We start from the raw sequence: 47,772 nt of genomic DNA, 5'->3' as shown, positions 1-47,772 counted from the left end.
AAATTGCGGCATGGGAATGTGACCGTAACAACAGCACCAAAAAAATTGACTGGCAATTCACAACACAGGACGCCAGGGTTAAGCTAAAAAGACTTTATCCGAATTTATGATTGTTACATGGTACTAGATCAAAGCCATTATGAATTTTTTTGCCGTTGTTGTCGTTCAAGGTATCCGGGTTATACCAGAGATTATACATGCGGTAATGCCACCCCGGAGGCGGTGCCGTTGCCCCCAAAACACCCTCGACCCCGTAATTGTAATGCGATCCTGAGGTAGCGCTCCACCCCGTGTTTGCCAGCGACGCAGACAAGAGCAAACAACCGGCAGCAACTCCGGCACTCATCTTCCTGCTGATCATAGTCTTTCCCCCTTTTTTACGATTTTGGACGCCGCCCTCTACGGTGCCCACGTTCTCTTCACCTGTTTTTTAACCGGCCAGACGACCAAAACGCTCCCAGAAATCAGGGAAGGATTTAACCACGCAGTCTTCTCCGGTGATCTCTACGCCTGGAACACGGAGTCCGGCAACGGCGAAACACATGGCCATGCGATGATCATTGTAGGTCTCGATGCTGGCACCGTGCAGATTGCTGCCGCCCGCCTTGCCATGGATGATCATACGGTCGTGCTCTTCTTCCACCTCGGCCCCCATCTTGCGGAGTTCTGTGACCACAGCAGACACTCGATCGCACTCTTTAATACGAAGGTGGGCGATATTGTTGATCACGGTCGGTCCTTCGGCAAAGGCCGCAACCACGGCCAGCGTGGGCGCCACGTCGGGCATATCGCCCATATCGACCTCTATGCCTTCAAGCTCCTGGGAACCGATGACGGTGATGCCAGCCTCGGTCTGCTCGATCTTACAGCCCATGCGGGCCAGGAAAGGCAAGAGCTTGGCGTCCCCCTGAAGCGATGGCACCGGGACATTGGCCACGGTGACGCGACCGCCGGTGACGGCAGCGGCCCCAAAGAAATAGGAAGCGCCGGAGGCGTCACCTTCTATCTGGTAGGTCCCGCCCTGATAGCTGCCCTGGGGTATGCGGAAATAATTCAGGCTCGGTGCGGCCTCAACGCGAATACCAAAGTCTGCCATCACCGCCAGGGTCATCTCCACATACGGTTTCGAGAAAATGTCTCCCTGTACCATAAGCTCAGCCGGAGTGGCGGCATACGGTGCCACTAAAAGCAGTGAGGAGAGGTACTGACTTGATTTGCCCTCGGGCAGAACGGTTTTACCCCCCGCAATCCCTTTGGCCTGAATGGTCAGGGGAGGGCAGCCGTTGTCCGTATCACTGACAATATCCACATTCCAGCCCTGCAGGGCCTGCATCAATGGCAGGATGGGACGCTCGGCCATACGCTCGGAACCGGTGATATGAAAGCTCCCCTGGCCAAGTGAGGCAACTGAGGTCAAAAAGCGGGTGGCCGTCCCGTTATTGCCCAGGAAGATATCCTTTGCAGGCTCAGAGATCAGCCCTCCCTTTCCTTCCACTCTCCAACATTCCGGGTCGGAGTCATCACAGGCAACGCCCATGGCACGCAGAGCCTCCATGGTGTACTTGGTGTCCTCACTTGCCAGGGGACCAAGCAGTTTGGAGGTTCCCCGAGCAAGAGCCGCAGCAATCAAGGCGCGCTGGGTTAAACTTTTTGAACCGGGAACGGTGACAACAGTATCTATCGTTTCAACAGGTGTGATTGTAATCATAGAAATCTTGAAAATGGGGTGTCGTTTAGAGGGAGCGGGCCTGCAACTCGCCGAGCAGAGCCTCTCGCATGGTGGCATTGGGAGCAGGCACATCTGTCCAGAGTGTAAACTGAGCAGCTCCCTGGTACTGCAGCATCTTCAGGCCATCAACGGTACGACAGCCTCGAGCAGCCGCCTCACGAAGTAACCGGGTCTGCAGGGGGGCATAGACGATATCCATGACCACAGCAAATTTCTCCAGCAGGTTTTCCTGGATTGGGATGCCATGCTCATTGGGATGCATGCCCACCGAGGTGGTATTGACAAGCGCATCCGCCTCAAGTGTGGCCAGTTCTTCTACAGGCAGAAAAGCGCAGCCAAGTTGGTTGGCCAGATCCTCTCCCTTGGAAACCGTCCGGTTTGTGATAATCACCTCCGCTCCAGCTTCAATCAGCCCAAACCCCACAGCTCGGGCAGCGCCACCGGCACCCAGGACAAGCACTCGGCTTCCCTGCAGCGTCATTTCATCGGCCAAGGCCTGGTTCGATCCCATCCAATCGGTATTGTACCCGGTACAGATCACCTTTTCCGGATGGCTCCGATCAAAGTGGAGGGTGTTAACGGCACCTATCTTTTGCGCAACCGGGTCAATTCTATCCAGGTAGGCCATGATCTCTACCTTAAAGGGAACAGTCACCGAAACACCGATGAACCCCAGTGCTTGTAATCCGTAAAATCCCTGCTCCAGGTTACCCGGTTCCATGGGTACATACACCCCATTGATGCCAAGGTGGGCAAAGGCGCCATTGTGCATGGCAGGACTCATGGAATGGGTCACCGGTTTGCCGATGATACCAAAAAGTTTGGTCTGACCGTCAATCATTGTTCACATCAATTTGTTGTTATAAAAGAGAAAAGAACGCTACTTAGAAAAGACAGGAAGCATGGCATGCAACTCCTGGACACTCAGTTGACCGGGAGCGGTCGCCTGCTCGGGAGAAAGCGCAGCATAGCTCATGCAGCCCCCAAGATAAAGGGTCGCCAGACGACTGATGGTCCCAGCGCTGCCCATGGCAAAGGCGCTTAAGGGAAAATTCCTGGCCATGGCCTTTTCCTGAAGACTGAGGATACGCAAACACTGGGCAGCATCATGGGCGGTAACCACTATTTTCGCTATATCAGCACCGCTTTCCATCATTTGCTCAAGCCGGTCTTCAAGCACAGAAGACGCAGGGGTTGTGGCAAAGTCATGGGAAGAGATAACCACCTGGCCTCCGACTGCTTTGGCTTTGGCGAGGATCATCGCCCGAATTTCTTTGGCAGCAAGCAGCTCGATATCCACATAACGAGCGCCCCAGTCGAGAGCCTCCACAAGCAGTTCTGCACGTTCACTCTCACTGCCTTGCCACTGGCCGCCCTCCCAGGCAGGACGGTTGGTCACCAGAACGGGTTTGTCTGTGGCCGCAATAAAATCAGCCACTTGGGGCTCTTCCATGCAGTCCAGTCGCACCTCGATCAGATCCACCATCTCAAGAACAGGTGCCACAGCTTTTTGCAAGGAGGCCGCATTTTTCTCGGCCAGGGAGACACAAATCATGCCACGGGCCATGTTCAGTTCCCCACCTTGAGACTGCCGATGATATCCCGTACCGATGCTTGACCCTGCTCAACCAGGTAGTCACTGATGCCATCAATGATGGCCTCGGTGGCACCGGGATTATAAAAGTTGGCCGTCCCCACCTGAATGGCAGTGGCACCGGCAATCAGAAATTCAACGGCATCTTCTGCCGTACCAATGCCACCAATACCAATAACGGGGATAGAGACATTGCTTGCTACCTGCCAGACCATGCGCAGGGCAACAGGCTTAACCGCAGGCCCAGAGAGGCCGCCAATGATATTGGCCAGCTTAGGCGTGCGCGTCTTGGTATCGATGGCCATACCAATAAGGGTATTGATTAAGGAAAGTGCGTCAGCTCCCCCATCAGCCACAGCCTGAGCCATGGCGACAATATCACTGACATTGGGGGAGAGTTTGACAATAACCGGCAGGTCAGTGGCGCCCTTCACCGACTTGGTCACCGCCTGCGCCATCTCAGGGACCGTACCAAAGGCGACCCCACCTTTTTTTACATTGGGACAGGAGATATTGACTTCCAGTCCGTCTATACCTGCAACACCTGTGAGTTTCTCAGACAGGCGCGCGTACTCTTCAATGGAGTCCCCTAATATATTAACGATGACCCGGCATTTGCAGCCACGTAAAAAGGGCATCTTATCACTGATAAATCGAGCAACGCCCACGTTCTCCAGGCCAATGGCATTGAGCATACCGGCAGGAGTTTCGACAACACGTGGAGGCGGATTTCCAGCCCGTGGCTCTAAGGAAATACCTTTAACCGCAACCGCGCCCAATCGATCAAGCTGAACAAAATCATTGAATTCTTTAGCATAACCAAAGGTTCCGGAGGCCGTCATCACAGGATTGGCGAAGCTCAGATCACCAATGCTGACACGAAGATCAGGGGCAACTTTTAACGAATCCATGCGATCTCCTCCGCCGGCAACACCGGTCCATGTTTACAGACGTGACGATAGTTGCCGTCAGCCCCGTGGACCGTACAGCCAAGACAGGCACCGAGTCCGCAGGCCATGTGCGATTCCAAAGAAACCTGGCAGGGAACATTCGCCTGCTGGCAGAGTGTGGCAGTGGCTGCCATCATGGCCATAGGCCCGCAGACAAAAACCTGTTGCAAAGTACCAAGGGCCTCTTCAAAGGGTTGGGTGACCAATCCTTGCATTCCCAAAGAACCATCATCGGTGGCCAGGCTGACGCTTGCCCCTATCTGTTCAAATTCCTGACCGAGTTGACGGATATCATCTCCTGTCTGTCCACCAAGAAAGACATGCAGGGCTTGGTGTTGAGGATACCGAGCATTGGTTTGCTCCACCAAAAAAAGGAGTGGCGCAATGCCAACACCGCCTCCGACCAGACCACTGACTTTATCGGGGTCCAGGGTAAAGCCTTTCCCAAGTGGACCGAGCAGATCACAGCTTTCTCCTGGCTCGAGGTCGGCCAGCAATTTGGTTCCCTTGCCGACAATCTTGATCAGCAGATGAAGGGTCCCGTCACCGAGACAACGGTGGATGGAAAAAGGACGGCGCAGGAGCGGATCAAGGGTGGAGCCACAGGCTGCCATGACAAACTGTCCGGGCTGTGCCTGCGCTGCTATGCGCGGAGATTCAAGGACCAGTCGGAAATAGGATTCCGAGAGGCGCTCACTGGTGACAACAATGGATTTTTCCTGGAACTGAGGCATGGAAAACGCTACAAAGAATAAATGTGGTGTTTAAAATTGACTATATCAACAGAGATTTACAAGACATGAACCCAATCTTAACCGTTTTCGCCATTCTCCTGGGTGCCGTAGTGGGCTCCTTTCTCAATGTGGTCATTCTCCGGTTACCTAAAGACGACGCATCCATCGTCTTTCCCGGCTCACATTGCCCAGTGTGTCAGCACCCGCTCAGCTGGTGGGAGAATATCCCTATTGTAAGCTACCTTGTGCTGAAAGGACAGTGCCGAAGCTGCAAAACAACCATCTCCTGGCAGTACCCACTTGTCGAGGCTGCCATGGGGGTGTTTTCGTTGCTGCTTTTTCAGCGTTTTGGATTAAGCGTCGATTTTTGTGTTCAGTTTGTCTTTTTTGCTGCCCTGCTGGTTATCATATTTATCGACATCCATCACCAAATAATTCCCGACAGCATCAGCCTTCCGGGTATGGGAATAGGTTTTCTGTCCTCATTTTTTGTCAGTTTTGTGACCTGGCAACAATCTGGGCTGGGGTTATTGATCGGCGGTGGGATACTCTACCTGGTTGCCTTCAGTTATTATGCACTGACCAAACGAGACGGTATGGGAGGGGGTGACATTAAACTGCTGGCTATGATTGGCGCCTTCCTCGGCCAGCAGAGTCTGTTGTACGTAGTCTTTGCCAGCTCCCTCTTGGGCTCGATCATCGGGCTAGCCGCTATGGCCAAGCAGGGGAAAGGAGGCAAGACCCGTATCCCCTTTGGTCCCTTTATCGCTCTGGCTGCCATGAGCTGGGTTTTGTTTCAGGACCAAATTCTCATGGGTTGGCAGTGGTACCTGGGATTGACCTACTAGAAAATACCTATTTGACCTCAATGAAATATGAGGAGGGATAGAGACAATACATTAAAAGAATCGACTCATGCTGGGGTTCGTACCTCACCGCCAACCTACCACACACGGAAAGGCTGTAGGTTGGTGGTGACGAAGGAACCCCAACAATCAAGTCGCCTTTCAAAGCTTCAAGCAAACTTCAAAAAAAACCCCGAGCTGTTATTATAACAACTCGGGGGTCCCAAAGCAGGTGAAGGCGAAGAGGATTATGCTTCGACTTCGTGCTCCACACTGATGGCAATCTTGTAGAGGACGGTCAGGATAAAAAATCCTGTAGCCCAGATACCGATGGTGATGAAGAGCTCGTTTAAGGTCGGATAGTACTCAACGATCTCGTCAACCGGGGTGGGAACAAAACCACCCAGTACGAATCCAATACCTTTGTCCAGCCAGAAGGAGACAAAGATGGCCAGGCAGCCCATAGCCAGCCAGAAGTCGCTCTCTTTTCTGGTTTTGGGGTAGCAGATAAGCGCCATCCCCACGAAGAAGAGAAGGATAAAGGCCCACATGAAGGGGACAAGGTTATTGTACACGTGGCCGTGATGCTCAAGGCCGAAGAACAGGTACTGCAGGGTATGCATATGGCCGGGAATGTTGGAGTAAAAGCCAACAAAGAACTCAAGGCCAACAAAGAACATATTGGCAATGGCGGCATAGATGATGATGGTCACCATCTTCTGGATCGCCTCTTTGCCAGCATCAAAATTGGCAACACGCTTGAGGATCATCGCCATAACAACGATCAGTGCGGGACCGGCAGCAAAAGCAGATGCCAGGAAGCGCGGAGCGATGATTGCAGAGAGCCAGAAGTGACGTCCCGGCAGACCGCAGTACAACATAGCGGTTACGGTATGGATGGAGAATGCAAAGGGAATGGAAATATAGACAAAGAAATAAATCCATTTTGGCGGTGCAACCTGTTTGCGCTCCGCAGTGAGGATGACCCAACCACAGATGATGTTCAGCAGCAGGTAGCCCCAGAGTACACACATATCCCAGAAAAGCATGGAATGGGGTGTGGGGTGAAACAAAACATTCAGACCACGCAGCGGCTGACCAAGGTCGGCCATGATGAACATCAAGCACATCAACAGCGCGGAGATGGCAAGGAATTCACCCAGGATGGTGATCTTACCAAAGGCTTTGAAGTTATGAATATAGTAGGGCAGCACCAGCATCACACCTCCCGCCGCAACACCGACCAGGAAGGTAAACTGAGAAATATACAGACCCCAGGAGACGTCGCGGCTCATGCCGGTCAACCCAAGACCATAAAAGTACTGCCGCAGATAGCAGACACAGGCCACCGCGATAAAGAACCCGAGGAAGGCCAGCCACATCCAGTAGTATTTGTTTCCTTTTAATGCTTTTTCAAACATGCCGGCCTCACACGATGTAGAAGACAGAAGGTAAGGTACCGAGAGAAGGATTACGCTGAATGGTATGGTTCTCCTTCAGGACCTTCCGAATCTCGGAGTTGGGATCGTTCAGATTGCCAAAGACCATTGCCTTGCTCTCGCCACAGGCTTCAACACAGGCGGGCAACTGACCTTTCTCAACAAGCTCTGCACAGAACGTACATTTCTCGACAACACCGCGCATACGGGTGGGGAAGTCGCGATTAAGCTCTTTGACAAACGGACGAGGGTCACGCCAGTTAAAAGAGCGGCTGCCGTAGGGGCAGGCGGCCATGCAGAAACGACAACCAATACAGCGATGGTAATCCATCAAGACCAGACCGTCTTCGTTGCGGAAGGTAGCCTTGGTCGGACAGGCACGGACACAGGGTGGGTTGTCGCAGTGGTTACACATGATGGGTAACTGATTGGACTCGGTCTCCTCATCACGGTATTTGTTCGGGTTCTCGGGAAAGGCGTTCTCATAGTTGGTCATCCAAATCCACTTGATCTCGTCTTTCTTTTCGTCGAACTCGGGAATATTATGGGTTTTGATACAGGCCTGAACGCATTTTTCGCCAAGGCTTGGATCTTCATAGAATTTTTTTACATCAATGACCAATCCGTAACGGTTAGCGTTCGGATCGGCAGCAGCGGCGTGACCATGAGCAGCAGGTGCGGCCTCATGTCCGCCTTGTTCTGCTCCATGTCCACCCTCTGTGGAAGCATGTGCAACATTGACCCCTGCAACCAGGCGATCAACAACTGCAGTTCCTCCAAGGCCTGCCAGTGTGGAAATACCGGCTACCTTGAGGAAATTTCGTCTATTCTTGTCCATCTGTCTATCTCCTCCTTAGCCGTTCACTCAACAGGAGCCAGGTGGCAATCCCAGCAGTATGGTTTAACCGAGGCATAGTCGTGACACTTGTCGCAAAATTTCACTTTGCTGGTGTGACACTTCATGCAGGCGAGCATTAAGCTTTTTGGATATTGTTTTCCTTCAATCTCTAAGGTGCTCCGGTCTCCCGTACGAATGACCTCATCGCGCCACTGGTTGAGCAGCTGCATATGTTTTGCAGTGATCTCAGCCTTGGGCAGCACACAGGTCTTCACATCCTTAGGCAGCTCGGGTTCCGGTACGTTGCTCGCGGTGCCACGGTTGTACCAGACGGGTATTGTTACAAGCAGGACGAAAATGATCAGTCCTGTGATTATTTTACCGCTATCGTACATAGCTCTTCCTCCATTCCAGCCGGTCTATTAAACCATGGTCCTGAGCCCTTCGGTCAGGTCTTGTCGTTGTTCACCCTCAATCACCAAAGCGTTGCCGACAAGCTCACTCAGACCGGCGACCTCAACCTGGGGTACCCAGTAATTCATGAGGGTCGTCAGAGTAGCTCTGTCAATGGCGCAGACACAGGCCAGTGTGTTTACGTCATGTTTCTCCTGGACGTATTTCACTGCATTGGCCCGGGGCAGACCGGAACGCATACGGAGTTCCATAATCTCGTCGGTGTTCAGAGCCGTACCAGAACCGCAGCAGAAGGTTTTCTCGCGGATGGTGTTCTCCGGCATCTCAACCCAGTTGTCCACGACATGATCCAGGACATAACGCGGCTCTTCCAACAGCCCCATGGCACGAGCCGGGTTACAGGAGTCATGGAAGGTCGCCTTGACGTGGGCGTTGCGGCTCTTATCCAGATTGAGTTTACCATTTTTAATCAGGTCGGCGGTGAACTCGGATATATGGATCATTTTCGTGGAGGCGGCGTTGTCAAAGACGGTACCGGTAATCGGTGAACGCGGAACTTCAAGGAAGTTGGCCGGCCCGTTCATGGTATCCATGTACTGATGGAGTACACGCCACATGTGACCACACTCACCACCGAGAATCCAGCGGACGCCAAGACGCTCGGCCTCTGCGTACATCTTACCGTTGAGTTTCTTCATCATCTCGTTGGAGGTGAAGAGACCGAAGTTACCACCCTCGGAGGCGTAGGTCGACCAGGTGTAGTCAAGCCCGATTGCCTCGAACAGGAGGAGGTAGCCCATACAGGTAAAGATACCAGGCTCGGCGAAAACGTCGGCTGAAGGAGTGATGAACAGGACCTCTGCACCTTTGCGGTTAAAGGTCGGGTTGACCTTGACACCGGTCAGGTTCTCGATGTCTTCACAGAGGAACTCGACATTGCCTTTGAAGGCCTGCGGAGTGAGTCCCATGTGGTTACCGGTGCGGTTTGAGTTCGCGACCGGCTCCATACACCAGTTGATGCCGATGCCCACCAGATGCAGCAGCTCGCGCAGCATCATGGTGATCTCTGCGGTATCAATGCCGTAGGGACAGAAAACCGAACAGCGGCGACACTCTGTACACTGGTAGGCGTACATGAACCACTCTTTGAGCACGCCAACGGTCATCTCGCGGCCGCCGATCATCTTACCGAGGATTTTACCGGCGCGGGTGAAATTCTGACGATACACTGAACGCAGCAACTCCGCGCGCAGGACCGGCATATTCTTGGGATCACCGGTGCCCAGAAAAAAGTGGCACTTATCCGCGCATGCCCCGCAGCGAACACAGCAATCCATGAAAATTTTCAAGGAACGAAAACGATCCAAACGATCGGCAATTCCCTGGATAATAATTTCTTTCCAGTTCTCGGGAAGTTTCCAGTCGTCGTCTTCGGGGTTCCACTCGCGGGCATTGGGAAAGCTGACGCCTTTCTGACTGTCAAGATACTTTTGTATTTCAGGTTTTGTGGTGTAGGCGTAATTACCCGGCTTGAATACGGCAGGGACATCCATCCAATTTTTGGTTGGAATGGAGCCTGTCATCAGCGAAGGTCCCTCGGCAACGCTCTGTGCCAACACATCTACCTTTACTACTGCCATTGCTCTATCCTTATACTCTGAGGTTATCCAGCGTTATTCATTCGCCTTGCGCAGGCAACTCTTTCTCTACGGGTATGCCCTGCTCGACCATGTCCTCACGGAACTCGTCCTCATAACCGGCATAGGAATGCGGTTTGATCTCCGGGTTCCAGGGATTGATGTGGCGAACCATTCGAGAATTGTTTGCCAGGTTTCTGGTCGGGCTGAGGAAGACGCCACCCATATGCATAAGCTTGCTGAATGGAAAGTACGCAAGCAGCGTGCACACTAAGAAAAGATGAACGTAGAACAGTGAGCTGATATCAGCGACGATGGTCGGGGAAAAGGTGACCAAGCCGACGGCGAGTTGCTTGATGGCGTTGATATCGACATCGGTACGGATGAAAAAGCGCATCAGGATACCGGTGGTGCAGATGCCGAAAATCAGAAACAGGGGAAAGTAGTCGTTGACCAGAGAGATGTACCGAACCTGGGGGTTGAATACCCGGCGGGCAAAAAGAAAGAGGATCGCCAGGATGATGGTTACATCGGTGGTGTACATTACCGGAGCACCAATCTGGAGCAGCGAGTCGCCAGTTTCAATAAAAGAGACAATTCCAGGAATCGGGTCAAGGAAGAGGCGCATGTGGCGAATGATGATCACCAGGAAACTGTAGTGGAAAAGGATACCAAACAGCCACAACCACTTGCTTGACTCATAGGTCAGTTTCGGTCCCGAATAAACAGTGGCTTTGGTATTGCGCCACAGCGAACGGAACAGAAAGATCTCGAGAAACATACGGGCAACAACCTGTCCGGTGTTGACCGGTGCCTCGAGTTTGTCGTACTTGATCCAGGGCATAGTATAGCCCTGACCGCACGTGGTTGGGATTCTAAATGGTACCGGCGATTTGGCCCAATGGATGACCCTATAACAAAAACCGCCTAAGAACAGCGCCATAGCGAGATACGGAACTACAACACCAAAGAGGTATTGCATTCCCGGTATCTGCACCGCGATCAGCGCAATCAACACCAGGGCAATAACTGCCGCCAAAGGGAAGGCGTACTTCATCGATCACTCCTTCGCATTCGAGTTAAACAATAACTTTCCAAAAGTTACGATAAAAAGCCGGAATCACTTCAGGGACGTCCTGGAAGCTATCCGACGGTCACACACGCTCAATTCCCGGTACTCTACTGGGCCTTTTCCTGCTCCTCTCTGGCAAGAGCAGACGGACAAGCCGAATCCGTTAATATCGAACGACCACTTTTCAGCTCATCAACCCGGTTGCGGTACAACTGCTCCCGGCATTGGTTGTACACATCAAAAGCGGCCAGGGCAATACGGTCAATCTCACAGTCGAGCTGATCGAGTGCTCCAAGCAGAGGTTGGGTCTTCTTATCTGCAGAGAATACCTGCTTAATAACCCATTTGAGTTCCAGAAACGGTGCCACAGCCTGTCCGGGCGTAAAATCCTGCACCGCTCTGATTCGAACAACCTGATCAAGTGATTTTGTATAAGCCTCCCCGCCCTCACCACTGGCAAGAGCCTCGTAGAGTGAGGTCAATCCCATGGAGATATTACTGCCAACAGGATTGGCAAAGGGGTCGGTGGCCTTCTTGAAGAAACCCGGTGAAGTGTAGCTATCCAGCGTCCGCTCTATCCAAAGATCAAGAATTTCCTTCTTCTTTGTGGTCAGCGCTTCTTTGAGTTCCATAGTTTCTATTTTTTAGCCGCCCCTGTATTTTTGCTGAAGATTGTGCAGGGCGAAAAGCATAATTCTTTCAGTATATCAAACATCTCCCACGCATTAAAAATGAATGAGGATTCATGCATCGAATGCTCTATCATGATTACTGATTTGTTTCAAGATAAAAATTTATTGATTCGGAGCACCTGCGAAGGCCATTGGCCCCCCACCATTAAGGAGATACAAGGCGAGCTGAACATAGGGATCGGTCTTGTTGAGATGCTCAAGCTTCTCTTCGGGATTTATGGGTTCACCATCTTTTTCTGTCGGCGTAACCAGCCCTGCTGCCTTGGCTTCCTCCCGGGCTTTTTCTATTTCCTGGCGCTGATTCCACATGCTCTCCCAGCTTAAAACGAGCATGGTTTTTTTGGCGCGCACCCGCGCCTTTTCCGTTTCCTCTTTAATTTTTGTAAAGGCTTCACTTGATTCTACCCAGTCGGCCCCTTGACGAATGGCAGCATTTGTATTGACCTGGGTTCCATGCCAGGGGGCGTAATCAACAGATCCAACCTGATCCCAGGGCAGGGAGTAATCCATGTATTTTTCTCCGGTTTCCAGATAATCAAACATGGAAGGAACAACAAGGTCCGGTTCAACGCCTTTATACTGAGTCGATCCGCCATTGATGCGGTAAAATTTCTGGATGGTCAACTTCAAGGCTCCCAGGTCCTCGTACCGCTGCAATTGAAAGAGCGGCAGGTTGCGATTGAGATCCATCATAGCCTGGACCGTCCCTTTACCATGGGTATGGGCACCACCGATGATAAAGGCCCGGTCATAATCCTGCAGGGCTGCGGCCAAAATCTCCGAAGCGGAGGCACTGAACTGGTTCACCAGGACAATAAGCGGCCCCTTGTACTGGACAGCGGGATCTTCATCCTCCAGCACACGGATGGAACCGTGGGAGTTTTTCACCTGAACGACAGGGCCGCCGGGTAAGAAGAGCCCGGAAATCTGGACCGCGTCAGTCAATGCCCCCCCACCGTTGTTTCGCAAATCGACAATCAGGCCACGGATGCCCTCTTTTTCCAGCTTACGTAATTCCGTCTGGGTATCCTCGGTGACATTGCGTGCTTTTTTACCATTGGACTGGGCGGCAAAATCCCGATAAAAACTGGGAATGCGCACATATCCGTACTTCTTGCCTTCTTGCCTGAAGGTCGTAGACTTTACATAGGTTTCCTCGATACGAACCACATCACGAATGATGGGAATAACAAGCCGCGAGCCGTCAGGTTTCTGTACAGACAGACGCACTTCTGTCCCCTTGGGCCCGCGAATATAACCAACCGCTTCACGAATACGCATCTCGGAGATATCAACCGGCTCTCCATCTTTTTCCGCCACGGCGAGAATGGTATCCTCGGCCTGTAACTGCCCCTGTTTCTTCGCTGCACTGCCAGGAATAACACGCACAACCTTGATGAGCCCCTCGTCTTCACGCAGCAGGGCTCCGATCCCTTCTAACGAACCGCTCATCTGAATATCAAAATCTTCCTTGGAGGTGGGGGCCAAATAATCCGTGTGTGGGTCATAGGCGCGGGTCACCGCATCAAAATAACGATCATAGTGATCCTGCCGCGATTGCTTCAGCAATCGACTCAGGGAGCGGTGCATGCTCTCGCGAACTTTTTTTACAGCCTCTTTGATTACACCTTTGTGCTTTGCGGGATCAACAACCTGTACCTTGTTGCTCTTGCCGTCTTTCTCCTCTTTTTGCAGAATAGAAAAATACGACTCCATGACCTGCAACTTAAGGCTCAGACGCCAGCGTTCTTTCAATGCCGCCTTATCTTTTGGGTAATCGAGCTTTTTGGGCTCAATCTCCAGAGACTCTTTTTTCTCATAATCAAAGCCACGATCGAGTAATGGATCGATAAAGCTCTGCACCAGGCGTACACGGTCATTGAGGACCTCGCGTCCAGCCTCGGGCAGGACGACATTGCCACGGCTGAGTTCATCATCAACATGGGACGAGAAAGCCCCTAACTGCTTAACATCACTTGAAAGAAGAAATCTTTTGCGCGGATCGAGCTGCCGCAGATAGAGATCAAAGACCTTTTGCGAGAGACTGTCATCAAGGGGTTCATGACTGAAGTGTTGGGCTGGCAGCTGCTGACTTAAGATAAGGGCAATAAGTTCGTTTCGGTCAGCATCAAAGACTTCCGGCGGGGCCTTTTTAGCAAGGCACCCGCCGGTTAAGCCGAGCAGCAAAAAAACACTGACGCATAAGAAAGGAAGAAAGCGACGTACACAGTGCTGATTCGAAACATTCATAGGTGCAGAAGTCCTAATTGAAGAGATAGGGAAAAGACAAAAGAATAGAGTAGGTATGAAAGTGAGTCTGAATTCTCACCTTGATCAAATAGTCTGGCAAAAGGACACTGGAAGTTGCTCTAGCGCAACTTCCAGCTTTTGTCTTTCTTTTTTAAAACACAATGAGAATTCTCCAGGCCGACTATTGAGTGCCCATCCTGAAACGGTCTTTTCAGAGTCTGCGCTGACCTGAACTTGAACCAAAATCCTCATTTCTGGCCTAACACTATTTAGAGCGGGCTGACGATCTTATCCGCCTCGGCCATGGCACTCATAATTTCATGCATGTTGGAAATTTGCCCAACCTGAAGCGCTGATTTAAGCTCAAAAAAGTCAAGGCAGGTACCGCAGGCGAGAATCTCGACCCCCTTCCCCTGCAGTTCTCGCAGAGCATCAAGGGCACCAGACTCGGTTGTCACCAGTTTGACTCCACCATTATAGAGCACAACCTTGCTTGGCAAAGGCTCCACATCTTTAATGGTCTGAACATAGGTCTGCAACAGTGCCCAGCCCAGCTGATCAGAACCGCGCCCCATGGAATCTGAGGAAATCACGTAGATCATTTTCGTGCGCTCAGGCAAGCTGCATTGGTAGTCAGCAGGATCAAAGGCGCCCTTGCTGGGTTCACCACTGGCGACAATGGTGACAGCAAAAAGACTGTCTCCTTCTCTATTCAAACGTGCTTCATGTCCCTGACTGCGGGCAAATCGGGCAACGTTATTTTGGGAGGCCTCATTATCGACCAGGACCTTGATCAGCGAAGATCCAGCGGCCAGGGCGTCTTTGGCCCGAAGGACAGGTTTGGGACAGGGCAGGCCTGTACAGTCAAGAGTTTCCGGATTCATCTGCATTTCTCCACCGGAGGTTAAATGGGGGGATTTTATTCAGGATTTACTTGCTCGGTCCCGAGAATAATTTCCTGGCCCTCACGAACAAAGAACAGCTGCATGGGGTCACCCGACTCGGTGCTGCAATACTTTTCCCCCATGGCATCAAGCTGATCATCACTGCGTTCCGGGTCATGATGAAAAAGAGCCAACCGCTTCACCCCTGCCCTGCGGGCAGAAGCAATAGCGTCTTCAATGGGGGTATGCCCCCAGCCAACTTTATTTTTTTCATACTCTTCACGGGTATACTGGGCATCGTGCACCAGAAGATCGGCACCTTGATAAAAATTTTCCAGGACCTGATTCTGTTCCTGGGCGGCCAGCTCCCCTTCTGCGGCCATGAACTCGTCATATGAGGGATCTTCAGGGTCGGTTATAAAGAGATTACGAAAAGGTTCCGTGTCATAGGCCGTGCAAAAAACCGCATCCCGAAAGGTAAAGCGGTAGCCAAGGGCAGTGATGGGATGATTGATAATCGTGGTGGACAAGGTAATACCATCACCAAGATCCAGAAACGGCTCTTCTTTGAGCCGTTTATACTCAATCGACCCGGCCAGCTCTCCCATATTCACGGGAAAGTACCGGTATTTCATCTGACCACCGACTATATCCTCAAGAGGCTCATCTTCATAGGTGACCGGCCCGAACACCTTGATTTGCGAACCAGGGATATAGGCGGGAACAAAAAATGGAAATCCCATGATATGGTCCCAATGGGTATGGGAGAGATAGATCTCTGTGGAGATGGGGCCGTTGGGCAGGTCATGGGCCAACATATAGCTTGCCAGCTCACGGATACCGGAACCGGCATCAATAATAATGTGCCGATTAACTTCCGGAAAACGCAATTCGATACAGGCGGTGTTTCCTCCGTATTTCATCGTCTTGGGGCCAGGACAGGGGATGGACCCACGAACACCCCAAAATTTGACCTTGATCATCGGCGTCTCTCCTTGGTCGTAAACCAGTCAGTACTGCCTCAAACCTGAAGAAATATTTCAGCTTTTGAGATTTCGGCATCAACGGCATCGCTCAGCCCCGCCACCGTCTCCCAGTCGAGACCACACAACTTCAAAAGCAATTCCAGTTGGGTTTCATCCGGGTACCGGTTTCCCGCATACCCTATATCAAAGAGGCAGACGTAAAAATCCGCCAAAGCTACTGTTGCCACCAGATCACGGTTTTCTATTTGCGCCTCTTCTGGCTCGTGATGATGGCAGATGGCATCTGTGATGGCTGAGTTGAGCTTCCATTTGGAGGCGATCATCTGACCGACTTCTTCGTGGTCGATGTTCATCATCTCTTGCTCGACTTGTTTAAGCGGGGTGGCCTCTTTTTTCGCAGTCTTTAAAACTTCTGCGTACTCATCACCAAAAGGAACTTTCCCCAGATCGTGAAGCAGGCCAGCCACAAAATACTCTTCCCGTTCGGCCAGCGGAACCCCCTGTTCGGCGGCCAGCAGCTTGGCCATAACCCCCACACTGATTGAATGGGCCCAAAAATCTTTAATGGGGAGGGATTTGGATTTTTTTGCCTGGCCGACGCAGCGGATGATGGCAGTTGACAAGGCAAGGTTCTTCACTGTGTTGAGCCCGAGCATGATGATAGCTCGGGTCAGCGAGGTAACCTTATTCATGAGGGAGTAGTACGCTGAATTAATCAGCTTCAGAACCTGCCCGGTGAGGACCGGGTCTAAAGAGATGACCTTATTCAAGTCATTGGGAGCAGTGTCGGGCCGACTACAGATTTCCAGAACCTTCCCGACTGTTGTCGAAAGACTGGGCATCTTTTCGACAAAACTGCGCAATTTTTTGATTTGTTTTTCTCGATCGTTCATTCAGGCAGATAGATGGGAAAGACTTGGTCAACCGTTCACCCTGTCACGGGCATATCCTCCTCCTACAAAAGCAGCAGGTGCTGAAAGCTTGCTGGAGGAGGCCATGCCCGTGACAAATATCCGGGTCGAGCTTCAGTGGCAATCATATTTCAAAAAATCCATGCGGGTAAAAAAGGACAGATTATAGCTCAATCCATGGCGGATTCAGGGTATAGAGCCTTCTCCCCCGCTGTCACAGATTCAGCTATAATAAAGGAAGGATTGGGGGAGGTCAAGCAAAGGGCATGGATTTTCAATAGATTAACAACCGTGTTTAATAAGAAAATCCTTCACCACTTCTTCCATGAGTTCCAGTTGGCTCTGTCCTGTTTCCTGAATTCGTATCCAGAGGCAGCGTTGAAAAGCCCGATACAGATCGTCGGGTATCAACAACTTCACCTCTGCTAAATTTTGCTCCAGCTTCTTCTCTTCAGGCCCCATGAAAGCTAACCACATCCTCGTAACGGAGCCCACTGCCACCAAAAATATCGAGCGCAGAGCCGACAGTCACATCAATACGTCCGCGTCCACTTGTTTTTATCTGCTCAAGATCGCCCATACTGGCGACACCACCTGCATAGGTAGTTGGAATGGGAACACTTTCTGCAAGTATTTCCAACAAGCGCGTATCAATGCCCATACATTTGCCCTCGACATCCACGGCATGCACCAGGAATTCATCGCAAGAGCGTGCCAGCTCTTCCAGGACCTGAGCGTTGATTTTGAGCTCCGTAAACTTTTGCCACCTATCCGTCACCACATAGTAGCCGTCATCCCGCCAACGGCAGCTTAAATCCAGGACCAGCCGATTCTTGCCTACGGTTTCAACCAGTCGCTCTAACCGGTTCTGGTCCAGCTTGCCGCCATGAAACACATGGGAGGTCACGATGACATGAGAGGCTCCCCGAAATAACCAATCCCGTGCGTTTTCCTCCGTAATCCCGCCGCCAACCTGCATTCCACCTGGCCAGGCGGCCAATGCTTCTGTCGCTGCAGCTGCATTGCCCGGTCCCAACATGATTATATGACCGCCCCGAAGGTTGTCACGCCGATAGAGGTCGGCATAGTACGCAGGAGGCAGCTCCGAGGCAAAATTTGTCTGCAAACGTGTTTGATCCTCACCGAGGCTGGAGCCGACTATTTGCTTCACTCGACCATCATGCAGGTCTATACATGGACGAAATTGCATTCTCTTCTCTACTAAAGTTAACAGGTACAGATGTGGACGATACGAACCTGGGAAAAGTACCCCATTCCTTACGATCCATCAATGCCGGAACGTGATACAAAAAAAGGGCTGCCAGCGTCATGCGCCAGCAGCCCTTTGTAAACGAAGTCAGCGAGTCTTACCCTTCTTGCACCATCATGGTGGTGGGATCCAGGTTCATGCTCTTGCCGCCCTCAACCTGCTCACCCGAGTTACGGATGATATCAAGCTGAATGGTTGCATTCGACTGTGGTTTCAGAAGAACGACCATGTCAAAGAGGTCATCGATCTCATGACAGGGGGCAGGTACACCGGTGGGAGAAACACGTTCATCCTCACGATGCGAAATAGCAGAGAACCAGGCCTGCATATTCATGCTCTCAAGCAGGTTCTTGATGTCTTCCAGGTCGCTACGATCTGCCTTATCAAAGTCAAAACCATCAACGATCAGACAGTTGGGACGAAAGATGTCCTGTAGAACCAGGTCATTCAGACGCTCTTCCAGACGCGAACGGTTAAAGGCGGCCTCTTTGAACGTCATGATCATACGGTGCTGCGCAACCATATCGATCAGCTCATGGGGACGGGTTACAGTGTGCTCCTGCAGGATCACCTGTAAGATGTCATCATACCAGCTTTTGGTTTTCTCAATGGATTCGCCAATGCTGACATGGATAACCCGTTTGCCACGAAGGATGGCATCCAGGGCGATCTGGACCAACAATGCGGTTTTGCCCAGACCGGCGCGGGCCATAACCAGGCCCATCTGATTATTCTCTCGACTCATATTCAGAACCCGCAGCGGGTTCTGTTGTACCAGTGGTTCGTATCCCATAATTCGACCTCTTATCGGTTTTCTCTCACGTATAACTATATAAGCGCAAGATCCGGTTATGCATCCTTTTTCTGATCTTCATAAGCTTTCACCAGCTCGTCAGCAACGGAGCGGGGAACCTGCTTGTAGGTTGCAAATTCCATGGTGAATTCCGCTTTACCCTGGGTCAGGGAACGAAGGGTTGTTGAGTAACCAAACATTTCTGCCAGCGGCATCTCAGCTTCAACAACGGTGTAGTTGCCTTCTTCAAAGGTGCCGATGATAACGCCGCGGCGCTGATTGAGGCTCCCCATGATGGCCCCCTGGAACTCGGAAGGTCCTTCAACGGCAACCTTCATTACAGGCTCCATGATAACTGGATTGGCCTTGGCGTAGCCCTGGCGGAAAGCGCCGATAGAGGCGGTCTGGAAGGCAACATCCGAGGAGTCAACCGCATGGTAGCTACCATCGTTGATGGTTGCACGAACACCGGTAATGGGTGCACCGATAAGGGTACCCTTGGCGAGTGATCGCTGAAAACCTTTATCACAGGAGCTGATGAACTCGCGGGGGATAACACCACCGACGATCTTATCAACAAACTCGTACTCGCCCTCTTCCAGCGGCTCGAGGAAACCGGCAACACGACCATACTGACCGGAACCACCGGTCTGTTTTTTATGGGTGTAATCAAAGTCAGCCTGCTGGGTGATAGTCTCACGATAGGCAACCTGGGGAGCACCAACCTCAACATCGGCTTTGTACTCACGCTTCATACGCTCGATGTAGACTTCGAGGTGCAGCTCGCCCATACCAGAGATGATAGTCTCGTTGGTCTCGTGATCAACAAAGGTTTTGAAGGTCGGGTCTTCTTTGGTGAACCGGTTCAGCGCCTTGGACATATTGATCTGCGCTTTATTATCGACTGGATTGATTGCCAAGGAGATAACCGGAGCAGGTACGTGCATGGAACTCATGGAGAGATTCACGCCCGGGTGACAGAAGCTGTCGCCGGAAGCGCAGTCAATACCAAAGAGCGCTACGATATCACCGGCGCCAGCACCATCGATCTCTTCCATATCATCGGCATGCATACGGACCAGACGACCGACTTTTGCTTTCTTGCCGGTACGGGTGTTGATGATGGTATCGCCCTTCTGAATGGTTCCCTGGTAGGTACGAATGTAGGTCAGCTGACCATAACGACCGTCTTCCAGTTTGAAGGCCAGAGCAACCAGCGGATCCTCGGAGTCGTTGGTGACAGAGATCTCTGCCTCTTCCTTATCCAGGTCAAGCGCTGTATTTTCAACATCGGTCGGGCACGGAAGGTAGCTGTTAACAGCATCGAGCAGAACCTGCACACCTTTATTTTTGTAGGCAGAGCCCATCATAACCGGGGTCAGCTCAAGGGCCAGGGTTCCGCGACGGATGGCCTCGTGGATCATCTCCTCGGGAATCTCTTCCTCTTCGAGCATCTTCTCCATCAGCTCGTCGGAAAACATGGAGACGGCATCCATGAGTTCCTCGCGTTTGGCCTGGGCCTCATCCATCAGCTCTGCAGGAATCTCCTCTATGCGGATCTTGTCGCCCTGCTCCCCGTCAAAGTAGACGGCTTTCATGGTCACCAGATCAACCATACCCTCGAGATCGGATTCGAGGCCGATGGGCATCTGCAGCATGACGGCGTTGAGCTGCAGTTTATCGCGCAGCTGCTGAGTAACACGGTACGGGTTGGCACCGGTACGGTCGCACTTATTAATAAAGGCGATACGGGGTACCTTGTAGCGGGTCATCTGCCTGTTAACAGTGATAGACTGTGACTGAACGCCACCAACCGAGCAGAGAATCAACACCGCACCATCGAGAACACGCAGGGCACGCTCTACCTCAATGGTAAAGTCAACGTGACCGGGGGTATCGATGATGTTGATGGCGTGATCTTTCCAGGAGCAGTAGGTTGCAGCGGATTGAATCGTAATACCGCGCTCTTTCTCCAGCTCCATAGAGTCCATGGTTGCACCAACACCATCTTTACCACGAACCTCATGGATTGCATGAATGCGTTGGGTATAAAACAGAATACGTTCGGTAAGCGTTGTTTTACCCGAGTCAATATGGGCACTAATACCGATATTCCGTACTTTTTTCAGATCCTTTTTCATGACGCGTTCCTCTATTGCCGCTTGCAAGTCGCTCGCTGGGTCGCTCGCGTAGTTATAGCCGTTTTATCGTCGTTCTTGAATAAAAAAAGGAGTTACAGCTGACTCTGCAACTCCGTGCGCATTAGGTTAAGTAAAACTGGCTGAAAGGTGGGGGAGAAAATGAAGGATAACCTTTCATACATCGCACTGCTCACCCGCAAACCTGTGTGCTCTGCCTCTTGGGAATTACCTTGACCGCACTTTGGTTAAAGTTGGTTTTTATAACTTAGCTACTTTTTCGAGTCAAGCAATTTTTATGATTTTTTACCGTGATACCCAACAAACGGGCTTTCCAAATCACTGCGCTTTTCTCCGTACGCCAAAGTGGAAAAAGAGTATGCTGCAAGCATATAGATGATATTCCGAGAATAAAAACCTGGCCTCCCTGGCAGCGGATAAACGCGCACGGATTCTGGCAAAAATGTCACGGAATTCAGAGCGGTGGCGTGTAACCGATGGAAGGGCCTCTTCCAAACCAGGTATTGGCTACGCAGCTTCCCCTCAGAAGAAATAAAGGAAGCAACCAATAACAATTGAGAGCCGGTCCCAGTGATTGCTGATGAAGAATCAGGTTGCTCACGCCCTCTCCCCTGCCGCCCACCGCCTCTCTCCATTTTTGTAAAACCCTCGACACGAACAAACAATTTTGCACACATCTCGACAATCTTTGCAGGCCCCCAACAAAACAGTCGCCTACGAAAAGGTTGTTTTTACATACTAAATTTCTCGAAACAAATATGGCACCAATTATGCATTAGAGAAAACATCAAAAAGTTTTCACACTCTTAGCCGCGTGACGCAGTTTTCAACATGAAGGAAAAAAAGGAGAAGATCGATGTCTAAAGATAAAGTAGAAGAGTTGTTGATTGCAGGTGGGTCTGATGAAGCACTTCGCAGCAAATACGATGTCCTCAAAACCAAAGATGAGTTTATCGCACTGGCTCAAGAAGACGGTTACGAATTTACCATTGAAGAGCTTGATGCTGTCCTGAGCGAGTCGGGCGACACCTTTGAATCTTTTGGCAACCCCCCTAAACGCATGATCTGGTGGAAGTAAGGCTCCCCCTGACTTGCTATACTATAATGCCCCCCCTGGCCAGTCTGGGGACATTGCGACAAGCGCTCATTCGCACCTCCTTGCTGCCGTTACCTGCGAACCAACAACGGCGTTCACTGTTCGTGACTAATCGATCAACACCTTTTTAACCGGCTAGTTACGGGCAATGAAAGGAGGCAAGCGAATGGGCGTTTCCTCTTTTACGAGATCGTTCCCACCTGAACTGCCAAACCTCTAACCCTTGCAAGCACCTCTTCCAGATCAAGGGTGAGTAAATGCCCTTCCTGCACCACCATCTTGCCATTGACAATAACATTGCGCACATCAGCACCACATCGACTGTAGACCAATAGATTGGGGCTGTGAAAAGGCTGCAGATGCGGGCGGTTCAGGTCAATCAGAATAATATCCGCCAGTGCCCCTGGCATAAGCCCTCCTAAAGAGTCCCCCAGACCAAGCACGTCCGCCCCCCCCTGCGTTGCCATGCGCAAAACATCTCTCGCTGCCATGGCTGTGGGCTGTGCTGGGTTCACCTTGTGCAGCAAGGCGGCATATTCCATCTCACGAAAAAGGTCGAGGCTGTTATTGGATGCCGCCCCGTCTGTTCCCAGCCCGACCCGGATTCCCATCTCCCGCATACGTTCAAGAGGTGCTCGCCCCGAGGCAAGCTTGGCATTGCTTTGGGGACAACTCACCACGGAAGCTCCTCGTTTCTTGAGCACCAACAGATCCTCCTCACTCAGCCAGACACAGTGGACACAGACCGTGTCTGCGTCGAGCAGGCCAAGCGCATCCAGATGCAGCAGCGGAGTCTTCCCTTGGGGATCCACTATCTGCCCTTGTTCCTGGGCGGTTTCCCCAAGGTGCACAAAAAACGGCACCCCAAATTGACGGGCCAAAGCTTTTGCCCTCCGTAAGGTTGCATTGGAGCAGGTGTAGGGAGAATGGGCAAAGAGTGCCGGTGAGATGAGCGGGTCTTGGTTTTGCCAACGCTCCAGAAACATTTTCGCCACCGCAATATTTTGTGAGGGGTCGGCAACCCCGGGCGCCGGAAAATCAATCACTGCCTGGCCCGCTACGCAACGCATCCCTGCCTCCGAGCAGGCGCGGGCGACCTCATCCTCCAAAAAATAGCCATCGGCCATCGTCGTGGTACCACTGAGCAGCATCTCTGCTGCAGCTAGCTTACTGCACCAGTACACCATCTCCGGTTCGACCATGCGGGCCTCGGCCGGAAAAATATGTTCTGTCAGCCAGGTCATGAGTTCAAGATCATCAGCCATTCCCCGGAAAAGCGTCATGGGTGAATGGGCATGGCCGTTGACCAGACCGGGCATGGCCAGCTGTCCCTGTCCGTCCACTTCCGCTGCCACCTCGCAAATAGGGCAGGAATCCATGTGCCCCAAAGCTGCAATACGGTCACCTGCAATGGCAATAAATGCTGGACTGATAAGCAAATCTTCGCCGGGATGTGTCAGGAGCGTGCAGTTACGCACGAGAATATCTATTTTCATAAGGCTTGCACAAAATCCAAGAGATAGTGTACACAGAGCACCGGTTTATCCGTAAATGATCATGGAGAACCGAATCTGTGGATCTGAATCCGTGACGACGTCTGGACATTGAACAACACATCCTTGTAATAAAACAAAGTTTTTATAACAAATTCACGTATTGTTCAGTTGCACCCGCCGCCCTTTGGGGGATTCCCCCGTGGCCGGTAACGTTTTTCCGACCACAGTGACTATATACTTAATACACTGGTTGCGGCAAGGTGCTCTTTTAGCCCTCCGCACTCGGCTCCGCTTTCTTATCGCTACACTTTAGAGGATTTCATGGGATTTCGTTGTGGAATAGTCGGCCTGCCCAATGTGGGTAAATCGACCATCTTTAATGCACTGACAGCCGCGGCTATTGCCGCTGAAAACTATCCATTTTGTACCATTGAGCCCAATGTCGGCATCGTACCGGTACCGGACGAACGACTTGACAAGCTTGCGGAGCTTGCCAAAACACGCAGCAAAATTGCAACCCAGATGGAATTTGTCGATATCGCCGGGCTGGTCAAAGGCGCCAGCCAGGGCGAGGGGTTGGGCAACCAGTTTCTGGGACATATCCGCCAGGTTGATGCCATTTTACATGTTGTCCGATGCTTTGAAGACGACAATATTGTGCACGTGGACGGCTCTCTTGACCCGATCCGCGACATGGAGGTTATCTCCATGGAGCTGGTGCTGGCCGACCTGGACACCGTGGAACGACGTTTGGCCAAAAGCCGCAATCAGGCAAAATCCGGCGACAAAAAAATGATTGCCGAAGTCGCCTTTCTCGACACCGTGCGCGCGGTCCTTGACGAGGGTAAACCGGCTCGTATCGTCACTCCGGAAAACGACCAGCAGGCACTTCTATTGCGGGAACTCTGCCTTTTGACCACCAAGCCTGTTTTATATGTGGCCAATGTCAACGAGGGTGATCTGGCGACCGGCAACAAGTACGTTGAGCGCCTCTCCCAGGCGGCAAGTGAAGAAAACGCCTCTATGGTCATGATCGCCGGAGCCATTGAACAGGAGTTAAGCCTTCTGGATGCGGAAGAGCAAAGGGAATTTCTCCAGGACATGGGCATGGAGGAACCGGGCTTACACCGACTCATAAAGGCTGGGTATGCGCTTTTGGGGCTGATCACCTACTTCACCGTGGGCGAGAAAGAGACCCGCGCCTGGACCATCACCAAGGGAACCAAGGCGCCGGGGGCCGCCGGCAAGATTCATTCTGATTTTGAGCGGGGATTTATCCGGGCCGAGGTTATCGCCTATAACGACTATATAACCTGCGGATCGGAGCCTGCCGCCCGCGACAAGGGGTTGATGCGCTCGGAAGGCAAAGAATATGTGGTGGCCGATGGCGACTGCATTCTGTTCCGCTTTAATGTCTGACCTGCCGCCCTTTGACCATGGCAGGAAACAAGCGCACCACTGGGAGGTTGGAACATGAGCGTGCCAAGTAAAACGCTTTTTATCAATCAACTCGTTGCGGGACAACAGCTGCAGGAAGTTTTCCTGGTTTCCAGAAAATCGCTGGCAGAGACCAAAGCTGGCAAACCGTACCTGGCCCTTGGTCTCATGGATCGCAGTGGCGAGATAGAGGCCCGAGTCTGGGACAACGCCGAGCAGTATGCTGCTGCGGCTGAAGAAGGGAACTTTATCCTGGTACAGGCGACAGCCAAACCGTTTCGTGAGCAGATGCAGCTTTCGATCAACACGCTCCAGCAAGTTGCGGAAGCCATGGTTGACCTGGCAGACTACATGCCCGCAAGCCCTCGTTCCCTTGCAGAAATGGCCAAAGAGTTGGAGTTGGTTCTTGCCAGTATCAGCGACCAACCACTGCAGCACCTGATGCTGACCGTCTTTTCCGGAGAAACGCGGGAAAAATTCCAGAGGGCACCGGCAGCCAAAAAGATGCACCATGCCTACATTGGAGGGTTGATCGAACATACCCTCTCCATTGTCGGTATGGCCTGCAAGGCTGCCGAGCATTATCCGTTGATCAACCGAGACATGCTGGTCTGTGGCGCGCTTCTGCACGATCTGGCCAAAATCGAGGAGTTTGACTTTGCCCGCCCTCCTTTCGGCTACACAGATAAAGGACGCCTGGTTGGCCATCTGGTCCTCGGAGTCGAGTTGGTCCGACAAGCAGCCCTCCAGGTTCCGGAAATCGAGAACGAACAGGTTGATCAGCTGATTCACATGGTGCTCAGCCACCATGGCCAGTACGCCTATGGCTCCCCGGTTCTTCCCATGACACCGGAGGCCATCCTGCTCAACCAGTTGGATGACATGGATGCCAAAATGAATTACCTTCAAGGGCTCCAGGCAAAACTACAGGGGGCTGATTGGCAATGGTCCGATTATCAGCGCCACCTGGAACGTTTTCTTTATCTGCAAGGGACAGACGAAAACAGCGAGAACGCTCCTGGCGGACATTCTCCCTTTCGCCCCACCGACCTCCAACCCAAGAGTGAAGAAGACCATGGCAGCAACGGCAAAAAAAAGAACATGATTGATCACCGTCAACAGTCCCTCTTTTAAGACGTGTCTCTTGTAAATATTCAAGGCCAGCACAAAGCCATTACCCTGCTCACCAGGGCCATTACCAGTGGCCGCCTGGCCCATGCCTACCTCTTTGCCGGCCCTGACGGGGTCGGCAAAACCACCGCTGCCAGAGCTCTGGCAGCCGTTTTGCTCTGCCGCAAGCCTGATGGCCTTGAACCTTGCGGGAGCTGCCCCGGCTGTGTCAAATTCGCTTCTGGCAACCACCCGGACCTGTTGACGATCAAGCCCGATGGCGCCGCCATCAAGATCGATCAGATTCGGGAGATGAAAAAGGCGCTCACTTTTTCTCCCTTTGAGAGTGAGCAGCGCGTGGTCCTGCTTGAGGACGTGCACACCATGCGACGGGAGGCGGGCAACAGCCTCTTGAAAATTCTGGAAGAACCACCTCCCGACAACCTTCTCATCCTCATAGGCGCGACCTCAAGCGGCCTGCTTGACACCATCATCTCCCGCTGCCAGGTAATCCCCTTCTCGCCACTGCCCCTTGACTTAGCCGCAAACCTCATCAGCGTACACCGCCCTGACCTGCCCCAGGAAGACTGCAGCAGGCTCGCGGCTCTTGCCGATGGATGTCCGGGACGGGCTCTGGATCTTGAAACGGAAGGCACGCTGCCGCTCTACACCACTCTGCTCGACTCCTGGCTTTCTCCTCCTGCCAGCCGAGCCATGCGGGTGGAACAGGCGCTCACCCTTGCCATGACACTGGCCGAGGCCAAAGAGAGCCTGGAGCCGCTTTTGATGCTCATCCGCATCTTTCTCAAGGATTCCATGGCAGCCCGCACCAACAGCAGGGCTACGTCCTTTTCCCCAGAGGTACTCCAAGCAAGAGAACGCTGGAATTTGGAGCGGTTATCTGCTAAGATGGCCGCTGTTGATCTGGCAGAACAAGCACTTGCCAGGAACTGTAATCGAGGCCTGATTTGTGAAGTGCTGTTACTTGATCTTTTCGATCTGAATCCCTAACGACAGGCGCTGAGCGAACGGGCATTTTTTCTGGATACAAAGGGCACTAGTGCAAAAGGGCCATGCTTGTTCAGCTGGCTTTTGATTATTCCATGTTGGGGTTCGTTCCTCACCACCAACCTACATCGCTTGCTGGGGCTATGGTAGGTTGGTGGTGAGGAACGAACCCCAACATAAAAATGCTTCACATGAATTATTTGAGATGCTCATTGACATTCAGCTGAGTTCCAGCCGGGTAAAAAACTTCACGCAGACCTCTGGGGTCAGCGAAAAAACAATTATTTAAAATTCCTCAGCATTAAATCTTGCAGCGCTCCTCCATCCCCATAGTGGTAATCAGGGAGACTGCAGTTCTTCATACATACACCAGCATGAGCGACGAAACAGACGCACAATCAGCCGAGCCCATCGTATCGGGTGGAACAGACAGTACAGAGGATATCACCCAGGATTTTTTTAAAATCCGATTTCGACAGCAAGGGCAAGAATTTACAGCTGGAACCATAGAGCCGGATCTCTGTCGGGGCGATATCGTTCTGGTCCGCACGGATCATGGTGTGGAGCCAGCCACCATAATCAATCGTACCGCAAAACCAGAAGACCCGAGCGTGGAGCGGCCCGTCAGTTACCGCATCCAGCGCAGAGCCAATGAGGAAGAGCGGCAGCAGTATGAGCAACTCCCTGTGCAAGAGCAGGAGGCTTTTTCCATCTGCCGCTCGCATATTGATCGCCTCAAGCTGCCGATGAACCTGGTTCGGGTGGAACGCTTCTTCAACCGCTCGAAAATCATCTTTTATTTCACAGCGGAAAGTCGAGTTGACTTTCGAGAACTGGTCAAAGCCCTGGTCCAGGAATTCCGCACCCGAGTGGAGATGCGGCAGATAGGTGTTCGCCATGAAACGCAGATGACGGGCGGACTGGGAGCCTGCGGACGCGAACTCTGCTGTACCTCATTTCTCACCAAGTTCGATTCCGTCTCCATCAAGATGGCCAAGGCCCAGGACCTGCCCCTGAACCCTGCTAAAATATCAGGTCTCTGTAATCGTCTGCTTTGCTGCCTGACGTATGAATACGACACCTACCGGGTTATGAAAAAAGGCATGCCCAGGGTTGGCCGTCATATTCTCTTTGAAGGGAAAACTTATTATGTAACCCGGCAGATCCCTCTGCTCGGTAAAATTGCGGTAACCTGTCAGGGCGAAGAGCGGATCCTGAATGAGGAAGAATGGCGGGCAGCCGACCCCGTCCCCAAAAGCCCGCCGCGCAAAAACCCAGGCAAGAAGGGGACAGGAAAAGCGCAAAAAGAGGAAAACGACTCTAAAAACTGAGTTAACGATTATTTTTCAGCTTTAACTCTCTGTGATTACCACGCGAACTCAGCTGAAACCCGACACTTTCAAGTATACAACATCAACATGCCCACATACGTCACTACACCTATATATTACGTTAATGCCATGCCCCACCTGGGCCATGCCTACACCACTATTGTTACCGACACCTACAGCCGTTTTCGCCGTTTCTGTGGCGATGACGTCCGCTTTCAGACCGGTACCGATGAACATGGTGAAAAGATAGCCGAAGCCGCCAGCAAAGCGGGCGAGACCCCGCGTGAGTATGTTGACAGGATTTCTGCGACCTTTCGTGAAACCTGGCCGGTACTCACTGTTGAGCCGGATAACATTATCCGCACCACGGACAGCGATCATATCAAGACCGTGCAGGACATTCTCCAGAAGGTTTATGACCAGGGCGACATCTACTTCAGCGAATACTCCGGTCATTACTGCAAGGGCTGTGAGCGCTTTCTCACCGAGAAAGAACTGGTCGATGGCAAATGCCCCGACCACCAAGTCGAGCCTCAGGAGATAGCCGAACAGAATTACTTTTTCCGCATGTCCAAGTACCAGGACTGGCTCATTGAGCATATCAAGGCGAACCCGGAATTCATCACCCCGGAACGCTATCGCAACGAGGTGCTTTCTTTCTTAAGTGAGCCGCTGGAGGATTTGTGTATTTCCCGGCCCACCTCACGCCTGACCTGGGGAATCCCCCTGCCCTTTGACGAAAATTTTGTCACCTATGTCTGGTTTGATGCCCTGATCAACTATCTCACCGGTATTGGCTACCCGGACGGACCGGATTTTGAAAAGTTCTGGGCTGCTTCTGAACATGTCATCGCCAAAGATATTCTTAAGCCCCATGCTATCTACTGGCCAACCATGATCCGAGCTCTGGAGCTCGAGCCGTACAAACGGTTGCACGTTCACGGTTATTGGAACGTGGATTCCACCAAGATGTCGAAATCCATTGGCAATGTCATTCGTCCCAAAGAACTGGTCGACACCTACGGGGTGGACACGGTCCGCTATTTTGTCCTGCGTGACATGAGCTTTGGTCTGGACTCTTCCTTTTCAAGCGATGCCATCCTTGCCCGCCACAATGCCGATCTGGCCAATGACCTGGGGAATCTCTTTTCCCGCTCGTTGACCATGATCGCCAAATACGCCGAGGGCAAAATTCCCGAACGAGAACCTTCCTCGACGCTCACTCCCGAAGATCGGGAGCTGATGAGTGCGCTTTCGGCCATGTTCGTACAGTACGAGGAAAATATGAACAACTTTCACTTTCACAAGGCCCTACGGTCCGTGTGGGAGGTGATTGGTCTTTTGAATCGATACATCGTGGGCAACGCCCCCTGGGAGCTGGCAAAAAATCCGCGACAGGCCGATCGCCTGCAGACCGTGCTGTACTTTTTAGCGGAATCCCTCTGGAAAATCACCTTGGTCCTCGGCCCGATCATGCCAAGTACTGCCCGTAGAATGGCTGTTGCTCTGGGAATGGAGTCACGTTTTGCCAGTGCCACCCTGGACCAAATCAAAGAGTGGGGTGATATCCCCGTGGGGACAACCATAGACAAGGTTTCCCAGCTCTTTCCCCGGGTTGATCAGAAAAAGGCCGAGCAGCCCAAACAGCAGCAAGCAAGCAAAAGCAAGAAAAGTAAAAAAGCGGCAGAAGAGTCTTTGGCCGAAGGGGTAATCAGCTTTGATCAGTTTAAAGCCATTGATTTGCGGGTGGCTGAGATTGTGGTGGCAGAAAAGGTCGCAAAATCCGACAGACTGCTTAAACTTACTGTCAAGGCTCCTGAAGAACGCACGATTGTTGCCGGTATAGCCGAATACTATGCACCGGAAGAACTGGTGGGCAAGAAGGTGATTGTGGTTGCCAACTTGAAGCCTGCCAAGCTCATGGGCATTCCTTCACAGGGGATGGTGCTGGCCGCCAAGGAAGAGTTGAGTGATGGTACCTCTCGTTTGGTGGTGAGTACTATGGAGGGGGATATCACACCAGGCAGCAAAGTCGCCTGAGTTTAAGAGGCTACAGGCACTCATCTTTGAACCATCGTGGTATTTCGCATAGGTTTCCTATAGCGAAATACCACGATGCTCCAAACCTGAGATACCTGTAACCACTTAAACATTGAATTAATATATCGCGGGCATGGCCAGCTCCTACTGGTTCCCAGTATATGGGTATTTTGTAGGAGTGGGCCATGCCCGCGACAGAATAGCAAAAATACAATTGATAGAATTTTAACCTACAAGGTACTGTAATGTTTATGCTTGGCAACTTTCTTTTGGCCATCGCCAAACTCATCAATGTCGTACTCAGCGCCTATATCTGGATTGTGATTGCCCGCGCGGTGCTCTCCTGGGTGAATCCGGATCCTTACAACCCTATTGTTCGTTTCCTGCACCAGGTGACCGATCCTGTTCTGATGCGCATCCGCCGTTATGTGCCCATCATGGGCGGCCTGGACCTGAGCCCCATGATCCTTATTCTGGCTATTGTCTTTTTGCAGAGCTTCCTCGTGCCCACTCTCAATCAGCTGGCAATGACACTGCAGTAAAAAAATTCCTGAATCAGTGACAACGGGTGAACACCTGAGTTAGTGTCCGTCCAGAAATGAGGATTTTTGTTCAAGTTCAGGTAGGCCCCGACTCCGAGGCATGCGAAAAATTTTACCGCAGGCATATAAATGATATTCCGAGGATAAAATTTTGAGCGTAACGCCGAAATTGAGCATGTAAGCGCAGACTCCGAAAAGACCGTTTCTGGACAGGCACGAGGAAACAAAAGAGGTAAGCTATGTCTATCCTTGTCACCGGTGGTGCCGGTTTCATTGGCAGTAACTTTGTACTCGACTGGCTGGAACAATCCGCTGAGCCGGTCATTAACCTGGATAAGCTGACCTATGCCGGTAATCTGGAAAATCTTCGCTCCCTGGATAAAGATTCCCGACATATCTTTGTCCAAGGAGATATCTGCGACTGTGGACTCATAAACCAGCTCCTCCAAGAACACACCCCCCGAGCCATTATCCATTTTGCGGCAGAAAGCCATGTGGATCGCTCCATCCATGGTCCCGCTGATTTCATGCGGACTAATATCGACGGCACCTTTATCTTGCTGGAAGCAGCACGCAATTATTGGAAGTCCTTTGATAACACGGCAAAACATCAATTCCGCTTTCACCATGTGAGCACGGATGAGGTCTACGGTTCTCTTCTCCCTGATGAACCGCCTTTCACAGAAACCAGCCTCTATCAACCCAACAGCCCCTACTCGGCCAGCAAGGCATCCAGCGATCATTTGGTTCGAGCCTGGCATCATACCTATGGCTTACCGGTTACCACCAGTAACTGCTCCAACAATTACGGCCCCTACCAGTTTCCGGAAAAACTCATTCCTCTGATTATTGCCAACGCTCTGGCTGGCAAGCCTCTGCCCATTTACGGCGATGGACGCCAAATTAGAGACTGGCTGTATGTAGCAGATCACTGTACGGCCATCCGCCGGGTCCTTGAAGCTGGCCAGGTGGGAGCGATCTACAATATCGGTGGCTGGAATGAGATGACCAATATTGATATTGTGCAGCAGGTTATTCGTCTGCTCGATACGCTTCGTCCAGATCCCGCTGGCAGCTACTCCCGTCTTATTACCTATGTTACAGACCGCCCCGGGCACGATCGGCGTTATGCTATTGATGCCCGAAAGATTGAACAGCAACTCGGTTGGCGCCCCGCAGAAACCTTTGCCACAGGCATCGAAAAAACCGTCCACTGGTACCTGAACAACCAAGATTGGGTTAATCGCATCACCAGTGGCGAATACCGTACCTGGATAGCTCGTCAATATGGAGACTGCGCATGAAAATTCTGCTGACAGGAAAAAATGGTCAATTAGGGTTCGAGCTGCAACGCACACTGGCCCCACTTGGACACATCTTCACCATTGACATAAATGAATGTAATTTGGCCGATCCCGAGGCCGTACGGGCATTAATCCGTAAGGTAAAACCTGATCTCATCGTTAACCCAGCGGCCTACACGGCGGTGGACAAGGCTGAAAGCGAACCAGAACTGGCCAAATCCGTGAACTCCATCGCCCCGGCGATCATGGCCGAAGAGGCTCAGCGGATCAATGCCTGGATCATCCATTATTCCACCGACTATGTCTTTGACGGTTCAAGTACCCGACCCTACCTTGAAACCGATTCCACCAATCCACTCAATGTCTATGGGGTGACCAAACGCGACGGTGACCTTGCCCTGCAGCAGGCCTGCGCAAGGCATCTTATTTTTCGTACCAGTTGGGTTGTAGGAGCCCATGGGAACAATTTTGCCAAGACAATGCTCCGTCTGGCCTCTGAAAGGGAGAGCCTCAGCATTGTAAACGACCAATTCGGAGCACCGACGTCAGCGGCACTTCTTGCGGACACTACAGCGCAGATAATTGGCCGTGCACAACGGGATGGGCTCGATACCCTGCCCTTTGGCCTGTACAATCTGACCGCCTCAGACGTCACGACCTGGCATGGCTTCGCTTGTTTCGTCCTTGAACAGGCGCAGAAAAATGGCCTCTCTTTGAAAGTGAAGCCGGAGATGGTCAAGCCGATAGCAACCGCCGACTATCCTCTACCCGCCAAACGGCCAGCGAACTCCCAACTCGACACCACCCTCTTCCAGTCTACGTTTGGCCTGACTCTTCCCGACTGGCAGGACGGCCTGAACCATATACTTCAACAGATCCTCTAAGCATGCAGAAACGAAAAGGTATCATCCTTGCGGGAGGTTCGGGAACTCGGCTGTACCCGGTGACACAGGCTATTTCCAAGCAACTCCTCCCGGTGTATGATAAGCCTATGGTCTATTACCCGCTTTCAACGCTGATGTTGGCAGGTATTCAAGAAATCTTGTTAATTTCTACACCAGAAGACACTCCACGATTCCAAGCTCTCCTTGAAGATGGCCACCAGTGGGGCCTTGAACTCAGCTATGCTGTGCAACCTTCCCCCGGCGGCCTGGCACAAGCCTTTCTTATAGGAGAGCAGTTTCTGGATGGTGCGCCTTCAGCATTGGTGCTGGGAGACAACGTCTTTTATGGCCACGATTTTCATCGTCTTTTACAACATGCCCAGGATCAGGAACAGGGGGCAACAGTGTTTGTCTACCATGTCCAGGACCCAGAGCGGTACGGTGTTGCAGAGTTTGACCTTGACGGTACCGTTATCTCTCTTGAGGAAAAGCCCAGCCAACCCAAATCAAATTACGCTGTCACGGGCCTCTATTTTTACGATGGCAAGGCACCAGAGCTGGCAAAATCACTCAAGCCTTCCCCACGGGGGGAATTGGAAATTACCGATCTCAATCGTCGCTACCTTGAACAAGGCCAGCTGCAGGTGGAGATTATGGGCCGCGGCTATGCCTGGCTTGATACCGGGACCCATGCATCACTGCTCGATGCCGGGCAGTTTATCGCGACTCTGGAACAACGGCAGGGACTCAAGGTGGCCTGCCCGGAAGAAATTGCCTACCGCCAAGGCTGGATAAGCGCAACAGAGCTTGAACAGCTTGCCCACCCCTTACGGAAAAGTGGGTATGGCGAATATCTCTTACGAATTTTGGAACGAAAGGTTTTTTAATGAAAGCCACGCCCCTTGCTATAGCAGAAGTCGTTCTGCTTGAACCGAAAGTCTATGGAGATGACCGAGGTTTTTTCTTTGAAAGCTTCAACCAACAACAATTCAATACGGCTATAGGGCGTGAGGTCTTATTTGTTCAGGATAACCACTCTCGCTCTGCCCAGTATGTGCTGCGTGGCCTCCACTATCAAATTGAGCAAGCACAGGGCAAACTGGTTCGGGTGGTACAGGGGGAAGTCTTTGATGTCGCCGTTGATATACGCAAATCTTCCCCGACCTTTGGCCAGTGGGTTAGCACCCATCTCAGTGCTGAAAACAAATACCAACTCTGGGTACCAGAAGGATTTGCCCACGGGTTTGTCGTGCTGAGTGAGACTGCTGAATTTATCTACAAAACAACAAATTACTACGCACCGGAACACGAACGAGCAATTATTTGGGATGACCCAACACTGGCAATTGACTGGCCGTTGTCCCATGAGCCGGTACTTTCGGCCAAGGACAAAATCGCTCCACTTTTTCAAAAAGCCGAGTTCTTTGCCTGATATGGACCTCCCCTGCCTCAACACCCTTGCAGACGGTTCGATAGCCCTACGCCTCCATGTGCAACCACGTGCATCATCAAATGGGATTGCAGGCCTGCAGGGTGACCTTCTTAAGCTGCGCCTGACCACCCCGCCGGTTGACGGCAAGGCAAACAAGGCAGTTATCGCCTTTTTGGCAAAACTGCTCAAAATACCAAAGTCAAAAATTACCCTGAAAAGTGGGCACCAGAGCCGCAGTAAGACCGTTATCATTAAAGGCGTTGAAGCAGAGCACCTAGTGCAGGTCATCAAAGGATGTATTCAATAAGGACCGTGTAATGAAAAAAGTAATACTGGCCAACTGGAAAGCGAATCTCTCTTTGCCACGGGCAGAGTCCTGGTGCGAAACTTTTGCCCAGTTCTACCGACCGCAGGAACGTATTGAAATAATCATTGCGGTTTCGCCCTTTATGCTGGATCGCATAGCGCAAAAGATTGGTTCATTACAGGGCATATCGCTTGCCGTCCAGGGAATATCGTCCTACCCCCAGGGAAGCTATACCGGCTCCACCCCCGCAGCCTGGGTACGGGGGCTTGCCCAATATACTCTTCTAGGTCATTCTGAACGACGCCGCTATTTTCATGAAACCGTGCAGGATGTGGCCCGGCAGGTTGCCGAATCCTTAAGTGAGGAATTGCAGCCTATTATTTGCGTTGATCAAAAACTCATTACCCAACAAACGGCAGCATTGGCGGCAGAAGAGTTGGAGCATGCCCTCTGGGCCTATACTCCAGACACCCCGGCGACCTTTGAAATGGCCCGAAGTGTCTCCGATATTGCCGCCATACTTCCGCAATTCAGGCAAAAAACAGATAACCGCCCTGTACTCTACGGTGGTGGCGTGACCGCTGAGAATAGTGCGGCGTTATGGCGTGTTGAAGGATTGGGCGGCGTTATGCTCGGAAAAGCATGCCTGGATGCAAAGATTTTTGCTTCGCTGGTGAACTCTTTATCTGCTTGATAGGCAATGACTCGGCGTAGGTTAAGGTGAGGAACGCCCCCCAACGCTATCATTTTCTTTCGCCATAGACATTGTTGCCCACCTTGGCACCAACACCCCAATCTGGAGCAACCAACCCAGCTTTGATATAACGGTGAATACTCGAATACGGCCAATCGGCCGCATAGGTTACATAGCCGTGTTTGACCGGGTTGAAATGGATATAGTCAACGTGTCGTTCAAAATCCTCCTCGTCTTGAATAAGGTGCTCCCAATAGCGGCGTTGCCAGATACCACGCTCCCCTTTACTCAGTCGACTTTTGTTCCGATATTCACCTTGCGGAATATTTCGTGAAAAGCCAGCTTTGATAAGCATCCACAGTTTGGAATAATTTGCCTCACCAGGGGGTAATGTCCAGACAGCGTGCATATGTTCAGGCAAAATCACCATCGCGTCAATAATAAAAGGATGCCGCTTTTTTACTCTACCAACAACTGTCCGCAGAAGTTCAATGTAATCGACCAAAAGGGAAGAGTCCCTTTCTGCAAGATTAACTGTGAAAAAATAGGTACCGCCCTCCACTTGTGAGCGCCGGTATTGCATGGATTTCTCCGCTTCTGTATACAATGTTGGGGTTCGTTCCTCACCCCAACCTACCGAAACCCAGGAATCACAGTGTAGGTTGGCGGTGACGAAGGAACCCCAACGCAAAATGACACTTCTCAAATTAAGCTGAACCGGGGATGATCACATAGAAAGCAAACGCCGGATTCGCTCATCCATAGGCGGATGGGTGGAGAACAGCGAAGCAATGGAACCACCAGAAAGCGGATTGACAATATACATCTGGGCTGAGGCCGGATTGACATTCATAGGCCGCTGGGCGTTGTAATTCGCCAGCTTGTTCAGCGCGCTTGCCAATGATTTGGGATGCCCGCAAATTTCAGCTCCTGTGGCATCCGCCAGGTACTCTCGACTCCGTGAAATGGCCATTTGAATCAGGGTGGCTGCAATAGGTGCCACAATCATACTCACCAACATCACCAGAGGATTGCTTCCTCCCTCTTCGTCGTTTCCACGCATTCCACCAAAGAGCATTGCCCACTGAGCCATGCTGGCAAGATAAGAGATCGCACCGGCCATGACCGCTGCAATGGAGCCGATGAGGATATCACGATTTTTTATATGCCCAAGCTCATGGGCAATCACCCCTTCCAGCTCATAACGATCAAGCACCTGCATAATGCCCGTGGTCACTGCTACTGCCGCATGCTCAGGATCACGCCCGGTGGCAAAGGCATTGGGTGTGGGATCATCAACTACATATACCTTTGGTTTGGGCAGCCCTGCCCGACTGGCCAGATTGGCGACCAAGGCATGCAGATCTGGAGCCTCATGCACAGACACTTCCCGTGCTCGGTTCATGGACAAAGCCATTTTATCCGAGTTCCAGTACGCAAAAAAGTTCAACCCAACTGCCAACAACAGCGCTATTATCATTCCCTGCTGTCCTCCCATGGCTCGCCCCGCGACCATAAAAAGTGCGGTCAAGGCGGCCATGAGCATAAAGGTCTTCATTGTGTTCATAGTCTTCTTCGTTATCTCGTTGGTAAAAAGATTTCGGTGGTAATCAAATAAAAATTAGACCTGCCGCAACCTACCCACAACTAAGATCCCCAAATCGACGGAACGCAGGTAGGTTGGCGGTGAGGAACGAACCCCAACAGCAATGGTTCACGGATGGCAATGGGTTCCGGGAAACACACCAACCCTTTGTGCCCCCAATTCCCGGTGGGCACAAACTGCCTGCCCACCCTACCTTGCTACCTTGCTCCCGCCGTCACGGATTCATGAAAAAAAGTAAGCGGCCAGAGGCTAAAGTCAAGAAAAGGGAGCCGCAAAAAGCGTACTCCCTTCTCAAAAAACATCCAATTTCAAGAAATAAAGGATTCCTTAAGGAATCATCCCCAGGATAGCCTGTACGAGTTTATCCGCTCCTTCACCAATCTGATCGATGCGTGATTCCAGCATGTAGCAAGGGGTGGTGACAATCTTATTTTCTGCATCAACAGCAATTTCGCCCTGCATGGTAGGATGGTGGGCAGCTCCCATAGCAGTAATATTTTCTGCTGTGCCTGCATCCTGGCCAATGGTCAAGTTCCCTTTGCCCAAAACCTTGGCCACAATAACAGGGGCGATGCATAAGGCACCGATGGGCTTGCCACACTTGTGCATTCCTTTGATAGCATTGGCCACATCCGGGTTGACGGTGCAATTTGCGCCATCAAAGGCGTAACTGCTTAAGTTCTTTGCCGCACCAAATCCTCCTGGAAGAATCAGAGCGTCATAAGCATCCGGATTAAACGTTGCCAGGGCCGCTATTTTTCCCCGGGCAATTCGTGAAGACTCTATGAGCACATTCCGTTTCTCATTCATCTCCTGACCAGTGATATGATTGAGCACGTGATGTTGTTTGATATCGGGCGCGAAGCATTGAAAATCCGCTCCGTTTTTATGAACAGCCCAGAGCGTCATCGTCGCCTCATGAATTTCTGCACCATCCTGGTGACCGCAACCTGCGAGTATAACGGCGATATTTTTTTTCTGCATACTGTCCTCCATCAAAGAGGGTCTTTATTTAAGCCTGCCCGTTTTGGGGCAAACATAACATTACCCTGAATCTGTGAGCATTCATCGGTGCGTCAGTTTCGTTGTTTGTGGCATACCGATTAAAGTAAACTTTATCGGCATGTTACAGACAACGAAGGTGACGTGCTGATGAATGCCCCAAAGGGTGGCGGGTGAAACTGAACAATACATGAATTTGTTAAGAGAACTTCGTCTCATTAAAAAGAAGCATTGTTCAGTGCCCACCCGCCGTCACGGATTCAGTATTACGAGTCGAGCGAATAGATCCCCGGTAGATTACGAAATCTTTCCGCGCAATCTAAACCGTATCCGACCAGAAAGCCCTGATCAAGCGTAAACCCTACATAATCAACGGAAATTGACACAGCGCGGCGCTCTAGTTTGTCAATAAGGGAACAGATTTTAACCGAGCGTGCTCCTGATTGATTGAAGTGTTCCTGTAACCAGGCCATGGTTGTTCCCGTGTCGACAATATCTTCAACAATCAAGACGTCTTTTCCTGTCATGTCCAGTTTTGGCTCCATGAGTAGCCGAATTGATCCTGATGATTCTGTAGACGCTCCGTAACTGGCAACGCGGATAAAATCGATTTCAACTTCTATATCAATTACCCTACAGAGATCAGCAGCAAAAATAAAAGCCCCGTTCAACACGCCGACCATAATCAATTTTCTTCCCTGGTAGGCAGCGGTGATCTGTTCGCCAAGTTCAACGATACGTTTATCTAACTGCTCAGGACTGACCAGTATTTTTTTCGTTTCTTGACCTTGCTGAGACATGCTTTCACTCTCCCCTGGCTGGTCATTCTAAATTTTCAAGTTCTAGCTGAATCCGTGAGCATTCATCGGTGCGTCAGTTTCGTTGTTTGTGACATTTCGATTAAAGTAAACTTTATCGGAGTGTTACGAACAATAAAGGTGGCGTACCGGTGGAGCCCCCAAAGGTGGCGGGTGAAGCTGAAAAGGGAATGTGATTATACATACATCCTCGTTTATTTTAGTGGATCTACTGTTCAGCGATCACACGCCGTCACGGATTCAGATTTTACTCACTCTTCCACTGCTGCAAAAGAGCTTGTGCCTTTGCCTTTTCCGCGAAGGGCTGCTCCTGGGCCAGGGTCTTTTCAAGCTCGGAGATAGCCTCCTGTTTTTTCTCCTCTCCATAGAGTGCCAGTGCCAGATGATATCGAAGAACCGGCATGGTTTCGTTCTTTTCTACCGCCTGGAAAAATTCGTTGCGAGCCAGAGAGTAGGAGCCTCGTTTGTAGTGGACCCACCCAAGGGTGTCTATGATATGTACATCGTCAGGTTTCTGCTGTTTAGCAACCATGGCCAGGCGGAGAGCCTCACCAAGATCCGGATTTTCACTCTCAGCAATCATCCAGGCAAGATTATTGGCAGCAGGTGCAAACTCAGGATTAATCTTCAGGGCTTTGATGTACTCCTCTTTGGCAAGCTCACGCTCACCAGACTGCTCATAGATAGAGCCCAGTCCCATGTAGGCGCCAATAGCTTTAGGCTGTTTAACCAGCAGTTCTTTGTATTCGGCAATAGCCTGATCTTTTTTCCCTTGGCGGGTCAGGATCAGTGCGCTCATGGCATAAGGCTGGGGATTGTTCGGATCCAGTTCTTGGGCTTTGGTATAGAGTGACAGTGCTTTCTCGACCTGTTTATTGCCCAGATAGAGGTTGGCCAACAAAATGTGCAAGCCGCTGCTTTTAGGAGCCTTTGCGAGCTGCGCCTCAGTCATGGCAATGAGATCATCCTGCGAGGCTCCTGCTTTTTTCTTCAGACGAAGCAAAAAAGTATAGGCCTTGGCATTGTCTGGCTGTAGCCTGAGCAGTTTTTCAAAGGTTTCTTTCGCCTTATCCTCCTGCTTCAACCCGATGTAGGCAAGCCCCAGACTACCCAAAACCTCAATGTTCTCTGGAACCTTTGTCTGCAGTTCGTTAAACATTTTTGCTGCTGTTTCATACTCTTTACTGAACAAGACAGCCTTGGCCAGTGTAAGGGCAGACTGAAAATCACGAGCGTTCAATTTCAGAGCAGTTGCAGCCTCTTTTTTAGCAACCTCAAAATCCCCTTCCTGAAGAGCAAGAAGTCCTAAAAGAGCATGGGCCTTGGCAAAACCAGGGCTGAATTTAATAGCCTCGGAAAGTGCCTCTTTGGCAAGGTTGAAATCTTTCTGGTTGCTGTAAGCCACAGCCTTTACAAAGTAGAGTTCACCCCATTTCGGGTAGTCTCCCAGTAAACGAGTAACGGTATCAAGAGCCTCTTGATTTTTTCCTTCTTTGAGAAAAAATTTCGCCTGCGCCAATTTGGCCTGCGCATTTTTATCGTTTTTGCTCAGGGCCTTATCCAGATTTTCTTTTGCCTGCTCAAATTTGCCAAAGTCAAAATAAAAGTTCGCCAGTCGTGCCTCGACCTCTTCTGGCTGTTCTGCCGTTTTCAAGGCATCCAGGTAAACCTGCTCAGCCTTACTGAACTTCCCGTTTTTGGAATAAAAGTCGGCAATGGCAAACTTCAGTTTGATATTTTTCGGATCAACTTTAAGTGCAGTCGTGAGGTGCTGCTCCGCCGCCTCAACATTACTATCTCGCAAATCCAGGGATGCCATCTGTAGATATGGCTGGGCAGAATCGGGAAAGGCCTTGGCCATTTTCTCCAGCAGATCTTTGGCCTTGGAGTTCTCTTTTTGCTCTACATAAAAGCCAACCAATGTTGCGTAGTTGCTCAATTTGTTTCCATTCAACTCAAGAGCTTTGAGAAAGGCTGTCTCTGCTGCTGGATACTGCTTATCAACAGCTAAAATACGTCCCTTGATTGCATACAAACGATCCTCTTCGGGGCTCGCAGCAATGGCTTTATTAATCGCACTTAAGGCCTTGGTTGAATTTTTATCTATCAACTCAAGATTAGCCAACAGTGCCAGGGCGTCTTTGTTTTCGGGTGCCAGGGACAAAACATCCTCTATGTTTTTCCGGGCATCCTCTTTCTTTTTGGAAAGCAGGTAAAATTCTGCCGTCTTAATTTTTGCGTCAAGATTCTTTGGATCCAAGGTCGAGGCACGCTGTAATTCACCAAATGCCTGGCGTATATCACCGCTTTTCAAATAGAGCAAACCAAGCTGATAACGAGCATCAGCATATTTAGGATCGGCCTGAATCGCGTTACGGAGCTCTATAATGGCTTCCTTTTCCTTCTGTTGCTCCAGGTAAGCCATTGCCTTACTGTAATATTCTTCTTTCTTTTTGGCGTTATCCGAACAACCGGCGAGAAAAAGCATGCCCAGTAGCGGCAAGCAAAGAAGGGAGAATGTCAAAATTTTTCTTCCGTGCATAATTGCTCCAAAAAAAGGGTGAGGTTGTGTATTATGCGAACATAAGTCTGAATCCATGTGCATTCAGCAGTACGTCAGTTTCGTTGTTCATTGAGCAACTGCCCTCACGAATTCAGAATAAACGTAGCCTGTAGTATACAACAAGTTCTTAAAATTGACGTAAAAGTAATTATGTAATGTTTTCTCCATGGGACATGCCCGCCCCAAGCATATCAAAGAGGCAGGAGAAAAACATTGATTTTACATTCTTACTTTGGTCTATCGTATTTATGTATAGCGCAATTTTTGTCAAATTATTTATTATTTTGATACATTCAGCGAGGTGTCTATGAAAACATCGTCCTTGGTCATCAAAGCCATCATTTGCTTGAGCCTGAGCTTGTGCATGCTCACTGTTTCCTGGGCAGCAGAATCCAGTGGTGATTTTAGCGTTTCTAAAGAACTGAAGCAAAAATACCGTCAGGAAATTTTAGGCACGCAACAAGCTGCACAAACAGATAAGGAATACATCATCGGTTACCGAGACATCCTCTACGTTGAGGTCTATGGTGAGGGCTCGATGGCCATCGGTCCCTCTGCACCAGCCTCATCCGGGACGATGCTTGACGCCGCTGAGCCACAAGCTCAGGAGGGTGTGCGTGGCCGCGGTACCGGCTCTGAAGTAGGCATGGATGGACGGGTCTCTCTTCGACATCTGGGTGATGTCTATGTGGTCGGCATGACTCTGGGACAACTGGCCGACTACCTCAAAAAACTCTACAGCACGATCTATGACACGCCTACGGTTATCACCACCCTTCTTCAGAGTAACAGCCGCCAATACACAGTTATGGGCCAAGTGAAGGCACCAGGATTAGCGCATCTTGATTTCCCGACAACCATTGTTAAAGCTATTGCGAAGGCAGGCGGTTTTACCGAATGGGCCAACTCAGAGGTGACCATTATCCGCCAGGGCAACGAACTCATTGCAGATAAAGCGGATGTAAAGACCAAGAAAAAAGTCGAAAAATTCACCTTTGACTATGATGATTTCCTCAAAGGCAAACATCCGGAAAAAAATATTTTACTTGAACCTGGCGATGTTGTTGTTGTCCATTAAACGAGTAATCAACATGCAACGCTTTCAACGCACGCTCCCCCAGGCGACCGCAGCACTCTGCCTGGTTACCTGCTGCTCATTGCCGGTCCAGGCTCGGCAGACAATTCTTTCCGGGTCTATTGGCACTGGCATAGATATTCGTGACCGATCCTATGACCAAGGCAACCATGGGGGGAGCAGCGACGATCAGCAAAAGCTCTCCCTCACCCCAAGCTTCACCCTCAGCTCTGCCGGATTGTACGATCAGTTGAGTTTTCGCTATGCGCCGAGCCTGAACTATGATTTCGTTGATGACGAAAGCTCGCTTGACCACAGTCTAGGACTGACCTATCAGCGCATGTTGAGTTCCCGTTGGACAGTGAATGTTGCAGACAACTTCACCCTCTCCGATGATCCTGATGCGGCATCAAGCTCATACTCCACCGATTCCGGGACAGACAGCACCGGGACTTCTGATACTTCAAGCACAGAAGATACTCTATCCCGGGATCAATTCGGCAGTACTTACTGGACCAACACAGCAAGTCTTCGAACGTCTTATGCGCTTTTCGAGCGGACCACTCTCGGAGGAGGGTACACTTACTCGGTCTTGCGCAATGATTCGAGCGGAACAGGGAGCGGTGACAGCTATGACGAGTATGATAAGCACACTTTCTCTGCAAACATCAGCCATGGCTTTAACGCCTATTGGCGTGGCTCCCTTGGCGGCAACTATACCCGCGGCCTCTACAAAGAACCACCACCAAGCGCCCTTGCCCCCTCAACAAATTCAGATTTAAACCAGTACGGCTTGAATCTTGGCCTTGACTACGTGCAGTCTGTCCGTAATTTTTTTCCCTTCCAATACAGCTACTCGCAAACGCAATACGACAACGACACACGAAGCGACACTCAGTCGCAGCAATGGTCTCTTGGCTGGAACCACTCCTTTGATCCACAGACAACCCTCGCCATAGGCGGTGGACCATCATACGCAAAAACAGAAGGACAGGATGGCACCTGGGGCTACAACGCCTACCTGGACTTCACTAAGCAATACCAACATGCCACCTGGAAGGTGCAACTCAGCAAGCAATACGAAACCAACAATTTCAGCGGCACCGATGAATCTGGACTGACTGACACCTATAGTGCTAAGACTAGCTTCGCTTATCAATACACAAAAAATCTCGGTCTTGATATCTACGGCAGGTACAGTAAAGAATCGCAAATCGATCCACAGGGGAAGTATCGTGACGCTGTCACAGGTTTAGTCACGCAAACACAAACCGGAGACAACACCTATGACAAAGATATCTATGAAATAGGCGCAGGCCTCAGCTACACTTTCGCCCGCTGGTATAGCCTCGGCCTCAAATATTCCTATTATGTCTCTGAAGGACAAACGGAGAGCGACCAGTACGATGAACACCGGATAATGCTGAGCCTCAGTGCGTCCAAAGAATTTTGGCGTTGGTAGGTAAGAGTTGGTAGGGTGGGCACGTAGTTTGTGCCCACCGATCCCCTCCACAACACAGAAACTCTTTACCTTACAATAGATCAACTTACGGCAGTCACGCGCATTTTTAACCTCAGCGTAAAAGATTAAACCATGTAAGGTTTTTCAGCTGTGGGCTATGCTCAAGTGCAGGAAAATTCCCCCAAAATCGCTCATCACTGTTGAATAACAAACATGAATTATAAAAAAATTTTAATCACCGGCGCAGCCGGTTTCATCGGTCACGGCCTGGCATTGCGCCTTCTTGCTGAAGGTCGAACCGTAATCGGTTTGGATAATCTTAATGATTACTATGATGTCCAGCTGAAGCGAGATCGTCTTGTCAACCTGCAAAAATATGACAACTTTCGCCACGAAGAATTCGACATGGCGAACCGAGAGCAGACAGCCGCTCTTTTCGCAACAGAGCAGTTCGATGTTGTGGTGAACCTGGCCGCCCAGGCAGGGGTGCGGTATTCCCTCATCAATCCCCATTCATACGTGGACACCAACCTTGTGGGTTTTGTCAACCTTCTCGAAGGATGCCGCCACAATAAGGTGAAACACTTTGTCTACGCGTCTTCGAGTTCGGTGTATGGTGCCAATACCAAAATGCCTTTCTCAACCCACGACAATGTCGACCACCCAGTTTCGCTTTACGCAGCCTCAAAAAAAGCCAACGAATTGATGGCCCACACCTATAGTCATCTCTTCAATATACCAACAACAGGGCTTCGTTTTTTCACTGTCTATGGCCCCTGGGGGCGCCCAGATATGGCCTTATTTTTGTTCACCAAAGCCATCCTCGAGAATCGCCCTATCGATGTATTCAACAACGGAGAAATGGAACGGGATTTCACCTACATCGATGATATAGTAGAGGGGGTTGTGCGTATTGTCGATCACGTCGCCACAGCAAACCCCAACTGGTCGAGTTATTCACCAGACCCGGCGACCAGTTACTGCCCATGGAGAGTGTACAACATCGGTAACAACAATAAAGAAAAGCTGATGCGCTATATTGAGGTAGTTGAAGACTGCATCGGCAAGAAAGCGCAAAAAAATTTCCTGCCCATGCAGCAAGGGGATGTGCCCGCAACCTACGCCGATGTATCGGATCTAATTTCCGATGTCGGATTCAAACCCGAGACCTCCATCGAAACAGGCATTGGAAAATTTGTTGAATGGTATAGAGGGTATTACAAAATTTGACCCAAGCTGCTTATCCACAGCGGATCCAAGAGCATGTCGCCAACAGGCTCCAGCTAGAAACATGCAGAGAGCAAGGAGCGTGGTCATGCCCGCGACATCAAAGCATACATCACCAAGAAACCACACAACAACCAAGACGCTACCCAACCCCCGAACACCGTAGGTTGGCGGTGAGGCACGAACCCCAACAGCAAAATTACCGGGTTTATAACACCAGGTGCCGGTAACAGTTACCGTAGCACCCCCCCAGAGAGCTTTCTACTCTGCAGCTCAGATTGTCGCGGGATGGCCAGCTCTTTGTACAACCCGAGGTTGAGGAAGGATTCGTGGTAAGGAATGGGCGAATCGCTGATTTCTGCCCACCGTTTTCGGGTCACTGTTGTAACCTCGTTTTTTAGGAGTCTCTTTTTGACATAAGCGATTCGTAATCACGCCCTCCATAAAAAATATTCAGAATCAGGACCGTCTGATTTGCTCCATCCATCACGATAGCCGCCAATGCTTTTTTATCTATGGGGACTATCCGCAAGTCTTTCATGAGATCGTCGCGTTTGTGTCCACGGATCGGAGCTATTGCCAGTTCGTCGCATTGGTTGCGAAGTTTTTCAATGTACGCCCACGCCCTTTCAGGGAAACCACTCTTATCAGCGATATACGTATAAACGTCTTCAAGATCTTTGATGGCATCTGGCATCAAATAGACGTCATATTTTTTCATTGAAACTCGATTTTATGCGTTGCTTGTGAATTCGTTCGATCGCCTTGAAGGCATGCTCGAGCGGTACAGGCTCACCACTTTGTAACGAGGCCTTCAAGCGATTACGAACGAGAGCAAGGCGGGCCTCATGTTCTTCTTGTTGCTGCTGCCAAAAGCGCATAGCTTCTCGGATGACTTCACTCGTTGAACCATAAGCTCCTGATTGAACTTTGCTTTTGATTGTAGCGAGCATATCAGGAGGCAAAGTTATCGTCACCCTTTCAGCTTTTTCAGTTTGCATCATTACCACCTTAATCTCAAATATAAAAGTATGAGTAAATCATACTCTTGCTTGTAAGCTTCGTCAATATGCAACTATTGTGTGGCACTAGCTTTGAAACAAACCAGACTCCGTGACGACGGGTGGGCACTGAACAACGCATCTTTTTAATGAGGCGCGTTGGCCATGCCCACGACATCGAAGTGCGCACCGCCCAAAAAAAAACCTACAACCAGGGCGTTACCCTAAACAGAAATCGTAGGTTGGCGGTGAGGCACGAACCCCAACGACAAAATCACTGGGTATGCAACAGTTTCCAGAGGCCTTCTACTCTGTTTATAACATGCAGGTGGATGCCCCATTCACAGCAATCACCGTGATCCCTTCTGAAACAAAACCGTTTTCACGGTACGAGAGATAATCAGCAAATCAATAAAAATTGACTGGTGCTTTATATAGTACAAATCATACTCTAACTTACGCAGCGCGTCCTCTTCCGAGGCACCATAAGGATAACACACCTGCGCCCACCCAGTAATTCCAGGCTTAGCAGAGTGACGCAGAGAGTAATACGGCAATTTTTCCACCAACTGATCCACAAAGACCGGGCGTTCAGGCCGGGGCCCAACAAAACTCATCTCCCCCTTCAACACGTTCCACATCTGGGGAATCTCATCGATACGGACCTTACGGATAAATCCCCCAACCCGTGTTACTCGGTTATCGTTTTTCATCGCCCACACCGCACCATTTTTTTCGGCATCCTGGCGCATGCTGCGAAATTTGACGATTGAAAAGACCTCCCCTTTTTCCCCAACCCGTTCCTGACAATAAAAAATCGGCCCCGGAGACTCCAGTTTTATCAAGAGTGCAGTAACCAACGATATGGGTGAACTGACCAGCAAACCACATAATGCCAGAAAAATGTCAAGCATCCGCTTGATATGATAGTTTGCTCGGCTACAATCAAATCCATCTGAAAAAATAAGCCAGGCAGGATTGACCTTTTCAACCAATATTTTGCCACTGATGGCTGTAGATTCGCATTCCCGCCGCCCCGAAAATCCGCTTAAATTCTCATGAAGCATTACCAGTAACGAGAAAGTCTCTACCAGTCAAAGTAAGAAAAATGATCACCACGTGGTGTGGTCGTGGATTGCA

Annotated in this window: 46 protein-coding genes; 17 read left to right on the top strand and 29 right to left on the bottom strand. The window is 50.8% G+C overall.

The window, feature by feature from the left end:
• Positions 1-94 precede the first annotated feature (94 nt).
• From JWJ90_RS17785 to JWJ90_RS17760, 6 genes are read right to left on the bottom strand one after another with little or no spacing between them, the layout of a single operon-like run.
• On the bottom strand, positions 95-412 hold the full coding sequence (locus JWJ90_RS17785; protein WP_205228563.1) for a transporter family protein: 318 nt from the start codon (positions 410-412) through the stop codon (positions 95-97).
• An 18-nt stretch (positions 413-430) separates the two neighbouring features.
• Positions 431-1,708, bottom strand: a complete 1,278-nt coding sequence (gene aroA / locus JWJ90_RS17780; RefSeq protein ID WP_205228562.1) for a 3-phosphoshikimate 1-carboxyvinyltransferase — start codon at positions 1,706-1,708, stop codon at positions 431-433.
• Positions 1,709-1,733: 25 nt separating this feature from the next.
• Positions 1,734-2,570, bottom strand: a complete 837-nt coding sequence (locus JWJ90_RS17775) for a shikimate dehydrogenase (RefSeq protein WP_205228561.1) — start codon at positions 2,568-2,570, stop codon at positions 1,734-1,736.
• A 39-nt stretch (positions 2,571-2,609) separates the two neighbouring features.
• A complete protein-coding gene (aroD, locus tag JWJ90_RS17770) occupies positions 2,610-3,296 on the bottom strand; it encodes a type I 3-dehydroquinate dehydratase (RefSeq protein WP_205228560.1) in 687 nt (228 codons plus the stop codon).
• Between the two features lie 2 nt (positions 3,297-3,298).
• Positions 3,299-4,234 carry a dihydroorotate dehydrogenase gene (locus tag JWJ90_RS17765; protein WP_205228559.1) on the bottom strand — a complete coding sequence of 312 codons (936 nt, stop codon included), beginning with the start codon at positions 4,232-4,234 and terminating at the stop codon, positions 3,299-3,301.
• Positions 4,222-5,007, bottom strand: a complete 786-nt coding sequence (locus JWJ90_RS17760; RefSeq protein WP_205228558.1) for a dihydroorotate dehydrogenase electron transfer subunit — start codon at positions 5,005-5,007, stop codon at positions 4,222-4,224. The genes JWJ90_RS17765 and JWJ90_RS17760 overlap by 13 nt, the downstream gene beginning before the upstream one ends.
• 65 nt (positions 5,008-5,072) lie before the next feature.
• On the opposite strand from JWJ90_RS17760, the gene JWJ90_RS17755 reads away from it, so the two are divergent.
• Positions 5,073-5,855, top strand: a complete 783-nt coding sequence (locus tag JWJ90_RS17755) for a prepilin peptidase (protein ID WP_205228557.1) — start codon at positions 5,073-5,075, stop codon at positions 5,853-5,855.
• Positions 5,856-6,100: 245 nt separating this feature from the next.
• On the opposite strand, the gene dsrP is transcribed toward JWJ90_RS17755, so the two are convergent.
• From dsrP to fusA, 14 genes are all read right to left on the bottom strand, one after another.
• Positions 6,101-7,273 (bottom strand): sulfate reduction electron transfer complex DsrMKJOP subunit DsrP, encoded by a 1,173-nt coding sequence (gene dsrP, locus JWJ90_RS17750; RefSeq protein WP_205228556.1) that lies wholly within the window; start codon positions 7,271-7,273, stop codon positions 6,101-6,103.
• 7 nt (positions 7,274-7,280) lie between these two features.
• Positions 7,281-8,129 (bottom strand): sulfate reduction electron transfer complex DsrMKJOP subunit DsrO, encoded by an 849-nt coding sequence (gene dsrO, locus JWJ90_RS17745; protein WP_205228555.1) that lies wholly within the window; start codon positions 8,127-8,129, stop codon positions 7,281-7,283.
• Between the two features lie 23 nt (positions 8,130-8,152).
• Positions 8,153-8,524, bottom strand: a complete 372-nt coding sequence (gene dsrJ / locus JWJ90_RS17740; protein WP_205228554.1) for a sulfate reduction electron transfer complex DsrMKJOP subunit DsrJ — start codon at positions 8,522-8,524, stop codon at positions 8,153-8,155.
• A 27-nt stretch (positions 8,525-8,551) separates the two neighbouring features.
• Entirely contained in the window at positions 8,552-10,183 is a 1,632-nt protein-coding gene (gene dsrK / locus JWJ90_RS17735; RefSeq protein ID WP_275889133.1) for a sulfate reduction electron transfer complex DsrMKJOP subunit DsrK, read from the bottom strand.
• 37 nt (positions 10,184-10,220) lie between these two features.
• Entirely contained in the window at positions 10,221-11,237 is a 1,017-nt protein-coding gene (gene dsrM, locus JWJ90_RS17730) for a sulfate reduction electron transfer complex DsrMKJOP subunit DsrM (RefSeq protein WP_205228553.1), read from the bottom strand.
• A gap of 122 nt (positions 11,238-11,359) precedes the next feature.
• A complete protein-coding gene (locus JWJ90_RS17725; RefSeq protein ID WP_205228552.1) occupies positions 11,360-11,884 on the bottom strand; it encodes an RsbRD N-terminal domain-containing protein in 525 nt (174 codons plus the stop codon).
• A gap of 162 nt (positions 11,885-12,046) precedes the next feature.
• Entirely contained in the window at positions 12,047-14,194 is a 2,148-nt protein-coding gene (locus JWJ90_RS17720) for a carboxy terminal-processing peptidase (RefSeq protein WP_205228551.1), read from the bottom strand.
• A 269-nt stretch (positions 14,195-14,463) separates the two neighbouring features.
• A complete protein-coding gene (gene yedF / locus JWJ90_RS17715) occupies positions 14,464-15,078 on the bottom strand; it encodes a sulfurtransferase-like selenium metabolism protein YedF (protein WP_205228550.1) in 615 nt (204 codons plus the stop codon).
• Positions 15,079-15,113: 35 nt separating this feature from the next.
• A complete protein-coding gene (locus tag JWJ90_RS17710; RefSeq protein ID WP_205228549.1) occupies positions 15,114-16,061 on the bottom strand; it encodes an MBL fold metallo-hydrolase in 948 nt (315 codons plus the stop codon).
• Positions 16,062-16,099: 38 nt separating this feature from the next.
• Positions 16,100-16,957 carry an HDOD domain-containing protein gene (locus tag JWJ90_RS17705; RefSeq protein ID WP_205228548.1) on the bottom strand — a complete coding sequence of 286 codons (858 nt, stop codon included), beginning with the start codon at positions 16,955-16,957 and terminating at the stop codon, positions 16,100-16,102.
• A 300-nt stretch (positions 16,958-17,257) separates the two neighbouring features.
• A complete protein-coding gene (locus tag JWJ90_RS17700) occupies positions 17,258-17,437 on the bottom strand; it encodes a hypothetical protein (protein WP_205228547.1) in 180 nt (59 codons plus the stop codon).
• Positions 17,427-18,185, bottom strand: coding sequence for a phosphoribosylformimino-5-aminoimidazole carboxamide ribotide isomerase (gene hisA, locus JWJ90_RS17695; RefSeq protein ID WP_205228546.1), 759 nt, complete (start codon positions 18,183-18,185; stop codon positions 17,427-17,429). Before hisA ends, JWJ90_RS17700 begins: the two co-directional genes overlap by 11 nt.
• A gap of 157 nt (positions 18,186-18,342) precedes the next feature.
• Entirely contained in the window at positions 18,343-19,038 is a 696-nt protein-coding gene (locus JWJ90_RS17690) for a hypothetical protein (RefSeq protein WP_205228545.1), read from the bottom strand.
• Positions 19,039-19,094: 56 nt separating this feature from the next.
• Positions 19,095-21,179, bottom strand: coding sequence for an elongation factor G (fusA, locus tag JWJ90_RS17685; RefSeq protein ID WP_205228544.1), 2,085 nt, complete (start codon positions 21,177-21,179; stop codon positions 19,095-19,097).
• Positions 21,180-22,053: 874 nt separating this feature from the next.
• Here fusA and JWJ90_RS17680 point away from each other — a divergent pair.
• Positions 22,054-22,275, top strand: coding sequence for a Nif11-like leader peptide family natural product precursor (locus JWJ90_RS17680; protein WP_205228543.1), 222 nt, complete (start codon positions 22,054-22,056; stop codon positions 22,273-22,275).
• A gap of 200 nt (positions 22,276-22,475) precedes the next feature.
• Here JWJ90_RS17680 and JWJ90_RS17675 read toward each other — a convergent pair whose 3' ends face one another.
• Complete coding sequence (locus JWJ90_RS17675; protein ID WP_205228542.1) at positions 22,476-23,789, bottom strand: amidohydrolase; 1,314 nt, start codon at positions 23,787-23,789, stop codon at positions 22,476-22,478.
• Positions 23,790-24,110: 321 nt separating this feature from the next.
• Between JWJ90_RS17675 and ychF the strand changes: the two genes are divergently transcribed.
• From ychF to JWJ90_RS17615, 12 genes are all read left to right on the top strand, one after another.
• Positions 24,111-25,208 carry a redox-regulated ATPase YchF gene (gene ychF / locus JWJ90_RS17670; protein ID WP_205228541.1) on the top strand — a complete coding sequence of 366 codons (1,098 nt, stop codon included), beginning with the start codon at positions 24,111-24,113 and terminating at the stop codon, positions 25,206-25,208.
• A 54-nt stretch (positions 25,209-25,262) separates the two neighbouring features.
• Positions 25,263-26,360 carry a 3'-5' exoribonuclease YhaM family protein gene (locus tag JWJ90_RS17665; RefSeq protein WP_205228540.1) on the top strand — a complete coding sequence of 366 codons (1,098 nt, stop codon included), beginning with the start codon at positions 25,263-25,265 and terminating at the stop codon, positions 26,358-26,360.
• A gap of 3 nt (positions 26,361-26,363) precedes the next feature.
• Positions 26,364-27,347, top strand: a complete 984-nt coding sequence (gene holB, locus JWJ90_RS17660) for a DNA polymerase III subunit delta' (protein ID WP_205228539.1) — start codon at positions 26,364-26,366, stop codon at positions 27,345-27,347.
• 371 nt (positions 27,348-27,718) lie between these two features.
• Positions 27,719-28,675, top strand: coding sequence for a PSP1 domain-containing protein (locus tag JWJ90_RS17655; protein WP_205228538.1), 957 nt, complete (start codon positions 27,719-27,721; stop codon positions 28,673-28,675).
• Between the two features lie 87 nt (positions 28,676-28,762).
• Entirely contained in the window at positions 28,763-30,715 is a 1,953-nt protein-coding gene (metG, locus tag JWJ90_RS17650; RefSeq protein ID WP_205228537.1) for a methionine--tRNA ligase, read from the top strand.
• Positions 30,716-30,960: 245 nt separating this feature from the next.
• On the top strand, positions 30,961-31,257 hold the full coding sequence (locus JWJ90_RS17645; RefSeq protein ID WP_205228536.1) for a YggT family protein: 297 nt from the start codon (positions 30,961-30,963) through the stop codon (positions 31,255-31,257).
• Positions 31,258-31,496: 239 nt separating this feature from the next.
• Positions 31,497-32,561 (top strand): dTDP-glucose 4,6-dehydratase, encoded by a 1,065-nt coding sequence (rfbB, locus tag JWJ90_RS17640; RefSeq protein ID WP_205228535.1) that lies wholly within the window; start codon positions 31,497-31,499, stop codon positions 32,559-32,561.
• The gene (rfbD, locus tag JWJ90_RS17635) at positions 32,558-33,445 is read left to right on the top strand and encodes a dTDP-4-dehydrorhamnose reductase (RefSeq protein WP_205228534.1); all 888 of its coding nucleotides are present in this window, start codon (positions 32,558-32,560) and stop codon (positions 33,443-33,445) included. The genes rfbB and rfbD overlap by 4 nt, the downstream gene beginning before the upstream one ends.
• Positions 33,446-33,447: 2 nt before the next feature.
• Positions 33,448-34,332, top strand: a complete 885-nt coding sequence (rfbA, locus tag JWJ90_RS17630; protein WP_205228533.1) for a glucose-1-phosphate thymidylyltransferase RfbA — start codon at positions 33,448-33,450, stop codon at positions 34,330-34,332.
• Positions 34,332-34,877 carry a dTDP-4-dehydrorhamnose 3,5-epimerase gene (rfbC, locus tag JWJ90_RS17625; protein WP_205228532.1) on the top strand — a complete coding sequence of 182 codons (546 nt, stop codon included), beginning with the start codon at positions 34,332-34,334 and terminating at the stop codon, positions 34,875-34,877. The genes rfbA and rfbC overlap by 1 nt, the downstream gene beginning before the upstream one ends.
• Position 34,878: 1 nt before the next feature.
• A complete protein-coding gene (locus JWJ90_RS17620) occupies positions 34,879-35,184 on the top strand; it encodes a DUF167 domain-containing protein (RefSeq protein WP_240195019.1) in 306 nt (101 codons plus the stop codon).
• A 10-nt stretch (positions 35,185-35,194) separates the two neighbouring features.
• On the top strand, positions 35,195-35,878 hold the full coding sequence (locus tag JWJ90_RS17615) for a triose-phosphate isomerase (RefSeq protein WP_205228530.1): 684 nt from the start codon (positions 35,195-35,197) through the stop codon (positions 35,876-35,878).
• 49 nt (positions 35,879-35,927) lie between these two features.
• On the opposite strand, the gene JWJ90_RS17610 is transcribed toward JWJ90_RS17615, so the two are convergent.
• The 5 genes from JWJ90_RS17610 to JWJ90_RS17590 form a co-directional block, all read right to left on the bottom strand.
• Positions 35,928-36,461 (bottom strand): REP-associated tyrosine transposase, encoded by a 534-nt coding sequence (locus JWJ90_RS17610; protein ID WP_205228529.1) that lies wholly within the window; start codon positions 36,459-36,461, stop codon positions 35,928-35,930.
• A gap of 144 nt (positions 36,462-36,605) precedes the next feature.
• A complete protein-coding gene (htpX, locus tag JWJ90_RS17605) occupies positions 36,606-37,445 on the bottom strand; it encodes a zinc metalloprotease HtpX (protein ID WP_205228528.1) in 840 nt (279 codons plus the stop codon).
• Positions 37,446-37,811: 366 nt separating this feature from the next.
• Entirely contained in the window at positions 37,812-38,468 is a 657-nt protein-coding gene (gene elbB, locus JWJ90_RS17600) for an isoprenoid biosynthesis glyoxalase ElbB (protein WP_205228527.1), read from the bottom strand.
• Between the two features lie 284 nt (positions 38,469-38,752).
• Positions 38,753-39,286 carry a hypoxanthine phosphoribosyltransferase gene (hpt, locus tag JWJ90_RS17595; RefSeq protein WP_205228526.1) on the bottom strand — a complete coding sequence of 178 codons (534 nt, stop codon included), beginning with the start codon at positions 39,284-39,286 and terminating at the stop codon, positions 38,753-38,755.
• A gap of 265 nt (positions 39,287-39,551) precedes the next feature.
• Positions 39,552-41,846: a tetratricopeptide repeat protein gene (locus tag JWJ90_RS17590; protein WP_205228525.1), complete on the bottom strand. Its 2,295-nt coding sequence runs from the start codon at positions 41,844-41,846 to the stop codon at positions 39,552-39,554.
• A 328-nt stretch (positions 41,847-42,174) separates the two neighbouring features.
• Here JWJ90_RS17590 and JWJ90_RS17585 point away from each other — a divergent pair, with 328 nt between their 5' ends.
• The 3 genes from JWJ90_RS17585 (at position 42,175) to JWJ90_RS17575 (ending at position 45,634) form a co-directional block, all read left to right on the top strand.
• The gene (locus JWJ90_RS17585) at positions 42,175-42,945 is read left to right on the top strand and encodes a polysaccharide biosynthesis/export family protein (protein ID WP_205228524.1); all 771 of its coding nucleotides are present in this window, start codon (positions 42,175-42,177) and stop codon (positions 42,943-42,945) included.
• Between the two features lie 13 nt (positions 42,946-42,958).
• Positions 42,959-44,404 carry a hypothetical protein gene (locus JWJ90_RS17580; RefSeq protein WP_205228523.1) on the top strand — a complete coding sequence of 482 codons (1,446 nt, stop codon included), beginning with the start codon at positions 42,959-42,961 and terminating at the stop codon, positions 44,402-44,404.
• Positions 44,405-44,617: 213 nt separating this feature from the next.
• Complete coding sequence (locus JWJ90_RS17575; protein ID WP_205228522.1) at positions 44,618-45,634, top strand: NAD-dependent epimerase; 1,017 nt, start codon at positions 44,618-44,620, stop codon at positions 45,632-45,634.
• A gap of 394 nt (positions 45,635-46,028) precedes the next feature.
• On the opposite strand, the gene JWJ90_RS17570 is transcribed toward JWJ90_RS17575, so the two are convergent.
• The 3 genes from JWJ90_RS17570 to JWJ90_RS17560 all read right to left on the bottom strand — a co-directional run bounded on the left by JWJ90_RS17570 (position 46,029) and on the right by JWJ90_RS17560 (position 47,699).
• Complete coding sequence (locus JWJ90_RS17570) at positions 46,029-46,352, bottom strand: type II toxin-antitoxin system RelE/ParE family toxin (protein WP_205228521.1); 324 nt, start codon at positions 46,350-46,352, stop codon at positions 46,029-46,031.
• A complete protein-coding gene (locus JWJ90_RS17565; protein WP_240195018.1) occupies positions 46,339-46,635 on the bottom strand; it encodes a type II toxin-antitoxin system ParD family antitoxin in 297 nt (98 codons plus the stop codon). The genes JWJ90_RS17570 and JWJ90_RS17565 overlap by 14 nt, the downstream gene beginning before the upstream one ends.
• A 347-nt stretch (positions 46,636-46,982) precedes the next feature.
• Positions 46,983-47,699 carry an exopolysaccharide biosynthesis polyprenyl glycosylphosphotransferase gene (locus JWJ90_RS17560; RefSeq protein ID WP_205228520.1) on the bottom strand — a complete coding sequence of 239 codons (717 nt, stop codon included), beginning with the start codon at positions 47,697-47,699 and terminating at the stop codon, positions 46,983-46,985.
• Positions 47,700-47,772: the final 73 nt, after the last annotated feature.

The sequence above is a fragment of the Desulfobulbus rhabdoformis genome (assembly GCF_016919065.1).
GTDB classification, from domain to species: Bacteria; Desulfobacterota; Desulfobulbia; order Desulfobulbales; family Desulfobulbaceae; genus Desulfobulbus; species Desulfobulbus rhabdoformis.
This window is presented reverse-complemented; position numbering and strand designations above follow the sequence as displayed.

Excerpts from the sequence above, each read along its gene's own strand:
- JWJ90_RS17705 (WP_205228548.1), bottom strand. The coding sequence starts at position 16,957 with ATGAACGATCGAGAAAAACAAATCAAAAAATTGCGCAGTTTTGTCGAA.
- JWJ90_RS17575 (WP_205228522.1), top strand. The coding sequence starts at position 44,618 with ATGAATTATAAAAAAATTTTAATCACCGGCGCAGCCGGTTTCATCGGT.
- JWJ90_RS17680 (WP_205228543.1), top strand. The coding sequence starts at position 22,054 with ATGTCTAAAGATAAAGTAGAAGAGTTGTTGATTGCAGGTGGGTCTGAT.
- rfbA (WP_205228533.1), top strand. The coding sequence starts at position 33,448 with ATGCAGAAACGAAAAGGTATCATCCTTGCGGGAGGTTCGGGAACTCGG.
- JWJ90_RS17580 (WP_205228523.1), top strand. The coding sequence starts at position 42,959 with ATGCAACGCTTTCAACGCACGCTCCCCCAGGCGACCGCAGCACTCTGC.
- JWJ90_RS17560 (WP_205228520.1), bottom strand. The coding sequence starts at position 47,699 with ATGCTTCATGAGAATTTAAGCGGATTTTCGGGGCGGCGGGAATGCGAA.
- ychF (WP_205228541.1), top strand. The coding sequence starts at position 24,111 with ATGGGATTTCGTTGTGGAATAGTCGGCCTGCCCAATGTGGGTAAATCG.
- JWJ90_RS17775 (WP_205228561.1), bottom strand. The coding sequence starts at position 2,570 with ATGATTGACGGTCAGACCAAACTTTTTGGTATCATCGGCAAACCGGTG.
- JWJ90_RS17710 (WP_205228549.1), bottom strand. The coding sequence starts at position 16,061 with ATGATCAAGGTCAAATTTTGGGGTGTTCGTGGGTCCATCCCCTGTCCT.
- JWJ90_RS17665 (WP_205228540.1), top strand. The coding sequence starts at position 25,263 with ATGAGCGTGCCAAGTAAAACGCTTTTTATCAATCAACTCGTTGCGGGA.
- JWJ90_RS17590 (WP_205228525.1), bottom strand. The coding sequence starts at position 41,846 with ATGCACGGAAGAAAAATTTTGACATTCTCCCTTCTTTGCTTGCCGCTA.
- metG (WP_205228537.1), top strand. The coding sequence starts at position 28,763 with ATGCCCACATACGTCACTACACCTATATATTACGTTAATGCCATGCCC.
- JWJ90_RS17675 (WP_205228542.1), bottom strand. The coding sequence starts at position 23,789 with ATGAAAATAGATATTCTCGTGCGTAACTGCACGCTCCTGACACATCCC.
- JWJ90_RS17690 (WP_205228545.1), bottom strand. The coding sequence starts at position 19,038 with ATGGGATACGAACCACTGGTACAACAGAACCCGCTGCGGGTTCTGAAT.
- rfbB (WP_205228535.1), top strand. The coding sequence starts at position 31,497 with ATGTCTATCCTTGTCACCGGTGGTGCCGGTTTCATTGGCAGTAACTTT.
- fusA (WP_205228544.1), bottom strand. The coding sequence starts at position 21,179 with ATGAAAAAGGATCTGAAAAAAGTACGGAATATCGGTATTAGTGCCCAT.
- JWJ90_RS17585 (WP_205228524.1), top strand. The coding sequence starts at position 42,175 with ATGAAAACATCGTCCTTGGTCATCAAAGCCATCATTTGCTTGAGCCTG.
- elbB (WP_205228527.1), bottom strand. The coding sequence starts at position 38,468 with ATGCAGAAAAAAAATATCGCCGTTATACTCGCAGGTTGCGGTCACCAG.
- JWJ90_RS17760 (WP_205228558.1), bottom strand. The coding sequence starts at position 5,007 with ATGCCTCAGTTCCAGGAAAAATCCATTGTTGTCACCAGTGAGCGCCTC.
- JWJ90_RS17610 (WP_205228529.1), bottom strand. The coding sequence starts at position 36,461 with ATGCAATACCGGCGCTCACAAGTGGAGGGCGGTACCTATTTTTTCACA.
- aroA (WP_205228562.1), bottom strand. The coding sequence starts at position 1,708 with ATGATTACAATCACACCTGTTGAAACGATAGATACTGTTGTCACCGTT.
- JWJ90_RS17725 (WP_205228552.1), bottom strand. The coding sequence starts at position 11,884 with ATGGAACTCAAAGAAGCGCTGACCACAAAGAAGAAGGAAATTCTTGAT.
- JWJ90_RS17645 (WP_205228536.1), top strand. The coding sequence starts at position 30,961 with ATGTTTATGCTTGGCAACTTTCTTTTGGCCATCGCCAAACTCATCAAT.
- hisA (WP_205228546.1), bottom strand. The coding sequence starts at position 18,185 with ATGCAATTTCGTCCATGTATAGACCTGCATGATGGTCGAGTGAAGCAA.
- rfbC (WP_205228532.1), top strand. The coding sequence starts at position 34,332 with ATGAAAGCCACGCCCCTTGCTATAGCAGAAGTCGTTCTGCTTGAACCG.
- JWJ90_RS17570 (WP_205228521.1), bottom strand. The coding sequence starts at position 46,352 with ATGAAAAAATATGACGTCTATTTGATGCCAGATGCCATCAAAGATCTT.
- JWJ90_RS17765 (WP_205228559.1), bottom strand. The coding sequence starts at position 4,234 with ATGGATTCGTTAAAAGTTGCCCCTGATCTTCGTGTCAGCATTGGTGAT.
- JWJ90_RS17615 (WP_205228530.1), top strand. The coding sequence starts at position 35,195 with ATGAAAAAAGTAATACTGGCCAACTGGAAAGCGAATCTCTCTTTGCCA.
- JWJ90_RS17655 (WP_205228538.1), top strand. The coding sequence starts at position 27,719 with ATGAGCGACGAAACAGACGCACAATCAGCCGAGCCCATCGTATCGGGT.
- dsrP (WP_205228556.1), bottom strand. The coding sequence starts at position 7,273 with ATGTTTGAAAAAGCATTAAAAGGAAACAAATACTACTGGATGTGGCTG.
- JWJ90_RS17720 (WP_205228551.1), bottom strand. The coding sequence starts at position 14,194 with ATGAATGTTTCGAATCAGCACTGTGTACGTCGCTTTCTTCCTTTCTTA.
- yedF (WP_205228550.1), bottom strand. The coding sequence starts at position 15,078 with ATGAATCCGGAAACTCTTGACTGTACAGGCCTGCCCTGTCCCAAACCT.
- dsrM (WP_205228553.1), bottom strand. The coding sequence starts at position 11,237 with ATGAAGTACGCCTTCCCTTTGGCGGCAGTTATTGCCCTGGTGTTGATT.
- rfbD (WP_205228534.1), top strand. The coding sequence starts at position 32,558 with ATGAAAATTCTGCTGACAGGAAAAAATGGTCAATTAGGGTTCGAGCTG.
- htpX (WP_205228528.1), bottom strand. The coding sequence starts at position 37,445 with ATGAACACAATGAAGACCTTTATGCTCATGGCCGCCTTGACCGCACTT.
- JWJ90_RS17565 (WP_240195018.1), bottom strand. The coding sequence starts at position 46,635 with ATGATGCAAACTGAAAAAGCTGAAAGGGTGACGATAACTTTGCCTCCT.
- dsrK (WP_275889133.1), bottom strand. The coding sequence starts at position 10,183 with ATGGCAGTAGTAAAGGTAGATGTGTTGGCACAGAGCGTTGCCGAGGGA.
- aroD (WP_205228560.1), bottom strand. The coding sequence starts at position 3,296 with ATGGCCCGTGGCATGATTTGTGTCTCCCTGGCCGAGAAAAATGCGGCC.
- dsrO (WP_205228555.1), bottom strand. The coding sequence starts at position 8,129 with ATGGACAAGAATAGACGAAATTTCCTCAAGGTAGCCGGTATTTCCACA.
- hpt (WP_205228526.1), bottom strand. The coding sequence starts at position 39,286 with ATGTCTCAGCAAGGTCAAGAAACGAAAAAAATACTGGTCAGTCCTGAG.
- JWJ90_RS17700 (WP_205228547.1), bottom strand. The coding sequence starts at position 17,437 with ATGGGGCCTGAAGAGAAGAAGCTGGAGCAAAATTTAGCAGAGGTGAAG.
- JWJ90_RS17755 (WP_205228557.1), top strand. The coding sequence starts at position 5,073 with ATGAACCCAATCTTAACCGTTTTCGCCATTCTCCTGGGTGCCGTAGTG.
- dsrJ (WP_205228554.1), bottom strand. The coding sequence starts at position 8,524 with ATGTACGATAGCGGTAAAATAATCACAGGACTGATCATTTTCGTCCTG.
- JWJ90_RS17620 (WP_240195019.1), top strand. The coding sequence starts at position 34,879 with ATGGACCTCCCCTGCCTCAACACCCTTGCAGACGGTTCGATAGCCCTA.